This is a genomic window from Hungatella sp. SL.1.14 (assembly GCF_024460495.1).
In the GTDB taxonomy this organism is placed as follows: domain Bacteria; phylum Bacillota; class Clostridia; order Lachnospirales; family Lachnospiraceae; genus Hungatella; species Hungatella hathewayi.
In genome coordinates this window covers 230,685-287,294 of record NZ_JANFYJ010000005.1, presented here as the reverse complement: position 1 = coordinate 287,294, position 56,610 = coordinate 230,685, and the positions used below count along the sequence as shown (strand labels likewise).

Genomic DNA, 56,610 nt, shown 5'->3' with positions numbered 1-56,610 from the left:
ATTATGTGTCACTGACCAAGCTCATAAACCGCAGATTAGGCATAGAGAACGGCGGGAGGGACAAGGCAGACCAGAGGACGCTGATGCACTTAAAATCGCTGGAAACGGTGGTGGAGCTGCATCTGGCCACGCTGATGGTAGAGGGGCTGCCGTACAAGGAGATATATCAGGGAGTGAAGAAGTTTATCGAAGCACTGTAGGGAACATCACGGCCGAAAATTCGGCAGCCAGTTTGAGTGGTAAGAAAAGGGCGGTCCGCTTGGGCCGCCTTACTTCATATAAGGGCAATAATATCGATATATAAAACCCCGGATTGCTCCGGGGTCAGGCCCACCGTGTTACGCATTGGTTAAGAGGCTTGATGGGATCTGTTGATTTAAATATGATAAGGAATGATAACCGCCTCATGGCGGGCCCTGCGGCCGACGACATTACATGTCGCATAAACGTTAATTCGGTTATGCAGGTATACAGCATATCTCTATCTGCACTCTTAGTATATGCCAAATACTTTAAAATGTCAACCGGACAGAAAAATCCAGACACTGTAAAGAATGTCTGGACCTCTCTGAGAAAATATAGGTTGTTGGAGAATCGTAAAACTTCCATTCGCATGTTTAGTATAGCACGTTAACAGGTGCTTGGCAAGGGGAAAAGGGGAAGCATACAGCTGATTATGTGAAGTTAAGGTGTACTGTTTGAATAAAAACGTTACGAAAATCGAAAAAGTTGATTTTTGGAGAAGAAAGGTATTGCCAGAACTCTCTGGAAATGATATAATCAGGCTGCTCGTATTATATATCTTATATCTTTCTGGCACGCCCAGTAAGAGTATTCATGCAAAGCCGCTCAGTATCCCCATACACTGGGCGGTTTTTGTGCGTAATCATGTATAGGTGATCAGTAGTAGAGACATCTAAAATGAGTATGCTGCATATAGAAAATGTGATACAATTAAATTCCTTCTTTACAAAACAATATATGCGTGCTATAATAATTATGTTTTTGCTTTTCTAACTTGCGGCTTAGCTATATTGGCAGGCCGCATTTTTTGTATACATAACTGCATAAATTTAGCAGAGTAGAGTAAAAAAGCGTTGATTTATTGAGAAAAAAAGTGATATGATTTTCCCAGCAGCTCTTCTTTGCGGTCGTCTAGGTATATTTCCCCCATATACCCGGGCGACTTTTATATGCGTATCTTACTACGTTACATCAGCCGGTATCTGGTGTCTGGTATCTGGTATCCGCTGAGTCAAAAACCACATAGCTGATATATCCACATCGATTATCATTTCCGCCATCTCGCGGGTCTCCTGGTATTTTGCATTTCTGGAAGCCTGGGCATGGCGCTGGTAGGTCTCAATTATCTCAAAAAATAATTCATCTGTTCGGTTCATCTTTTCATCTCCATTCAGTTATATTATTTCACTTGATTATTTTGATTAGGCGGCCTGTTTGGTACCATCTAAATGCATAAGCATATTGTATCATTCTCTGACTGCATTTTGACTGCATAACACTTAGTTTTGACTGCATTTAGTTAGTGATAGTTAGCGCGTGAAATATCTCAAAAAGCACGGTTTTAAGCCAAAAACAACGTAATTGCTAGATGTTAAAAACATGTACTGTTAAATCTAAATAATTTAAAAGAATATCGGCCATTTGTAAACGGGAATGGCTGGCTTATCAATAATATGGAGGAGGCCAGCAACGCTTTGACGGCCATATCTTTGGGAAAAGTAAATATTGATGAGATGAAAATGATATCAAGAGCCATAGCAGAGAAATTTTTTGATTATAAAACATTAGCTAGAAGATTATATGAATGAACGGAGGATAAAAATGATACCATCAATGAATGTTGTAAGGCAGTATGAATCAATTCGGGAGGAGTTAGATCAGGCGGCTCTGGAGGTTTTACATTCTGGATCATACATACTCGGTGAGTCTGTGGAGAGGTTCCAAACAGAGTTTGCTGACTATTGTGGAACGAAATATGCAATAGGTGTTGGGAATGGTACGGATGCGCTTGTTATTGCGCTCAGGGCCTGTGGCGTAAAAGCAGGAGACGAAGTCATTACTACAGCAATGAGCTTTTTTTCCACTGCTGAATCCATCGCTGCTGTTGGCGCAATTCCAGTATTTGTTGATTGCACATCAGATACATATCTGATGGACACTGCTCAAATAGAAGAAAAGATTACGGAGAAAACAAAAGCAATCATTCCAGTCCATTTGTATGGTCAATGTGCAGATATGGACGTAATATGCAGTATCGCTCAAAAATATAAGCTAAAAGTGATAGAAGATGCGGCACAGGCAGCCGGGGCAGATTATAAGGGAAAAAAAGCCGGAAGTATGGGAGATGCAGGCTGCATCTCCTTTTTTCCAACTAAAAATCTTGGAGCTGCAGGTGACGGAGGCATGATCATTACCAGTGATGAAGCAATTTATAAACAGTGTATGGCATTGCGGGTTCATGGCAGCGGAATGAACGGATACTTCACATATGGATTGCAGAAGGGAACAGATATATCGCAAGCAGAAGTAGATTTTAATGGGAATCTTCCTAAATATTTTAACTTTGTTGTGGGATATAATTCACGGCTTGATGCATTGCAGGCATCTATTCTAAATGTAAAACTGAACTATCTGGACGGCTGGAATGAAAGAAGACGCCAAATTGCAGCTATGTATAACGAAAAAATAACAAATCAGCTGGTAAAAAAACCATTTATAGCGGAGTACAATACTCATATTTATTATGTATATCTTTTGGTTACAGAGAAGCGGGACAAGCTGAGAAAGTATCTTGAGGATTGTGGAATATCCAGTGGCGTATATTTTCCGGTTCCGCTGCATCTACAAAAAGTATTTGAGAATTTGAAATACAAAAAGGGAGATTTCCCAAATGCAGAAAATATTGCGGAAAACAGCCTTGTTATTCCGATGTTTCCGGAACTGACGGATGAAGAAATTCAAAGTGTAATTAAAACTGTAAACAGTTATAAGGGGTAAGGTATGAAATTATCAGAAGTACCTATAGGAAAAAATGCACGAATAATTTGTGATGCGGAATTTGAAGATATGAATTACTGCACTTCCAAAGTGACAGAACCTTTTTTGAGTTTTATGGAAAAAGAAAAATTTATTCCTCAAATTAATCCGAATGCTGTTTGTATGATCTGTAAAGCAGATTTAATTGATAAACTGCCTTCTCATGTAAAAGGGATTATAGTGTCGGATGAACCAAAATTTTTATTTCACCAGATTTATAACCATTATGTAGCTAAAGGTGAAAAAAAGAACATGGAGACTACGATAGGTGAAGGCTGTACCATTAGTCATCAGGTTTCAATTGCTAGTAAAAATGTGCGGATAGGAAGAAATGTTGTTATTGAACCATTTGTGGTCATTCATGAAAATGTAGCAATCGGCGATAACAGTATTATCCATTCCAATGTAGTGATTGGCGGTCGAAGCTTTTCCTTTGCAAGAGCCAATTCCGGAATTATGGAAGGACTGTCTGATCAAGGCTGTGCAGTCATTGGAAATTCTGTTGAAATATATCCATTTACACAAATTGCAAAAGGAATTTGGAAGGACGATGTTACATTTATCGGTGATCATACTAAAATTGATGCTCATTGCTACATTGCCCATGGTGTTAAAGTGGGGGAAAGCACCCTGATTGCCTCCAATGCAGCAATTGGAGGCAATACGACTATTGGCGATCGTACCTGGATTGGCTTAAATGCTTCTATTGCAAACAGAATCACTGTAGGGAATGATTCCAGGGTAAATATGGGAGCTGTAGTTACAAAAAATGTTGCTGACGGATCATCGGTAAGTGGGAATTTCGCAATTGAGCATAAGAAATTTATAGGTTTTGTCAAAAATATAATGAATTCATAAGAGGAAAATATAATGAGATATGCACTAATCGGATGTGGGCGTATTGCTGCTAATCATATTAAAGCGGCTTTAAGCAATCAGCTGGAAATCGTAGCGGTTTGTGATATAAGTACGGATCATATAGATACACTTCTAAAAAAATATGATTTAGAAGAGAATCTTTCAATTAAACGATATGAAAATTATAAACAAATGATAGAGGAGAATAAGTTAGAACTTATCAGCATTGCTACGGAAAGCGGTCTTCATGCAGAGATCGCTCTCTATTGTATTGATCATGGAATAAACATTATTATAGAAAAGCCAATGGCAATGAATATCTCTGATGCTGAGGAAATAATCAGGCGATCTGAGGCAAATGGTGTAAAGGTTTCGGCCTGCCATCAAAATCGTTTTAATATTGCAGTACAGGAAATGAGACAGGTTCTGGAAGCGGGGCGTTTTGGACGCATCTCACACGGCTCAGTTCACGTGAGATGGAACCGGGGGCGTAGCTATTATGAACAGGCACCATGGAGAGGAACATGGGAGCAGGATGGTGGAGCTTTAATGAATCAGTGCATTCATGGTATCGATCTTCTTCGCTGGATGCTTGGAGATGAGATTGATACCGTTTATGGAGTTACAAGGCAACAATTTCATAATTACCTGGAAGCAGAAGATGTCGGTATGGCAGTTCTTCAGTTTAAGAACGGGGCTGTTGCTACTATTGAGGGGACAACAAATGTATATCCTAAAAATCTGGAAGAGACCTTATATTTATTTGGAGAAAAAGGGACCGTTAAACTGGGGGGCACATCAGCTAATAATATTGATGTGTGGAATTTTGCCGATCTGTCTGATGAGGACATAAAGAAACAGGGATTAGAAGAAGCTGCGTCTAATGTCTACGGGAACGGACACATAAGTTTGTTTAAAGATGTAATTGAATCAATTAAAGCAGACAGAAAACCGTATGTGGATGCAGTAGCAGGAAAGAATGCACTGGAAGTGGTACTTGCAATTTATCAAAGCCAGAAAACGGGGAGGCCTGTTAAGCTGCCCTTGGAGAACTTTGCGAGTGTAGATATGAAAGGAATATTTTAGTTAAAGTATGGCGATAAAAACAAAGGGCAGGTTTGGGAGTATTTCAAAGGACTTTTTTTATAATATTCTGGCATCTGTAATTCTAACAGGAGTTATGCAGGTTGTTGTTTACCCGTTTTTAGCTTTGAAGTTCAGCAACCAGGAATATGGGACTCTTCTTACTATAATGGGAATTGCGAATACCGTTATTGTTGCATTTGGAAACACTCTTAATAATGTAAGACTTATTGTTAATAACGATTACGAGAGAGAGCATCTGGAAGGCGATTTTAATGGTCTGTTGTTTTTCGCTTCGCTTATTGCTGTAGTTTTTTCATGTATGATCAGCAGTTTCTATTTCAGGCAATCAATTATTACCATAATTGGTTTGGCAGTCTTTGTTGCTCTGGGAACGGTAAGGTCCTATTATTGTGTGGAATTCCGATTGATTCTCGATTTTAAAAAGATACTGATTCAAAATATTGTAGGGGCTGTGGGGTATGCTGTTGGAGTTGCGGCTCTAATGGGAGTCCATATTTGGGTTATTCCTTTTATATTGGCTGAGTTGTTGCAGCTTATTTATGTACTAAAAAATAGTTCCTTGCAAAAGGAGCGTATAACTACTACGCCAGCTTTTAGGATGACACTAATCAAGTACATTATTTTGATATTTACGGGTTTATCAACTACCCTTATTACTTATTTGGATAGACTTATTATTTATCCGTTACTGGGTGGAGATGCGGTAACAGTTTATACTGTTGCCTCTTTTTTTGGAAAATCATTAGGAATCGTTATGACACCGATAGCAGGTGTGCTTTTGGGATATTATGCACAAAGAAATTTTATTATGACAAAGAAAAAATTCTGGTCGATAAATATGATTGCTGCTGCCGGAGGCGTAATTTTTGTGATTTTTTCTGTGATATTTTCACCATTTTTTACAAAATTATTATACCCTACGGTTTTTGAACAGGCAGCGCATTACATATTTATAGCAAATCTGGCGGCGACGATTAGTACCGTGTGCAGTTTGACCCAGTCGTCAGTATTGAAGTTCGCTCCCACATGGCTTCAGATAATTAAAGAACTTGTTTATGGCATTACCTATGTTGGCATGGGACTGGTTTTACTTAATGCATACGGACTTCTTGGTTTCTGCATAGCAGCAGTAACAGCTAATTGTACTAAGTTAATAACATTATATATTATTGGGACTTTGTTTATTGGAGGAAAGAAAAATGATCAATAGATCTTTTACGATTGCGATTGCAGGAATAGGTTATGTAGGTTTATCCAATGCGATACTTTTGGCACAAAGAAATAATGTGTATGCAGTGGATGTGGTAAAAGAAAAAATAAATATGGTAAATAACAGGAAATCACCTTTGGTGGATAAGGAAATTGAAGATTACTTATCAAATCATAAACTGAAGCTAATTGCCACTGAAAATGATGAAGAAGCTTATAGATCCGCGGATTACGTAATTATCGCGACGCCAACGAATTATATTGAAAAACGGAATTATTTTGATACATCTTTGGTAGAACAGGTGATTGAGCGGGTACTGCTTATTAATCCTCAGTCCGTTATTATAATTAAATCAACAGTACCTATCGGTTACACAAAGCTGATGCAGCAGAAATATCCGATGGCAAAATTACTTTTTTCACCGGAATTTTTAAGGGAGGGAAAAGCACTATACGATAATCTGTATCCCAGCCGTATTGTTGTGGGTATTAATGATATAGAGCTGGAAGATCAGGCCAGGACCTTCTCAGAATTATTATGCCAGGGAGCCATTAAGGAGGATATAAAAGTCATTATTACAAAAACCACAGAGGCCGAAGCTGTCAAGCTCTTTTCCAATACATATCTTGCTATGAGAGTTGCCTTTTTCAATGAGTTGGATACCTATGCAGAAAGTAAAGGGCTTAGTTCAAAGCAGATAATTGAGGCAATGAGCATGGATCCCCGAATTGGGATGAATTATAATAATCCGTCTTTTGGTTTTGGAGGATACTGTTTACCAAAAGATTCAAAGCAAATGGTTGCCAATTATCAGGACGTTCCGAATGATCTGATTAAAGCAATTGTTAATTCCAATCAAACTAGAAAGGCGTTTGTTGCTGAACAAGTTCTTAGGAGGGCCGGTTATCCTGAAAATCAGGATATTGTTATTGGGGTATACCGGCTGACAATGAAGGCAAACTCAGATAATTTTAGAGAATCTGCAATTCAGGGTGTAATGGATAATATTCAAAATCAAAATATCAAGGTAATTATTTTTGAACCCAATTTAAAGAGTGATAAGTTTGAAGGGTGCGCTGTAATAAAAGATTTTAATGAATTTTCAAGGGTGAGTACAGTTATTATTGCGAATCGTATGGAAGAGCCATTGAGAAACGTTGCAGATAAGGTCTATACCAGAGATATTTATGGAGAGAATTAAGCAGGGAGAGAAAAACTATGAGTCTATTCAGAAATAAGACATTGTTAATTACAGGAGGAACTGGTTCGTTTGGAAACGCTGTATTAAACCGCTTTTTAGCTACTGCTATAAAAGAGATCCGCATATTTTCCCGCGATGAGTTAAAGCAGGATGATATGCGGCATTTTTATCAGCGAAACTTTCCAGATGTCAGTGATAAGATCAAATTTTATATTGGTGATGTTCGTGATATGGGAAGCATTAGAAATGCTATGTATGGTGTAGATTACATTTTCCATGCGGCTGCTCTCAAGCAGGTGCCTTCTTGTGAGTTTTTTCCTTTAGAGGCAGTCAGAACTAACGTTCTTGGAACTGAAAATGTTTTAAATGCTGCTATTGAAGAAGGTGTGAAAAAGGTAATATGTCTTTCTACCGATAAGGCCGCTTATCCTGTCAATGCGATGGGTACGAGCAAGGCGATGATGGAAAAAGTAATTGTAGCAAAAGCCAGAACTGTTTCTCCGGATAAGACAACGATCTGCTGTACGCGTTATGGGAATGTTATGTGTTCAAGAGGGTCGGTAATTCCGCTGTTTATCAGTCAGATTAAAGAAGAGAAGCCTTTGACAGTAACAGCGCCTGCCATGACGAGATTTATCATGAGCCTGGAAGAAGCTGTGGAACTTGTTATGTTTGCATTTGAAAATGCGGAATCAGGAGACATAATGGTTCAGAAAGCGCCAGCCTGTACCATTGAAATATTGGCTCAAGCCGTGAAAGAACTGTTCCACGCATCAAATGAAATTAAAGTCATTGGAATTCGCCATGGTGAGAAGATGTATGAAACACTCTTGACTAATGAAGAATGCGCAAATGCATTGGATATGGGGGGATTTTACCGCGTGCCATGTGACAAACGCGACCTAAACTATGATAAGTATTTTAAAGAGGGAAATAAGGAGAGAAATATACTTCGTGAGTTTAACTCCAGCAATACGGAATTACTAAATTTAACTCAAGTGAAAGAAAAACTACTCGAGTTATCATATATACGTGATGAAATTGCAGAATGGGAGGCCAGATAGATGAGAGTCTTAGTAACCGGAGCTAATGGATTCATTGGAAAAAATCTTATAGCAGAATTAAAAAATCTGGGAATACATGAAATCTACGAATACGATGTGGAAACATCAGAAGAATGTTTGGAGGCGTTTTGCAAAGACTGCGATTTTGTTTTTAATCTTGCCGGAGTAAACAGGCCTGAAAATCCGGAAGACTTTTTGAACGGAAATTTTGGATTTGCTTCCCGATTACTGGAAGTTTTAAAAAAGAATAAAAACTTCTGTCCTGTAATGCTTGCGTCTTCCATTCAGGCAGAGATGAACAATCTCTATGGCAAAAGTAAGAAAGCCGGAGAAGATTTATTTTTTTCTTATGGAAAAGAATGCGGGGCAGATGTGTATATATATCGCTTTCCTAATGTGTTTGGGAAATGGTGCCGTCCTAATTACAATAGTGTGATAGCAACATTTTGTTATAATATTGCGCGAGAACTCCCTATACAGATAAATAATCCGGAAACAGTTTTGAAACTGGTCTATATCGATGATGCGATTTCAGAACTTATCTGTGCAATGGAGAAGAAACCGTTCAGACTTAATGATGGTTTTTGTAGTGTTCCGGTAGAACATACGGCAACTTTGGGGGAGATAGCAGAAGCAATCTTTTCCTTTCGGGAAAGCAGGAAAGAGAAAACCATTCCGGATATGGCTGAAGGGGGATTTATAAAAAAGTTGTACAGTACATATTTAAGCTATCTTCCTAAAACCTCCTTTTGCTATCCACTAAAAACTAATAAAGATGAAAGGGGCTCTTTCACAGAGATTATTCGTACTCCTGAACGTGGCCAGTTTTCCGTAAACATTAGTAAGCCTGGTATTACAAAAGGAAATCACTGGCATAATACAAAAAATGAAAAATTTTTAGTGGTCAGTGGGAGGGGGCTAATTCAATTCAGAAAGGTTGGCTCAGACGAAATTATTAATTATCATGTATCTGGAGAAAAAATGGAAGTAGTAGATATTCCGCCAGGATATACTCACAATATAATAAATGAAGGCAATGCCGATCTGGTTACATTCATGTGGTGTAATGAATGCTTTGACCCTGCAAATCCAGATACTTATTTTTTAAATGTGGAGGAAACGGTGGATGAATAAATTAAAGTTAATGACAATTGTTGGCACCAGGCCTGAAATCATTCGTCTATCTGAAGTTATTAAAAAATGTGATATCTATTTTGATCAGATACTGATTCATACCGGTCAGAACTATGATTACTGTCTGAATCAGGTCTTTTTTGAAGACTTGGGGTTGCGTGAGCCTGATTACTATTTGGAGGCTGCGGGGGGAGATTTGGGAGAAACAATTGGGAATATTATAACAAATTTTATATCTGATTTTTGATTATCCGAATAAACACTATACTTTCAAGCATTTTGAAATATAGGAAAGCACTCATTTTACCACGAATTTACCACGATTGAATGAGCCTTGATATGACGTAAGAATTTGAAAAGGACACCGTATAGTTTGGTGTCCTTTTACATGAAAATCATTAGTCGCTATTGATTGTTATTATACATTTTGTTAATTGTTCTTATTTCTTTTACGTTTTTTACCGAATAAAACAGCTAATACACCGGTTGAACCAGCAAACATAGAAGTAAACAATCCTACGTTTGTCATATCACCTGTTTTTACAGGGTTCTTTTGTCCGCTAGGCTTTGTTGGAGTAGTTGGCTTGCTCGGTTTCTGTGGCTGTTGTGGACTTACAGGTTTATTTGTTGCTTTTTCTTTTACGGTAACTGTAATTGTTTTTTCAGTAATTGCACCATTTTTATCTACTACACGGAAAGTTACATGATAAGTGCCAGCCTTAGAAGTATCTACATCATTTGCAATAATGTTATCTTTTGTTAAAATAATCGTTCCGTCCTCTTTATCTGTTGCTGTCGCATTTACCAATGGGTCGAACGTATCGCCTACATTCAATGTAACATCATTTGCTGAAATGATTGGAGCAGAGTTAAGGTCGCCTGTATTTTGTTTCACAGTTACAGTAATCGTTTTTTTAGCAGAAGCTCCGTTTTTATCTGTTACTTTATAAGTCACATGGTAAGTACCAGCCTTAGAAGTATCTACATCATTTGCAACAATATTATCTTTTGTCAAAGTGATAGTTCCGTCCTCTTTATCTGTTGCTGTTACATTTGCCAATGGGTCGAAAGTATCGCCTACATTCAATGTAACATCATTTGCAGAAATAGTTGGTGCTGCATTGTCTTCTCCTTGTGAGTTTAACGATAATTCCACTTTTAAAACGACGTTTCCGTCTTTATAAGTACCGCAATCATACTCATAAGTAACTGGTTTTTTTACATCATCTACCGTTATAATCCCCGTATCTTTGTCTAAAGTTCCATTTGCAGTAACTTTTACTTTTGAAATATCTATTCCTTGTTCAACATCTTTTTTTAAGTCGATTTTATTTCCTTTGATATCAATATAACCGTTGCCTACAAAAGCATGATTATTTTCAAGAACTTTATTCTCTCCGACATTTAACCAGTATAAATCATCGCAAATTAATTTTTTAATTTTTGTGTTTTTACTTATATCAAGACCTCTTATCCCTTGTTCAAAAATTTCACCGCAACGTAGCATTTCAAGTTCTAAATTATTGCTTAAATCTAATTTTTTAATAGTTGTATCATGACAAAAAAGGCGTGTCAGTTTTGTGTTTTTTGTTACATCTAATTCAGCTATATTTGTCCTATAACATGATAGTTGTTTCAAATTAGGGTTCTTACTTATATCAAGTGTTTTTACTTTTGTATCTCCTATATCTAAAGTGACTAATTGCGGATTATGTGTGACATCAAGTTCCATTAATCCTGTATTGCTACAAGATAGTTGTTCTAAGTTAGGATTGTTTGTTACATCTAAATTGGAAATAGAGGTACTATCTGCAAATAACGTATTCAATTTTTCATTCTTAGATACATCAAGACTGTTAATTGATGTATTATCGCAAACGAAAGCTTCCAAATTCGGATAACGTGTTAAATCAACGCTTCCTACTTTTGAAGAACGACAATCTAATCTTTTTAAAGATGAGTTTTTAACCGGACTTAAGTCTGAAACAGAAGTCGTAGAAACATCTAAAGACTGCAAATTTGTTAGATATTGAATACCCTCTAATGAAGATATCGTTTTCATACCATGTAAGTTTAAGAATTGGGCTTTTGATATTTCATCAACAGATAACACACTATCGCCGTCTTTATCAAATTCTGCAATGATTTGTTCTCTAAATACTTTGTCTGGAAAATGTGTTTCATCAATAGCAATGCTTCCAGCTTTTACTTCTGTATTTTTGCTTGCTTCAACGGTCTTATCTTCGGTAACCACTTCTTTTTCTGGTGTTGCAGGTGTTTCCTGTTTTGCACTTTCTTCTTTTAAAGTTTCTGCATTTTCAGCAGTTTCTTCCTGTTCCTTGTCTGTTATATTCTCTTGTACTTCTGCGTTTTCTGTTTTCTGTTCCACAGGAACTTGCTCTGTCTTGTTTTCTTCTACAACGGCTTCCTGCACAACTTCTGTGTTTTCCTGTGCCATGACAGGAGTAGGAAGCCCTGTAAGTGCAGTTGTTGTTCCAATCATCAATGCGGAACTTACCGCAAGGACTTGTTTTTTCTTCATAGTTTGTTCACTCCTTATTTTTCATAAATTCTTTGCATAGAAAAACGCACAAACTCCCCCTTATAACTGGATAATCTGTGCGTTCTGTTTATTATTGATAGAATTGAAAAAAGGGCAGAATTTACTTGTCTGTCTGTCTGTCTGTCTGTCTGTCTGTCTGTCTGTCGCAAGCGTAACAATGTGTGAACATGACTGTCAACCCTTTCTTTCAAAAAAATTCAATCCTTGCTTCTATACAAAAAACATTATACTGGAAACAAACACCTCTTTCAATCTTTTTATGCGTGCAAGATAAAAAAATTGAGACATCACACTTTTCCTTTTTTCCTCTTGAGTACCCACAACAGAAAAGAAAAAGCCCTGTCAAGAGCTTGCCACCATTGGTGGTGCTTTGCACTCTTGATCGGGCTTTTTGTTTGCTGTATCTTCTCGCAAGAGGAAAAAGATTACTCGTCCTCATCATCAAAATGGTTATTCCTTAATACTTCCCGTAACAGTTCCATATCCTCTTTTGAGTTCGGATTTATCATTTTCACGACTTGATAAGGTGTCCTATATTTATGTCCCTCTATGCTTTCCCCAAACATATCCATACTGTATAAATCATCATAGCGGTCTAGTAATTTTTGAAACTTCAAATGCTGGATAAATTCTTTGATTGGGTAAAGGTCGGACGCTTCAATGCTTTTCCCGTTGATATAGTCTGTAATGTATTCCCGTAACTTTTCCAACTCATATTCCAGCCATTCTTCCTCGCTGTCAAAGAAGTTATCATAGTGTCCGTGTTTCAGTTCTGCATTTAGACGTTCTTCTGTTCTTAAAAACTGACAGACTTCTTTTTCAGACTGATTGACATACTTCCATTCTCCCGATAATAATTCATTCGGCGTTACGTCCAGCACTTCCATTATCTTTTCCAGCGTTTCATAAGCAGGATAGTTCAACCCTCTTTCAATCTTGGAAAGGCTCTGCATATTGATACCGATTTTGTCCGCAAGTTCCTGTTGTTTCATTCCCCTAAATTTTCTTATGGTCTGTATATTATTTCCTAAATGGCTTATTTTCATTGCACAACCCTCCATATCTCGTTATATCTTCACTGTTATAAGTCTATCATGCTTAATATGATTTGTAAAGACAAAAAAAGATATTGACAAATAAGCATATAAGAATTACTATGCTATTGTGAGTGAATAAGCACAATAGAATGAAATACAAAAACATTCAAAAAGAAATACCCATCTGATTAAACCCGTAGATATGAATATTGGTTGAAATGGAACTTGTTAGAAAAGGCAAAACAGGACTTGCTGACAAAGTATTTCTGACACGGTGGCTGAAGCCTCTCAGGCTTACCGCCATGACACCTTGTGTCAAGGGGAAGAAATGCTTTGTCGGCTGGCGAGCCTGCGAGCCTTGACTGTGCCCCCGTTATCTAACAGGGGGGCACTATTTCACAAAAGACAAGTCAAAAACCATACAACCCCAAACCTGTGAGTAGTAATGAGAAGTTTTAAGAAGATAGTAATTTCACATTCTTTTGAATAGTGGTTTACAGGTATTTCAAGGCTGTTGTGGGATTGGAGGAATACAATGAACAATTTAGAATTTGCACTTGAAATGAAGAACAAACGTCTTGCAAGCGGTCTTTCACAAGGAGAACTTGCAAGTCTTACCCATGTATCAAGATATAGTATCAACCGCTTTGAGAACGGAAAAGCCAACGCAAGTAAAGAAACACAGAACATTATCCTGCGTTGTCTGAATTACTATGTCTGTGATAAGCCTTTTTATCTGCTCGTTGATTATCTGTCTGTCCGTTTTCCAACGACTGACGCATTAGAAGTTATCCGAAAGGTGCTTGGCATGAAAGCGGACTATTTTATCCATTATGACTATGGGTATTATGGCTATAAGGAGCATTATGCCTACGGGGAAATCAAGGTCATGGCTTCTGATGATGAACACATGGGTGTATTTTTAGAATTAAAAGGGGCAGGCTCACGCAACATGGAATATGTCTTACAGGCACAGAACAGGGATTGGTATTCATTTTTAAACCGCTGTCTTGACTGTGGCGGTGTTATCCGACGTTTTGACTTGGCAATCAATGATATGTGCGGTCTGCTGGATATTCCCGTTTTGTCTGAAAAATACAAAAATGGCGGTGCGGATTGTCGCTGTAAAAACTATGAAAATGTACAAGGTGGAAAACTAAGCGGAAAAAACCGTAATTTAGCAAGTACCCTTTATATCGGCTCAAAGGCAAGCACAAAATATTTCTGCCTGTATGAAAAACAAAAGGAACAGGCAACCAAAAAGAAACATACGGATATTATCAACCGTTTTGAAATTCGTCTGCGTGATAAAAAGGCAGTACAGGCAGTTGAGGAATTGTTATTGACATATAACCCTCATGGGTTGGTGTTTTACCTTATTACTGATTTTGTGCAATTTCCCGATTATCCGCTGTGGGAGATATTCATTTCCCATGACAGTTTACCTTTTGAAATGACCCCCGTACCTGTCAATATGGAACGCACTCTGCAATGGCTGGAAAGACAGGTCATGCCGTCAATCGTGATGATAGAGGAAATCGACAGGCTGACAGGCTCAAACTACATGAAAATGATTGATGAATGTACCCACCTTTCCGAAAAACAGGAAATGCTTGTAGAACAGATGTGTACGGATATAGCAGATGTAATCGAAAGTGAGGGGGTGTTTTATGAGTAATGCACAGGATATTCCCGTATGGGAAAAATATACCCTTACCATTGAAGAAGCGTCTAAGTATTTCCGTATCGGAGAAAACAAGTTAAGACGCTTGGCAGAGGAAAACAAGGGCGCTGGCTGGCTCATTATGAATGGCAACCGCATACAGATTAAACGCCGACAGTTTGAACAGGTTATTGACAAATTGGACGCAATCTAATGCAAATGAGCCTTGTATGTGTTATGATGAACACAAGTCATATCAAGGCTCTTTCCAACAAGGAAAGGAGCAGACACCATGAAAGAAAAAAGACGGGATAGTAAAGGACGTATCCTGCATACTGGAGAGAGCCAACGAACAGACGGGAAATACTTATATAAATATGTAGACGCATTTGGAAACACAAAATATGTGTATGCTTGGAGATTGACACCCACAGACCCGACACCAAAGGAAAAACGGGAAAAACCCTCACTTCGTGAACTGGAACAGCAGATAAGACGGGATATTGAGGACGGTATCGACAGCACAGGCAAGAAAATGACACTTTGCCAACTTTATGCCAAACAGAACGCACAGAGAGCAAATGTGAAGAAAAGTACACAGAAACAACGGGAACAACTCATGCGGTTATTGAAAGAGGACAAGTTGGGTGCTAGGAGCATTGATACGATAAAACCCTCTGACGCTAAGGAATGGGCGTTACGCATGAAAGATAAAGGCTTTTCCTATAACACCATTAACAACCATAAACGCTCGTTAAAAGCGTCATTCTATATCGCCATACAAGACGATTGTGTAAGGAAGAACCCTTTTGATTTTAAGTTAAGTGAAGTCCTAGAAAATGATACCAAAGAGAAAGTCGTATTGACAGAGGAACAGGAACAAACCTTACTCTCATTTATCAAGACAGACAATGTGTATCACAAGCATTATGATGATGTGCTGATACTGTTAAAGACTGGACTTCGTATCTCGGAACTGTGCGGACTGACAGTAGCTGATATTGATTTCAAGAATGAAGTTGTAATTATCGACCACCAGTTACTAAAGAGCAAGGAACAGGGCTATTATATTGAAACGCCTAAGACGAAAAGCGGAATAAGACAAGTGCCATTAAGTAGAGAAACAATACAGGCATTTCAACGGGTTATGAAGAAACGCCCAAAGGCAGAACCATTTGTGATAGACGGACAGAGCAATTTCTTATTTGTCAATCATAAAGGCAAGCCCAAAGTTGCGATTGATTACAACGCCTTATTTGTCCGTATGGTAAAGAAATATAACAAGCACCACAAGGACAATCCCTTGCCACATATCACACCGCATACGCTACGCCATACGTTCTGCACAAGGCTGGCAAGCAAGAACATGAACCCAAAAGATTTACAGTATATCATGGGACATTCAAACATTAGTATCACAATGAACTGGTACGCTCATGCGTCCATAGATACCGCAAAATCAGAGGTTCAGCGTCTAATCGCATAGAAGTATTTACCACGATTTTAACCACGCTTGATAGCGAAAATATAAGAAGATAGACCTAGATATGTGAGGTTTACCACAAAAGCAAAATGCCCGTAGAGCCTATAAAATAAGGCTTTGCGGACATTTAAGGAGATATAAAAAGATAGTCAAAAAGACATATATAATTTATTAATAAATCTTATAAACTAATGGTGCAAATTCAGCCGGAGGCACTATTAATTCTTGGAGATACGAACAGCTGCCTATCAGCAATTGCAGCCAAACGCCTTCACATTCCCGTTTTTCATATGGAAGCCGGTAATCGGTGCTTTGACGAATGTCTTCCCGAGGAAACAAACCGTAGAATAGTTGATCATATAGCAGATGTAAACTTATGCTACAGTGAGCATGCGAGACGATATTTAAATTCTGAAGGAACCGCAAAAGAACGGACATACGTCACGGGGAGTCCGATGGCGGAAGTCCTTCATACCAGTTTGGAAAGAATAAAAGACAGTCAAATATTGGAGAAAATGGGATTAGATAAAGGCAGATATATATTGTTGTCAGCCCATCGGGAAGAAAATATCGATACTGAAGAGAATTTTATGGAGCTGTTTTCCGCGGTGAATAAGATGGCTGAGATGTATGATATGCCAATTTTTTATTCCATGCACCCACGCAGTAAAAAGGTTTTAGAGCTTAGAGATTTCACACTTGATTCCAGAGTACGGATTCATGAACCACTGGGCTTCTTTGATTATAATAATTTACAGATGAACTCATTTGCAGTAGTTTCAGATTCAGGAACACTTCCGGAGGAAAGCAGCTTTTTTCAGTCTGTAGGCATACCTTTTGCGGCGGTCTGTATCCGTACCAGTACGGAGAGACCAGAAGCACTGGATAAGGGAAATTTTATTCTTGCCGGTATTACGGCCGATCAGGTTCTCCAGGCTGTTGATATGGCGGTTAAAATGATAAAAAACGAGGATAACGGGGTTAACGTCCCCTGCTATATGGATGAAAATGTAAGTACCAAAGTGGTTAAGATCATACAGAGCTATACCGGAATAATAAATAAAATGGTATGGAGAAAAAATAATTCATAAGGATGGTGGAGTAAGCTTGGCGAATATCTGGAATCCATACAGATTTGCATATTCAGAATATGTGGTGCCGTTATTATGCCTGTCATTAATCCTGATTGGAGTAATAATAAGATGGTTAATTGAAGGCAGAAAAAGAAATGAATATATCTGGAGACTGCTGCTTATGTTTTGGATATTTACCATACTCTCCGCCACAATACTGGGGAGAGGCAGATATAGGGGGGATAATCTAAATCTTCACCTGTTCTGGACCTTTCGTTATGCCTGGTCAAATCATTCCTGGAGGCATTGGTACGATATCATTGGAAATATGATGTTGTTTTTGCCACTGGGAATCATATTGCCCTCCGCCTTGTCTGTATTCAGACGATTGTTGCGTACATGTTCAGCCGGTCTTATTCTTTCCGTTTTTGTGGAAGTATATCAGTATTTTACGCATACTGGCTTGTGTGAGCTGGATGATATTTTTAACAATACTTATGGAGTCCTATTGGGATTTGCAATATGGGTAGTAAATAGAAAAGGAACATGTAGAAAAAGCAAATTACTTGCTGGAACCTTTATTCTGAGTACATCGGGAATTATGATTGTACTTCTGATAATCAGTCTTGTCAGCTGGAAATAAACAAAAAAGGAGAACAAACTCATGTCAAAATACTTCGGCACCGACGGTTTCCGCGGCGAAGCCAACGAAACCCTGACTGCAGAACACGCATACAAAACAGGCCGTTTTATCGGCTGGTATTATGGATTAAAGCGTCCGGATGGACGCGCAAAGGTAGTAATAGGCAAGGATACCAGGCGCTCCTCCTATATGTTTGAGTACGCTCTGGCCGCAGGGCTTACGGCCTCCGGGGCGGACGCCTATCTTCTACATGTCACGACAACACCCAGCGTATCCTACGTCGTCAGAACAGAGGATTTCGACTGCGGCATCATGATTTCAGCCAGTCACAACCCGTATTACGATAATGGGATTAAATTGATCAATTATTACGGGGAAAAGATGGAGGAAGAGACAATCCTGGATGTAGAGGCATATCTGGATAGCAAGACCGGCGAGATACCATTTGCAAAAGGGGAGAAGATTGGCAGAACCATTGATTACGCCATCGGGAGGAATCGCTATATCGGCTATCTGATATCACTGGCCACCCGTTCTTATAGGGGATTAAAGGTGGGCCTGGACTGTGCTGACGGCAGCGCATGGATGATTGCCAAGAATGTATTTGACACCCTGGGGGCCCAGACTTACGTGATCCACAACAATCCCGATGGGATCAATATCAATCAGGACTGCGGATCCACCCACATGGAAGCTCTGCAGAAGCATGTCGTGGAAAATGGATTAAATGTGGGATTTGCCTTCGATGGAGACGCCGACCGCTGTCTCTGCGTGGATGAGCACGGAAACGTTGTGGACGGAGACGCAATCCTTTACATCTATGGCTGCTATATGAAGGAGCGCGGCAAGCTGGCCGGAAATAAGGTGGTTACCACCATTATGTCCAACTTCGGTCTCTATAAAGCGTTTGACGCGGCGGGAATCGAATATGAAAAGACCGCGGTCGGAGATAAATACGTCTATGAAAATATGGAGACAAACGGTTACCGGCTCGGCGGGGAACAGTCCGGTCACATCATTTTCCGGAAATATGCCGCTACGGGAGACGGGATCCTGACGGCAATTAAAATGATGGAAGTGATGCTGGAAAAGAAAATGACGCTCAGCAAACTGGCCGAGCCGTTAACGATTTACCCTCAGGTATTAAAAAATATCCGTGTCAGAGACAAGGCTGCCGCCAGAAACGACGAGGCAGTGAAAGACGCGGTTGCCATTGTGGAAGCGAGTCTGGGTGCTGAAGGGCGCATTCTGGTACGTGAAAGCGGGACAGAGCCGGTACTCCGGATTATGGTTGAAGCCAATGACAAACAGGCGTGCGAGGCTTATGTGGATACCATACTGCAGACGATTATCGACAGAGGGTATCAGGCTGAATAACAGAAAATACAAACGAAAACACCGGCGGTTCCATACCGCCGGCTCATTTTTTATTGGGGGAAATAAAGGAGGAGTTGAAATGGTATACGACCGCGCCGGAGTTGCGAAAAGAATCAGGCAGAGGCGGAAGGAGCTGGGAATGTCGAGTGCGGAGGTAGCCGGCAAAATAGGCAGAGCCGTACATTATTACGGCGATATAGAGCGGGGAACCTGCGGCATGTCCATAGAGACACTTTTGGATTTAGCACATTATCTGGACTTATCGGTGGATTATATTCTGTTTGGCCAGGCAGGAGAAGAACGCATTGACAATCCGGATTTAGCATACCGTATTCTGAAAAAATACGATGAAAAAACGCAGAAAGAGGCCATTGAAATGATGAAATTTTATCTTTGTCTCAGAGAATCCGGTAAAAAATAAAAGGACTTCTGCTCTGCGATCAGCGGGGCATTTTATGCTTATCACGGCCTCTTGTTTTGGAAACGGAGGAATCCGCAAATGACCCGGACGGTGTGCCGCCAGACTCTGAATACTGATCCAAATATTGATACCGGCAGTTGATACAGACCTCTGTACCTTCGGGAATTACTGCACCGCAGCATACACAACGGTCAACCATAGTTGATTACCTCCTTTTAGTTCCTGAATACAACAATTCTTTTGACACTACCAGTTTACTCCGGTTCGTTTTTAATTATGCATAAAAGTGCAGACTCAGTGGCAAAAGAAAAAATGCATTTTATAAAAATTGTCTATGGTAAGGTTGCATAAAACAAGATATATAAAAACCATATTCATTGTGAAGTATTTGTGGAAAAAATTTCTTTTTTCGTTGAAATAAACAAAAAAATGGTGTATACTATAAACATATTTGAAAAAGGAGGGTTTTTACATGAAAAAAATTCTGAGTTTAGTTTTGGCGTCTGCAATGGTTGCATCTTCGCTTGCAGGATGCGGAAGTTCCAAGACTGCAGAGACACAGGCCCCAACCACACAGGCTCCGGCAGAGAGCGCTGCTCCTGAGGGATCGGATGCGGCTCCGGAAGCTCCTGCGGAGACGGTTGCAGCAGGTGCGATCGAGGACGGGGCAGAACTGGTTTACTGGCCGATGTGGGCAGAGACAGAGCCTCAGGGCCAGGCCATATCTGAGGCAATTGATGCATTTACAAAGTCTACCGGTGTAAAAGTAGACGTTAACTGGGCCGGCTCACGTGATACACGTAAGACACTGGAACCAGCGTTATCTGCCGGAGAAACCATTGATATATTCGATGAGGATATCGAGCGTGTGAATGGTACGTGGGGTAAGTATCTTCTGGATATTCAGAGTATGTACGACGCTTCCCCATTGAATGGCGCACAGAACGCCACGCTGATTGAATTAGCAAAGCAGCAGGGCGGCGGAACCTTAAAGAGTGTTCCTTACCAGCCATCTACATTTATTATGTTCTATAATAAGGATGCTTTTGATAAAGCGGGAATCACCGCAGTTCCAAAGACATGGGATGAATTCCTTGCAGCCTGCGAGTCACTGAAGACAGCCGGTATCATTCCAATGACCGTTGATGATGCTTATATGGCATGTCTGTTTGGATTCCTGATGGACCGTGTAGCAGGCTCTGATACGACAGAAGCCGTAGCAGCAGGCGACTTTACAAATGAGGCAGTCTTAAAGACCGCTCAGGTATTGGAAGAACTTACTTCCAAGGGCTACATAGATCCGCGTGCAGCCGGCAACGTATATCCGCAGGGACAGAGCAATATCGCTGACGGCAGTGTTGCCATGTACTTAAACGGAAGCTGGCTTCCAAACGAAGTAAAGAATCAGACCCCGGAAGGTTTCCGTTGGGGCGCTTTCTCCCTTCCGCAGATTGCTGAAGGCGGTGACGGAGCAGAATCCAACCAGTACGGAGCACAGTGCTTCGCAATCAACAAAGACACGAAATATCCGAATGCAGCGTTTGCGTTAATCCAGTGGCTGACAAGCGGCGAATGGGATCAGAAGCTTGCAGACGCCAGCATGGGCGTACCGATGGATAACGATGCCAAGTGGCCGGAGGCGCTTGCAGATGCCAAGGCTGTACTCGATTCCACCACACACAGACTGAACTGGGCTGTAGGTATGGAGAACGATACCAATGTCAACGCAGCTATTAAGACCAATATGGCCATGATGATCAGCGGCAGTACAGATGCACAGAAATTCGCAGATGAGTTCGCCAAGATTCAGAAGGGATCCTGATCGCTTTAACTGACTTAGCATTGAAGGGGCGGTGGCGCCACTGCCGCCGCCCCTTTTGTATTCATAATAGAAAATAGTGTTCTATGGAGAATGGAGGGGACTCTTATGGCAAAGCAAAAGGCAGTAAAAAAAGGCGGCAATCCGTTGCGCCGGAATACGACTCCCATGCTGGTAATGTTTCTGACACCCGCAGTGCTGTTGTACCTGATTGTATTTCTCTACCCGACGATCCGTACGTTTATCATGAGCTTCTGCAAGGTAGAGGGCGTGACGGATCCTGTTTCCACATGGCAGTTCAGCGGACTTACCAACTATGTGAAATCCTTTAACAATAACATGTTTCAGACGGCGATGCTGAATCTGGGACGGCTGTGGCTGGTAGGGGGCATCGCCGTTATGGCGCTGGCTCTGATATTTGCAGTAGCCCTGACGAACGGCATGCAGGGAAAGAAGTTTTTCCGAAGCGTGATTTATCTGCCGAACCTGGTATCTGCGGTTGCCATGGGTACCATGTGGCTGTATTATGCGCTCAGTAAGGAGAGCTACGGTCTGCTCAATACGATTATCGGCTGGTTTGGCGGCGGTAACGTCATGTGGACGGATCCCCATCATAAGTTCTGGAGCATGTTAATTGCCTATTGCTTTGGTATGGTAGGATACCATATGCTGATTTTTATGAGTGGTATCGAACGGATCAGCGCGGATTATTATGAGGCCGCTTCCATCGAGGGCGCCAACGTGTTTAAGAAATTCTGGTACATAACATTTCCCCTGCTCCGCGGATCGATCCGTACGAATCTCGTTATGTGGACAGTTTCCAGCGTAGGCTTCTTTATCTGGGGCCAGGTATTTGATCCGGTCAACTTATCTGAACAGACGGTTATGCCGCTGAATTACATGTATGAGCTGGTATTCGGAGCGTCCAATGCAGTCCAGGCCGCCCGGGATTCCGGAGTCGGCGCGGCAATCGGCGTTATGATGGCAGTTATTGTAGTTGCCGTATTCAGCTTAACCACACTCATCATCAAGAATGATGACGCGGAATTGTAGGGAGGTAGTTATCATGGCAAAACAAAAAGAGATAAAGCCAAAGTTAAATGTAACGAGAGAAATTCCACGGCTGCCCGGATACATTCTGTGCGTGATCTGGCTGATATTTACCGTGCTTTTGATTGGCTGGGTTATGCTGGCCTCCCTGTCTACCAGCCGGGAGATTTTAGGCGGAGAGCTGTTTAAGTTCGCCAGCGGCCTGCATTTTGAAAACTATACGAATGCGTGGAAATCGCAGAAGATCAGCGTGTTCTTCCTGAACTCCCTGATTTACACGGCTGTTTCCTGTACCCTGATTATCATGGTGGCGGCACCTGCGGCATATGCCCTGTCACGATTTAAATTCAGGGGGAATATGATCCTGCAGAATATGTTTGCGACAGCGCTGGGCATTCCGGTCATTATGATTGTCATGCCGCTGTTCTCCATTATTACGTCATTAAAACTGACCAACACCCGGGGACTCATTATGTTCCTGTATATTGCCATGAATGTGCCGTTCAGCATTTTCTTCCTGCTGGCATTCTTCTCCAATCTGTCCTATACGTTTGAAGAAGCGGCGGCGATCGACGGCTGTTCACCGATTCAGACCTTCTGGAAGATTATGTTTCCGTTGGCACAGCCCGGAATCATCACTGTGACGATCTTTAATTTTATTGCCATCTGGAATGAATTTTTCATGTCCATGCTGTTTGCAAGCAAGCAGAATGTGCGCCCCATCGCCGTAGGTCTTTATAATATGGTAAAGGGGATGCAGTATACCAACGATTATGGCGGCATGTTTGCTGCTGTCGTTATCGTATTTGCACCTACCTTCCTGCTGTACCTCTTCCTGTCCGATAAGATTATCGCAGGTGTAACGGGCGGCGCGATCAAGGGCTGATTATGAATAAGAAAATAATTCAGAAGAAATGGAAAACTATATGCGACCGACATTGATGTTTGAACAGGTGTATTTAAAAACCGCCCCTAAGGGATCTGTGGCCACGGTGCCCAACCTGTTAGGTATGGATAATATGCAGAATAAGACAGAATTCCTGTTAGACGAGTACGATGAGATCTACGAAGGCTATGGAACGCTGAATTCAGTATATCCGTACAGGGATTATACCTGCTACACACGGGAATGCGGCCTTCACCCGGTGAAGACGGCAGTTCTGGAAAATGAATACCTGAGAGCCGTGTTCCTGCCGGAATTCGGCGGGCGGCTCTGGCAGCTTACTGATTTAAAATCGGGGCGCGAGCTGCTCTATACCAATGATGTGATACGTCCCGGTAACCTGGCCCTGCGTGACGCCTGGTTTTCGGGAGGAGTGGAATGGAATATCGGCCTCATCGGCCATACTCCGCTGACCATGGAACCTCTTTTTACTGCCAGGCTGGAGACCGGCAGCGGACTTCCGGTTCTTCGCATGTACGAGTATGAACGGATACGCAGGATGGTCTATCAGATGGATTTCTGGCTGGATGAAGGCGGCGCTTACTTAAACTGCCGGATGCGTGTGGTAAATCATAATCCGGAAGTGACACCCATGTACTGGTGGAGCAACATGGCTGTTCCGGAATATGAAGACGGCCGCGTGATTGTTCCGGCAGACAGCGCCTACAGCAGCGGAGGAGGAAGTGTCTATAAGGTACCGGTACCAGTGGTGGACGGCATCGATATCTCTCATTACCGGAATATTCCGGGACAGGTGGATTACTTCTTTCATATTCCGGAGGAGTCACCCCGCTATATCGCGAATGTGGCTTCGGACGGTTTTGGACTTCTTCAGTATTCCACCCGCCGTCTGCGCGGGCGTAAGCTCTTTTCCTGGGGCAATAACAGCGCATCAGCCCGCTGGCAGGAATATCTGACGGAGGAGGCCGGACGCTATATAGAAATTCAGGCAGGTCTGGGAAAGACTCAGTACGGCTGTATTCCGATGGCACCCCACACTGCATGGGAGTGGATCGAGCGGTATGGTGCCGTTCAGTTAAATGGCCGCAGTGACTCTTTTGAAGAGGACAGGGAGACGCTGACAGCGATGGTTCGTTCCGAAGCAGGAGATACGCTGGAAAAGGTGCTGGAGAACAGCCGTGAGTGGGCGGTGAAGCCAGGGGAAGTAATATACCGGGGCAGCGGATACGCAGACCTTGAAAATGCCTGCCGCATGCGCAGAGGGGAGAGACCGCTTTCTCCTCATCTGGATTTTTCCAGTGAGGATCAACGCCAGGCTCCATGGCGTGTTTTTCTGGAGACAGGCCGTTTTCCATCAGCGGATCCGGCGGAAATACCTGCTGACTGCATGGCAGATGATTTCTGGTATGAGATGCTGAAAAAGCAGGTGGAACAGGATCAGCGGGAGAACCTGCAGCCTCAGGCAGAACCGCAGTCCCGGGGAGATCGAAAGCCGGGGAAAGCTTCCCAAGACTGGCATCTTCTGTATCATCTTGCCTTAAATTACATGGCGCGAGGGAGAAAACGGGAGGCGGAGTCGTGTTTTATTGAAAGTATCCAACAGAAGGAAAATGCCTGGAGCCGTTACGGGCTGGCGTCGCTGCTCTGTCTGGAAGGCCGGGAATACGAGAGGGCCGTGTCCGTCATGGAACAGGGGCTTATGGAGCGGGCAGGGGATCTTTCTTACATTAAGGAAGGTTTCCGGGTTCTGGCACGATGCGGCGGGTATGACGCGCTTATTCGTGTTTACGAACAGCTTCCGGAGGAGGTGGCGTCCGAGTCCCGTGTTGTGCTGGAATATATTATGGCGTTATACCGGACCGGCAGTTTCCGGAAGGCGTATGAGCTTTTAACAGCAGACGGCGGCCTGGTGGCAGCTGATTTGCGCGAAGGCGAAAATTCCATCGCAGATCTGTGGCTGGATCTGCGCAGAGCATTAAATATGCCGGAGGAAGAGGTGCCTCATGTGTTTGATTTCAGCGCTGAAATCCGGCAAAACCGGAAAAACTGACGGTTGATCTGCAGCGAAGAGAATACTGCTGGTGACAGCAAGGCCGAAACAAGGCGGAGGGAGTCGAAAAAACGGCTCCTTTCGTTATTTATCAGGAAAGCCGGTTTTCCTGCTTGCAATTTTTTGACCTTCGTGGTATACTTAAAAAACTTTATAAAACAATAGTTTTTCGCAAAAAAAGATTGACGAATCCTGACCCATATGATATAGTAATTGGGCGAATGGAAGAGCTTAGGTCTTTTTTTTATGCTCAAAATTACGTTTTGCGGCAGCGCAGCGCGTAGATACCTGAATATAGAAGAATGGCCGAATAACAACAACGAAAATTTAAGTGGAGGTGGAAGTCGTGCGCACAAAGATCACACTGGCATGTACAGAATGCAAACAGCGTAACTATAACATGACCAAGGATAAGAAGACTCATCCTGACAGAATGGAAACCAAAAAGTATTGTAGATTCTGTAAGACACATACTTTGCACAAGGAAACTAAGTAATCGGTTTGACGTAAAGGACGTGAAATTATGGGAGATACAGTGAACAACGAGGGAGCTCAGAAGAAGAATTTCTTCCAGGGTTTGAAGACTGAGTTCAAGAAAATCGTCTGGCCTGACCAAGAAACCGTAACGAAGCAGACAATAGCAGTACTGGCTGTATCGATTGCTTTAGGACTGATTATCGCCATTCTTGATTTAATCATCAAGTTCGGTCTCAGTTTTATCTTATAATGATTAAGGGTTAAGGTGAGTGTATGTCAGAAGCACATTGGTATGTAGTCCATACCTATTCAGGCTATGAGAACAAAGTAAAAGTCGACATTGAGAAAACCATTGAAAACAGAAACTTACAGGATCAGATCCTGGAGGTGTCGGTTCCTCTGGAGTCCGTTATCGAACTGAAGAATGGTGTGGAGAAAAAGGCCGATAAAAAGATGTTCCCCGGCTACGTACTGATCCATATGATCATGAATGATGATACATGGTATGTGGTGCGTAACACACGCGGTGTGACAGGCTTTGTCGGTCCCGGATCAAAACCGGTTCCTCTGACAGAAGAAGAGATGGCGAACCTGGGATTCAGAAATGAAGAAGTCATTGTTGATTTTGAGGTTGGAGATACCGTTGTGGTAATTTCCGGTGCATGGAAGGATACCGTTGGTGCCATCAAGTCCATCAACGAAGGTAAGAAATCCATCACGATCAATGTTGAGATGTTTGGCCGAGAGACCCCGGTTGAACTGAATTTCAACGAAATCAAGAAGATGTAACAAGTAAAAGCGGCCTTTTGTACGATTGGAAGGCTCGTGGGAGGGAAATCCCCGACAATACCACATTTATTTAGGAGGTGCCTAATTATGGCAAAGAAAGTAACAGGATATATCAAACTGCAGATTCCAGCGGGAAAGGCTACACCAGCTCCTCCTGTCGGACCGGCACTTGGACAGCATGGTGTTAACATTGTACAGTTTACAAAGGAGTTCAACGCAAGAACAGCTGATCAGGGCGACTTAATTATCCCGGTTGTTATCACTGTTTATGCTGACAGAAGCTTCAGCTTCATCACAAAGACTCCGCCTGCAGCTGTATTATTAAAGAAGGCATGCAAGCTTAAATCCGGATCTGCAGCTCCGAACAAGACAAAAGTTGCGACTATCTCCAAAGAAGACTTACAGAAGATTGCCGAGACAAAGATGCCTGACTTAAACGCAGCATCTCTGGAAGCAGCCATGAGCATGATTGCTGGTACAGCAAGAAGCATGGGTATCACGGTCGCTGAGTAGGCCGGAAGCTGCATTTTTATAACGTGGGAGGGACATCCCCGACAATACCACTAGGAGGTTATTTATAATGAAAAGAGGAAAAAGATACGCAGAGGCAGCTAAAACGATCGATCGTACTGTTCTCTACGATGCACCAGAAGCAATCTCATTAGTAAAGAAAGCTGCAAGTGCTAAATTTGATGAAACAATTGAAGCTCATATCAGAACCGGATGTGACGGACGTCACGCAGATCAGCAGATCCGTGGTGCAGTTGTTCTGCCTCATGGTACAGGTAAGACTGTAAGAATCTTAGTATTTGCTAAGGGACCTAAGGCTGACGAAGCTTTAGCTGCAGGCGCTGATTTCGTTGGAGCAGAGGAATTAATTCCGAAGATCCAGAACGAAGGCTGGCTGGATTTTGATGTAGTTGTTGCTACACCAGATATGATGGGTGTTGTAGGACGTCTGGGACGTGTACTTGGACCGAAGGGCTTAATGCCTAACCCAAAAGCTGGTACAGTTACCATGGACGTAACGAAGGCAATCAACGATATCAAAGCCGGTAAAGTTGAGTACAGACTTGATAAAACAAACATTATCCACGTGCCAGTTGGAAAAGCTTCTTTCGAAGAAGATAAATTAGCGGACAACTTCCAGACGCTTATCGATGCAATCATGAAAGCAAAACCAAGTGCTGTTAAGGGTGCTTACTTAAAGAGCGTTACTCTGACTTCTACCATGGGGCCTGGCGTAAAGCTGAACGTAGCAAAATTAATGAACTAATTTTGTTTTGTGGTTGACATTAATCATAAATCATGTTACAATACGCAAAGTATTGACTGCCGAAGACAGCAGGTGCCGCAAGGCATAAGGTGTAAACGCCTGCCGAGGAACGTACAAGTATCGTTTTAACGAATGATCTGTAGACCTCTCTGTCCTTAGGCAGAGAGGTTTTTATTTTCTTTCTCATAACACCGGAACCCGGTACATGAGAAGGGCCTCTCCGTCAGGACAGAGAAATTCTTTTTGCGGTTTATACGGGCGGACCGGCCGGGTTTCCGGTCAGGTTTAGACTAAACAGGAGGTAAACCATAATGGCAAAAGTTGAATTAAAACAGCCAGTTGTAGACGAGATCAAGGAATTATTTGACGGCGCCGAGACTGCAGTAGTCGTTGACTACCGTGGCTTAACTGTAGCTCAGGACACTGAACTGCGTAAGAAGTTAAGAGAAGCAGGCGTTGTATACAAAGTATACAAGAATACAATGATCCGTTTTGCAGGAAAAGGCACAGCATTCGAGGCTCTGGAGCCGAATCTGGAAGGACCTACAGCATTAGCTGTATCCAAGACAGACGCGACAGCTCCGGCAAGAATCCTTGCTGAGTTTGCCAAGACAGCTCCGGCATTAGAGATTAAGGGCGGCGTTGTTGAAGGCGTATATTACGATGAGAAGGGCATGGCTCAGATTTCCAGCATTCCTTCCAGAGAAGTTCTTCTCGGAAAGTTACTTGGAAGCATCCAGTCTCCGATCACCAACTTTGCCCGCGTGCTCAAGCAGATCGCAGAGGCGCAGGGCGGCGAAAGCGCAGAAGCGTAATTTTCTTAAGGAAGACAAGCGCAGCGCGGCCTGAATTTAGAAAATTAGCGGTTCAGTGACTTAAGGGAACTGAACTTCCTTACCAAAAATCAAACATATATTAAATGGAGGTATATTATCATGGCAAAGTTAACAACAGCTGAGTTTATTGAAGCTATCAAAGAATTATCCGTATTAGAATTAAATGATTTAGTAAAAGCTTGTGAAGAAGAATTCGGTGTATCCGCAGCAGCAGGTGTTGTTGTAGCAGCAGCAGGCGCTGGCGCAGCAGCTGAAGAAGAGAAGACAGAATTCGACGTTGAATTAACCGAGGTTGGTCCTAACAAGGTTAAGGTTATCAAGGTTGTTCGTGAAGCTACCGGCTTAGGCTTAAAGGAAGCAAAAGACGTAGTTGACAGCGCTCCGAAGGTAGTTAAGGCTGGCGCTTCCAAGGAAGAAGCTGAGCAGATCAAGGCTTCCTTAGAGGCTGAGGGTGCAAAAGTTACATTAAAGTAATTGAGGCTCTTCTTTCCCCCGAATCTGTTATGCAGAATCGGGGGTTTTTATTTTGCAGGGAAATAGCTGCTGCTCATTTCAGGCGGTGTGAATTGGGATGAAAATAGCTTAATCTACAAAATATTTAAATTTTAGGAAAAATGCTGTAATAGTCTTGACAATTTAGGAAAAAAGGTGTAAACTACACCCGTATTATCGAATGAGGTTATGATTTCACATATTTTTGTAAGTCATTATTTTCGGATGATGCTTTACAAAAATATGTGATTTTTGTTTCATGAGATAAATCAAATAATTTTTTTATTTTTATAGGAGGTACGCGTTATGAACAACGGTACAGTAAAATGGTTTAATGGAGCAAAGGGTTATGGTTTTATCACAAACGACGAGACTGGCGAAGAAGTATTCGTACACTTCTCCGGAATCATGGCTGACGGCTACAAGACTCTTGAAGAGGGCCAGAAGGTAACTTATGATACAACCGAAGGAAACCGTGGTCTGCAGGCAGTTAACGTTTGCTTAGCATAATTGCATTTCCAGCTGAATAAACCAAAAAGATGAAAGCCGTTGTCCGATTGCCGGGGAGCGGCTTTTTTATGTAATGGGAAAGGGCTCCTGTTACATAAAAAGCCTTCCGGGCGCGCGTTCGAAAGACCGGTTCCGGTCTTTCCAGAATCTTTATACAATCTTTATATCACTTCCCTGATTTCCACTATCTTTTTTATGGGCTTTTCCACTACAATAAAGCTGTAAAAATATGCTTTCATGATAGAGGGGAGGAACGTATATGTTCTTTCATAAAACGAAAACCATTATTATAGCAGGTGCGAGCCGGTTTGGGGCCGGACTGGCAGGGAAGCTGTCAGGGCGCAGTACAAGAATTGTTGTAATTGATTTGAATGAGGATGCCTTCCGGAAGCTGCCGGAGGATTTCAGCGGTTATCAGATTGTCGGGGACGGAACGGATATAGATTTGCTGAAGCAGGTGGGAATCGAGAGCGCGGAGGTATTTATCGCGGCTACGGATGACGATAATGTCAATATCCTGGCTTCACAGATCGCCTGCCGGATCTTCCATGTGCCGGAGGTATTTTCCAGGCTCAATGATAAAAATAAGGAAAAACTGATTCGTGGATTTAATATTAAGCCGATCTGTCCGTTTGTTCTGTCGGTAAATGAATTTGACAGGCTGACAGAAGGGGAATATCAGGAGGCAGGAATTTCATGAAGATTGTGGTTGCAGGTGGAAGAGATGAGGCGGATTTCCTGATTGGGCTTCTTCTGATGGGAAAACATAAGATTATAGCAATCAACGGAGATATGGGGTACTGTGAGCATCTGGCCGCGTCCTACGACGCCGCTTCTGTCATCTATGGTGATCCCTGCAAGGAGTATGTCATGGATGAGGCGGGGGTGAAAGGATATGATATCCTGATTGCTTTGAGAGAGAAGGACGCGGATAACCTGGAGATCTGTCAGATGGCCAAGCGTCTGTTTGCCATTAAAAAGACGGTCTGTACGGTGAGAAATCCGAAAAATGTGGAGATATTCGAGATGCTGGGCGTGGACAGGGCAATAAGTGCCACCTATATGCTGGCCCACTATATCGAGCAGGCTTCGGTGATTGAAGATCTGGTCAGGGTGATGCCTCTGGAGAATCAGAAGGTACTGGTCAATGAGATAAAGGTGAATTCGGACTGCCCGGTGGTGGATCGCAGAATTGCGGATATGGAGCTTCCTTTTAATACAATTATCAGCTGTATTATAAGAGAGACGGAGGTCATTGTTCCCAACGGGCAGAATAAGATTATGGCAGGAGACAGCCTGGTGGTGATCACCACACCGCAGAGCCAGAAGGAATCCGTTAAGGCCATCCTGGGCAGTGAAGACAATGAATGATCATATGATTTTATGGGAAACACTGGGAGCAGAGAACCATCACGAGAGGCATGTTCTGAAGGGATACCGCCTGATTGCCGGTTATATGGGGATCGTAATGATTCTGGCGGGAATTATCACGCTGCTTCCTCTGTTTACCCTGTTCTTTTATCCGGAGGAAATGGGACAGGCGCAGTACTTTGTGGCGCCGGGCGTCTCGTCAATCCTGGCAGGTTATCTCCTGAGCCTGGTGCTTCGCGGAAGGCGGGCGGGAAACCTGGAAAAAAATCAGGAAATGATCGTTGTTCTCGGGACATGGGTCATTGTCATCTTCGTAACGGCGATACCATTTGTGCTCAGCGGAACGTATTCCGTGACACAGGCCGTGTTTGAGACTACCAGCGGACTCAGTACGACGGGACTCAGTGTGGTTGATGTCAGCACGGCTCCCCATATTTTCCTGATACACAGGACGATACTTCTGTTTTTCGGAGGGATCGGGTTAGTGCTTGTCATGACGTCGGTACTCTCTGATGTATATGGAATGCGGCTGTATCACGCCGAGGGCCACTCGGACCGTCTGCTTCCCAATCTGATTGAATCGGCAAGGCTGATTATCGGGATATACAGCGGATACATCCTGGGAGGTACTTTTTTATATATTCTGTTCGGTATGAGTCCCTTTGATGCCATAAACCACGCAGTGGCGGCTCTTTCCACCGGCGGCTTTTCTACTAGGGCGGAGAGCATCGGCTACTATAACAGCACGGCCATCGAGATGGTCACGGTTATCTTAATGCTGCTTGGCAGCACGAATTTTTTTGTGCATCTGCTTCTGCTGAAGGGAAAATTCAAAGAATTTATCTCCCACTGTGAGGTCCGGCTCATGCTTTTTCTGCTGGCTCTCTTTGTGCCCATCCTGACGGTGCTCCTTATGAACGGCGTATACAGTAACGTGCCGGTGAGCCTGCGGGCAGCACTGTTTCAGGCAGTTTCTGCACTGACCACGACCGGATTCCAGACGGTTGAGAGCTTTGCAGCATGGACGCCTGCGATGATGTTTCTTATGATTCTGCTGATGCTGATTGGCGGCGGGGCCGGGTCCACGGCGGGCGGCTTGAAGATTTACCGCGTTTATGTTATGCTGAAGGAAATCTGGTGGAAGCTGGTTCGTGATGCGCACCCCGACCGGGTTGTATTTACCGAACAGATTAACCGCGGCGGTAAGAAGGAAGTTATAACAGACAGGGAGAAGAACCGGATCAACGCATTTGTCTTCTTCTACCTTCTTTTGTTTGCAGCTGGAAGCTTTGTATTCTGCTGCTATGGCTATTCGATTCAGGACTCCATGTTTGAGTTTGCCTCCGCCATAAGTACGGTGGGACTGTCTGTCGGAATCACGTCGTACGGAGCCAGCCCGGTGATTCACTGGACGGCCATTGCAGGCATGTTTCTGGGGCGTCTGGAGATTTATGTCGTACTGATTGCAGCGGCCAGGATGGCGTCCGACGGAAAGAATTATCTGCACGAGAAACAGATGAAACGGAAACGGCACAGAAATCGAAACAGGAAAAGGGATCATTATGAGAAATGATATCGCGTCTGCGGAACACATCGTTAAAATACTGAAAAATGCATCAAAGGTGGCTGTAATCTGGGTGCTCTCTACGATGTTTGCCATTGTGCTCAACCATATGGGAGTCCGCATTGAGAATCTGCTTCTTATCTATGTGGTCGGCGTCGTTATCTGCAGCGTGGAGACCAGCAGCATGTGCTGGGGAATTGGTTCATCGGTCGTTTTCGTCTTCACTTTTAATTTTCTGTTTACTGCACCGAAGTTTACCTTCCAGGTGGACGATCCGAATTACGTCATTTCACTGATGATTTTCATCATTGTGGCGTTTATTGTGGCCTCGCTGACTGTTAAGCTGCAGAGGCAGATGGACATTGCCAACAGGAGGACGGAGATTACAACCAAGCTCAATGCGATCGGCAGCGGATTTCTAAATCTGGCAGGCCGGCCGGCCATCGCCAGATACAGCTGTGACAGTTTGAAAAAATTGACGGAGAAACGGGTGGATATACTGATCCGCAGCAGCGACAATGAAGAATTCTCCGACAGCATAGCAGAGTGGTGCTACCGCAATTCCATGATCTGCGGCCACGGAGAGGCTCAGTTTGGTGAAAATACTTCTCTTTACGTTCCGATTAAGAACAGCAACAAGACGTATGGAGTCATTATATTTGACTGCTGTGACGGTGATTTAGAGGAAGAAGAGAGGGGTTACGTGGACACGGTAATCTCCCAGATTACCCTGGTGCTTGAGCGGGAACGGCTGAATGAGGAGAAGGAAGAGACGAAAATACAGATCGAGAAGGAACGGCTGAAGAGTACTCTTCTGAGAAGTATTTCACATGACCTGCGCACGCCGCTGACCGGCATTGCCGGAAGCTCTAATTTTCTCTATGACAACTATGGAAGCCTGGATGAAGAAACTGCAAAGAGTATGCTGAATGATATCTGTACGGATGCAGAGTGGCTGAATTCCATGGTAGAGAATCTGCTGAATATGACCCGCATACAGGAAGGGCGGCTGGATATACAGAAGAAGAAAGAAGTCGTGGATGACCTGATTTCAGGTGCTGTCACCCTGGTCTCCAAGCGGCTGGGAGATCACCGCTTAAAGACCGTCACTCCCCATGATATCGTTCTGCTTCCGGTTGACGCCAGACTGTTTACCCAGGTTCTGGTAAACTTAATTGACAACGCGATCCGGCATTCGGGAAACGATACGACCATTACGGTTTCCGCCCGGGTGATGGGGAACTTTATCACCTTTAAGGTAGCGGACAATGGCAGCGGTATCCCGGAGGAACGGTTAGACAAGATTTTCGATAACTTTTTTACGACAGCCTATGAAAATGGCGATAAGCAGCGGGGGGTCGGACTGGGGCTTACGATCTGCAAGGCTATTGTGGAAGCCCACGGAGGCCATATAAAGGCTGTCAATAATGAGGGGGGAGGAACTACATTTCAGGTTGATATGCCAATGGAGGTAAGACAGAATGAATGATGCAGATATCCTGGTCATCGAAGATGACAAGACCATACAGAATTTTATAAAAATAACGCTGAAAACCAAGGGATACAGGTGTGTACTCGCAGACGACGGCCTGACGGGCATCTCGTATTTTTACGCCAATAATCCGGATCTGATCCTGCTGGATTTAGGACTGCCCGATATAGATGGTATGGAGGTATTAGGCCAGATCCGCCAGGAGTCGGAGGTGCCGGTTATCGTGGTATCTGCCAGAGGGATGGAGCAGGAGAAGGTGGGGGCGCTGGATGCAGGAGCGGACGATTACATTACCAAGCCGTTTAATGCCGGAGAACTGCTGGCCAGAATCCGGGTTGCGCTGCGGCACCGCAGTTCCGCGCCCAGACAGGAGCCGGTCTTTGAACTGGATACCCTGAAACTGGATTTTGAAAAGCGGAAGGTCAGTGTCAGGGGAGAAGAAGTCCACTTGACCCCGATTGAATATAAGATGCTGTCGCTTCTTGTCAATAATTCCGGTAAGGTCCTGACGCATCACTACATTCAGCAGGAGGTATGGGGGTACGATACTACTGACGACTACCAGTCCCTTCGCGTATTTATGGCAAACATACGCCGCAAAATAGAAGAGGATTCCACAAAACCCCGGTTCATCTTGACGGAAGTCGGCGTCGGTTACCGGTTCGTGGAGTCGTAGACAGAAAAATAAGAGGCATTCCAGGCTGCTGAAAGTATGATCAGCCGCCTGGAATGCCTTTTGTTATCTGCGGAGCCGTTTGAGCTGTCCAAGTCCCCGGGACAGGGCGCTGCACAGAGTATTCACACAGAGAACCGCCGTTTGATCGAACACAAAGGCAAACAGGAAGGAGAGGACCAGGGTAACGGCCACTGTGACCGCAGTGCCGCCTAAAATGCCCCAGGAAGAGGCGTAAAGCCCCAGCTGTTCTTCTGCTGTATGATGAAGGATATACCAGTGGATCAGAAGGATGGAAAACCCGTATTTACTGATGATTCTGACTGCCGGTCCCGGTTTTTTTAGCTTTTCTTCCATTCCGGTAAACCAGGAGAAGATGGCTCCCGACATAAACAGCATGGTTGGCGCCTTATTTAAAAATGCATCGGTATAATCCGGCAGAATACAGGATATGGCCGCTGTGATGAGAAATGAGGCTGCCCCGAGAATCATAAACGGTTTTCGGTAACGGGAGGAGAACGGCCTTGTCCAGAAATAACCAAACACGAATACCGATTCCCAGCCGCATAAGAGTGTGACAAAATGGAACTCAATGCCCAAAAGCGGAAGCCAGGACAGCGCTCCGTTCATGAAAAAGGTGAGCACGACAAAAGAAAGCAAAAGTTGGTCAGACATATTCTGTACCATAACCTTGAAAAATGGCGCCGCCAGATAGAAAGCCAGAATCACGTACATCAGCCAGAAGTGGGGATTCCACTGGGAAGGACCGGAAAGAAACCGTCTGCAGGCATCCAAAAGGTTTTTGGGATCGGTCAGTCCGGACTGGTACAGCCCCATATACAGATAGAATAAATAATATACAGCCATGGGGATGCCCACTTTAAAAACCCGTTTCCGGTAGAAAACGGAGACTGGCTCTTCCTTTTGATTCAGCAGCAGCGCTCCGCTGAGCATGACAAACAACAGATTGCAGTTTAAAAACAGAACAGCCATAATCCGCAGAGCCATGAAAGCAGACGTTCCGGCTGCCGGCGCAGAATCTGACTGAACCACATGTGCGGCGATCACAAAAACAACTGCAAGCACCCGGATATAGTCATAGGCTTTAATCCGGTTCCTGTCATAACTGGGGTCCCAAAGCATGCTGCGGATATAGCAGGAAAAAGAACCTGCCTGTTTTAAACGCCGGTAATGGGCATGCAAAACGATAAGAAGTATGAAAATCATCAGGATATATTTTGTCTTAAGCACTGTATTCCTCCGCTGGATTCTGTATTTGTATCAATCATATCTTAAAGAATGCGAAGTAGTCAATCAAAATTCCTGATCCGTCTTTACAGTCTTTTTATATCCGTCACGTATTCCCCCATAGAATTTTAACGACCCGCCATGCTATCATACCCTCAGTTCAAGAAGAGGAGGCTACATTATGGAAATGGGATTTATGTTAGGTATAATCGGACTTACAGCACTTTTTATCCTGGTTTACCTGATTATCATTTTACTGAGAGGTGACAAACAATGACGAATACAGCGATCCAGATGATATTGTATTGTGCCGTTCTCATTGTACTGGCCATACCGCTGGGCAGGTACATAGGAAAGGTTATGAATGGAGAGAAGACGGTTCTGACCAGGCTTCTTTCTCCCGTGGAAAATGGAATTTATAAGGTTTTGAAAATTAACAGAGAAGAAGAGATGGACTGGAAGAAATATGCGGTATGCGCAGGCGTATTCAGCGTCATCAGCCTGGCGGTTCTGTGGCTGATCTTAATGCTTCAGAACATACTTCCGCTGAATCCGGAAGGGCAGGCGGGAACCTCCTGGCATCTGGGCTTCAATACGGCAGCCAGCTTCGTGACAAATACGAACTGGCAGGCTTACTCCGGTGAGTCGGCTCTCAGCTATTTTTCACAGATGATTGGTCTGGGAGTTCAGAACTTCGTTACTCCGGCCGTTGGTATGGCAGTCCTGTTCGCCCTGATCCGCGGCTTTATCCGTGTGAAAAAGAAAGGTATCGGAAACTTCTATACGGATGTGACGAAGTCCACGGTATACGTTCTGATTCCCCTTTCCCTGATTGTATCCGTCTTCATTGTATCCAGAGGTGTTCCGCAGACCTTCCGGGGACACGAGGAGGTACAGCTGCTTGAACCGGTTACGGTTGAGAATGAAGACGGCACGGCAACCGTTGTTGACAAACAGATTGTTCCCCTTGGACCGGCGGCCAGCCAGATCTCAATTAAACAGCTGGGAACCAACGGCGGCGGCTTTTACGGAGTAAACTCCGCCCATCCCCTGGAAAATCCGGATCCATGGAGCAACTTATTTGAAATGATTTCACTGCTTCTGATTCCTGCCGCACTCTGCTTTACCTTCGGAAGGAATATTAAGGATAAAAAGCAGGGAGTTGCGGTATTCCTGGCGATGTTTATCATGCTGGCGCTGGCCCTGGCCGTGGTGGGATATACAGAACAGGTAAGCACACCCCAGATTGCGCAGGGCGGCGCCGTAGATATCAGCACGGCCGGTCAGGCGGGCGGCAACATGGAAGGAAAAGAGACGAGGTTCGGTATTGCAACTTCAGGAACCTGGGCGGCATTTACAACGGCAGCCTCCAATGGCTCGGTTAACTCCATGCATGACAGTTATACACCGCTGGGTGGTATGATACCGATGCTTCTTATGATGCTGGGCGAGGTGGTGTACGGCGGTGTTGGCTGCGGTCTCTACGGTATGCTGGCATTTGCGATTCTGACCGTATTCATAGCCGGACTGATGGTTGGGCGTACACCGGAATATCTGGGTAAGAAGATTGAGCCTTATGAGATGAAGATGGCGGTCCTGATCTGTCTGGCAACTCCCATCGGTATTCTGGTGGGCAGCGGTATCGCAGCGGTGCTTCCGGCTACGGCGGACAGCCTGAATAACCCGGGCGCCCACGGATTATCCGAAGTACTTTATACATACGCCTCTGCAGGCGGCAACAACGGGTCGGCGTTTGCAGGATTTAACGCCAACACTCCATTCCTGAACACAAGTATTGGCCTTGTCATGCTCTTTGTACGGTTCCTGCCGATGTTCGGAGCACTGGCCATTGCGGGCAGTATGGCGCAGAAAAAGAAGGTTGCAGTCAGCGCGGGAACGCTGCCGACCCACAATGCAATGTTTATCTTCTTACTGATTGTGGTGGTTTTGCTGATCGGTGCGCTGAGTTTCTTCCCGGCACTGGCGCTGGGACCAATTGCAGAGTTCTTTGAGATGATAGGTTGATGGAGGAAAAAGGCATGAGTGAAAAGAAAAAGACGAGTATTTTTGCCGATAAGAGGATCATGACCCGGGCCCTGAAGGATTCACTGATCAAATTGGATCCCAGGGAACAGATTAAGAACCCTGTTATGTTCATGGTATACGTTTCGGCAATTCTCACACTGGTAATGTTTGTATTTTCCCTGGCCGGCATCCGGGATGCAAAACCGTGGTTTATTCTGGCAGTGTCCGTTATTCTGTGGTTTACGGATTTGCTTGGCAACTTCGCGGAAGCGATTGCCGAAGGCAGAGGCAAGGCACAGGCAGATGCCTTAAGGGCCAACAGAAAAGACGTTATGGCGCTTAAGATTCCGTCTCCGTCACAGAAGGAGAAGGGAACACGGGTCACCTCCACGGAGCTGAGAAAAGGTGATTTGGTTTATGTGGCGGCAGGGGAACAGATCCCTGCCGACGGAGATGTCGTAGATGGCGCGGCCAGTGTGGACGAGAGCGCCATCACAGGCGAGTCCGCCCCGGTAATCCGGGAGAGCGGCGGTGACAGAAGCGCTGTGACCGGCGGTACTACGGTAACCAGTGACTGGCTGGTTATTAAAGTCAGCAACAATCCCGGTGAGAGCTTCATGGATAAAATGATTGCAATGGTGGAAGGCGCATCCAGAAAGAAGACGCCAAATGAACTTGCATTACAGATCTTTCTGGTTGCTTTATCCATAATCTTTGTGCTGGTGACGCTTTCCCTTTACGCCTACTCCCTGTTTTCGGCAGGTCAGAAGGGAATCGAGAATCCTACGGCAGTCACCTCACTGGTTGCACTCTTAATCTGTCTGGCGCCGACGACGATCGGCGCGCTGCTTTCCGCGATCGGTATAGCGGGTATGAGCAGGCTTAACCAGGCCAACGTTCTGGCTATGAGCGGCAGGGCAATAGAAGCCGCGGGCGATGTTGACATCCTGATGCTGGATAAGACAGGTACGATTACCCTTGGAAACAGACAGGCGGATGCATTGATTCCTGTGGACGGTGCTGACCGGACGGAACTGGCGGATGCGGCCCAGCTTTCCTCTCTGGCGGACGAGACGCCGGAAGGACGAAGTATTGTGGTACTCGCCAAGGAACAGTTCGGTTTGAGAGGACGCAACATGGAAGAGTTCCATGCGGAATTTGTCGAATTTACTGCCAGGACCCGTATGAGCGGAATCAATTATCAGGGCAACGAGATCAGAAAGGGTGCCGCGGATGCCGTGAAGGCCTACGTACTGGCTAACGGCGGCGTTTACAGCGCAGAATGTGATCAGGTGGTAACAAAGATCGCAAACCAGGGCGGCACTCCCCTGGTCGTTGCAAAAAATCACAGGATTCTCGGTGTCATCGAGTTAAAGGATATTGTGAAGGAAGGCGTAAAGGAGAAATTTGCGGACCTTCGTAAGATGGGGATCAAGACCATCATGATTACCGGCGATAACCCGCTTACCGCGGCATCCATTGCGGCGGAGGCCGGTGTTGACGATTTCCTGGCCGAGGCGACGCCGGAAGGAAAGCTGAAGATGATCCGTGATTTCCAGTCTCAGGGCCATCTGGTAGCCATGACGGGCGACGGTACGAACGACGCCCCGGCCCTGGCCCAGGCCGATGTGGCTGTGGCCATGAATACGGGCACCCAGGCGGCAAAGGAAGCGGGCAACATGGTGGATCTGGATTCCTCGCCGACCAAGCTGATTGACATTGTAAAAATAGGAAAACAGCTCCTGATGACCCGCGGAGCGCTGACGACCTTCAGCATTGCTAATGATGTGGCGAAGTACTTTGCTATCATTCCGGCGCTGTTTATGGGGCTTTATCCGGGGCTGGCAGCTCTCAATATTATGAATTTATCGAGCCCGTACAGCGCAATATTTTCGGCACTGATCTATAATGCGCTGATTATCGTGGCCCTGATTCCGCTGGCATTAAAGGGCGTGAAGTACAGGGAAGTGCCGGCGGCAAAGATGCTGACCGGAAATCTGCTGGTATATGGACTGGGCGGCATCATAATCCCGTTTATTGCGATTAAAGTCATTGATGTAATGATTGTAGCGCTTGGATTCGCATTATAGAATGGAAGTGGCCGGATATGTATGATGACATCTTTAGTAGCAGAGTGTATATATTATTTCGCAATGCTGTGATCACCGTGATTCTGCTCGCGCTCGGAAGCCTGATTGCGTCGGGAATCGTGGAGACAGTGGTTTGTGAATGGATATAAAGAGGAGAAAAGGATTATGAAGACGATAAAATCAGTGATACCGAAGATGTTAGGATTCTTCCTGATACTGACCGTGATCTGCGGAGTGGTGTTTCCGCTGGTGGTCACCGGAATAGCGAAAGTATTTTTCCCGAAACAGGCCACGGGATCCATTCTGGTCGGGGAGGATGGAACGAAATACGGAAGTGAGCTGCTGGGCCAGCAGTTCACAGAAAACAAGTATTTATGGGGACGTATCATGAATGTGGATACCTCCACCTTTACCGGTGAGAATGGAGAGCCGCTCATGTATTCCTGGGCTTCGAATAAGACACCGGCCGGGGAAGAACTGGAGGAACTGATTGCAGAGCGGGTTGAGAAGATCAGAGAGGCTCAGCCGGAGAAAGAAGGCCAGCCCGTCCCGCAGGACCTGGTTACCTGCTCAGGGAGCGGCCTGGATCCGGCCATATCACCGGCGGCAGCCGAATTCCAGGTGTCGAGAATCGCCAGGGAGCGCGGGATCACGGAGGACGATGTGAGAGCCATCATTGAAACGTATACGGATGGCCGTGTACTGGGCGTATTCGGAGAACCGGCCGTCAATGTGCTGAAGGTAAATCTGGCACTCGACGGCATCACGTGGAAGGAATAGACGAAAAACTCCCAGAGGCAGCTGGCAATCGTGAGGGGTGGGAAATGAAAAAAAATGATATTGACGAAATGGATAAAAAACGTGACCCGGAGAAGATTCTTCAGGAGATAAAGGAACAGGAAGAAGAGCAGGAAGTAACGGGCATAAAAAGACGGGGAAAACTGAAGATATTTTTCGGTTACGCCGCCGGTGTGGGAAAGACGTACGCCATGCTGGATACCGCCGGAGAGGCAAAAGCGGCGGGAGCGGATGTTGTGGCCGGCTATATAGAGCCGCATGCCAGACCGGATACCATAGCGCTTTTAGAAGGTCTGGAGGTGCTGCCCCCGAAATTAATTGACCACAAGGGGATTAAGCTTCGGGAGTTTGATCTGGATGCCGCTCTTTGGCGAAAGCCGGAGATTCTCCTGGTGGATGAGCTTGCTCATACCAATGCGGAGGGCTGCCGTCACAGGAAGCGTTTTCAGGATATTCAGGAGCTTTTAGACGCAGGGATTGACGTATATACGACAGTGAACGTCCAGCACTTAGAGAGCCTTCATGATATCGTGGCTTCTATTACCCATATACGGGTGAACGAACGGGTGCCTGACCGTATCTTTGATGAGGCGGATAAGATTGAACTGGTGGATATCGAACCGGAGGAGCTGCTTACCAGGCTGGCGGCCGGAAAAATCTACGGAAAAAATCAGGCTGGCCGGGCTATGAGCAATTTTTTCACCAAAGAGAATTTAACCGCTCTGCGTGAGATCGCGCTGAGGCGTACGGCAGACCAGGTCAATAAGGCCGTGATGAAGGAACGGCAGGCGGCGGGCCGCGATTATTATACGGGAGAGCACGTTCTGGTATGCCTGTCCCCGTCTCCAACCAATGAGAAGGTGATCCGGACGGCCGCAAGGATGGCGGGAGCCTTCCGAGCGGAGCTCTCCGCCGTCGTTGTGGAGACGCTGGAAGCGGCGGAGAGAGAAGACAAAGTCCGTAAGACGATGGAGAATAATATCACTCTGGCAAAACAGTTCGGAGCCAAAGTCGTGACGCTTTACGGCGATGATATAGCGGAACAGATTGCCGGCTATGCGAAGAATAACGGGGTATCAAAAATTGTAATTGGAAGAACGGTGAGACCCACCGGATTATCCGCAATTGTAAGACGGAGGAGGAACTTAATTGACAGACTGATTGCCCTGGTTCCGGGGATGGATATCTATGTGATACCGGATGTGCGGGCAGCGGTACAGAAGCACCGCCATCTTACAGGGAAGAATTCTGCTGCAGTGGAGCCGGTGCGTGTGGCTGTGGATGCGGCTGCAGCCGTCCTTCTGCTGGCGTCAGCCACCATTCTGGGACAGGGAATAGAGGCCTGCGGTCTGGGAGAGATGAATCAGATCATGATTTATATCATGGCAGTGATTCTGATATCAGGATTTTCCAGATACAGGGTGACCGGCGTGATGGCCTCCGCAGCCTCGGTGCTGCTGTTTAACTTCTTTTTTACAGTTCCCAGATTTACATTTCAGGCGGTGGCCTCAGTCTATCCATTTACATTTCTGACCATGCTGCTCTGCGCCCTGACGGTCAGTTCTTTGGCAGCCAGGCTGAAGCGTCAGGTGCGTCTGTCGAAAGAAGAATCGGAAAAGATGCAGATACTGATTGCCATCAGCAATAAACTGAAGCTGGCTGCGGACAGCGACGAGATACTGGATATCTGCGCGAAACAGGTAATGAAATTACTGGAAAAAAATGTGATTATCTATCATGCCGTGGGAGGAGAAGTAAAACAGCCCAGAGTCTATTTATCTAATGATGCTGAGGAAATGGCCGGCGGCATTCTGCTTAACGAAGATGAGACGGCTGTGGCCGGATGGGTCTGCAAGAATTGCCACAAGGCCGGCTGCACCACCAATACCCTTCCGGGAGCGGCCGGTTTATACATTCCGATTCAGAAGGATGGCCGGGTATTCGGGGTAATTGGAATCGATTTAAAGGAAAGTGCGCCGATCAAACCGAATGATAAGAATGTACTCCACGTAATTCTGGATGAGACGGCGGTCGTACTGAAAGCCCAGATGATACACGGATATTTATAGAATGTTTATGAGTGCAGCGGTCTCAACCGTAGAATCTTTATTCTGTCGTGCGATATAATAAAGACAGAAAAGGAGGGGATCGCAATGTTGGAAGCATTTTTAACAAACCTGGCTCCTGTAAAGAGAATGGCAGACAGACTGGAACAGAAGCATCCGGTATTGAGCATGCTGGTATTCCAGATAGCAGTGGCTCTGTTTTTAATCGCCGCAGTAGGAGGAATCGCCCTGGCAGGCGGAGGCCTGATATGGCTGTTCTACCACCTTGTGGGAACGATGTAGGCGGAAATAGAACGTCGATATAAATATAGAATTTAAAACATTATATAATATAAAATACAAAATACCGGAACCGCGTTGTTCCCCCATTTGACAGGGGAAATATACGGTTCCGGTATACTTGGTTATCCGGTGCTTTTATTAATAGGTGCCGGAAAATGGAAATGCCGGTGAATGGACCTGTCACGGCTGCTTATACAGGTATTCGATCAGGTCCAGGGATCTCTCCAGACCGAGCTTGCTTACATTGATCAGAAGCTGATGGGAATCCGGGCTGCCCCAGTTCTGATCGGTATACGTCTCATAGTAATTCTTCCTTCTGCGGTCTGTTCTCTTGATTGCGGTGGCTGCTTCCTTTTCCGTTAAATGATAGCGGTCCATAATTCGTTCGATGCGGTCTTTCATATCGGCGCAGATGAAGATATTCAGACAGTCGGGATTCTGACGAAGAACGAAATCAGCGCACCGCCCTACGATAATACAGGGACCCCGTTTGGCCAGGCTCTCGATGATGGAAGACTGTGCTAAGTAGGTGCTGTCATTTAAGGGCAGTCCGTAGCCGGTGAAAGAATTCACATGGTCCGGGTAGCGGTAGGCAGACAGAAAGGTATTTAAAACGGATTCGTCCACCTCTTCCACGCTGATCTCCGACAGTCCCATCTTCTCGGCTGCCATCTCCACCAGATCCCGGTCGTAAAGCGGAATGTCCAGTGCTTTTGACAGCCTCTCACCGATCTCGTGGCCACCGCTGCCGAACTGACGGCCGATGGTGATTATTTTATGTCCCATAACATCCACTCCTTTCAAAAGAATCTCATGTGCGTATGCAATTGTGCAATAATAATGATTTTATATCTTTATTATATCGTATTCAAGGTAAAAAAGATAGAAAAATATGAAAATAATCCGGTTTTATTTTTTATCGTCTGTTCATAGAATGAATCATAATAGTGAGAAAGCCGGAGATGGAAATGAAACTGAGATGGAAAATAATATGTCTGTTTGCCGTCCTTGCGCTGGATATTGCGCTGGGAAGAAGCATGTATGGCTTTTATCAGGAAGCTAAGAGTACGCTGTTTCTTCCTGCTGACGCCGGGGATTCGGCGCAGAGCGAGGTGCGGCGCCAGTTTTCCGGGGAAAAACAGATTGCGCTTACCTTCGACGACGGTCCTCATTCCGTCTATACCAGCCAGCTGTTAGACGGACTCAGAGAGCGGGGCGTACATGCCACATTTTTTCTCCTGGGGGAAAATATCGACGGAAAAGAAGGGGTGATCCGCCAGATGAAGGAGGATGGCCATCTGATTGGAAATCACGGATATACCCATGTGCAGATGAGCAAGGAGACGCTGGAAAGCGCCTGCGGACAGATCGGGGAGACTAACCGGAAAATCGAAGAGATTACAGGACAGAAACCGGAATATCTTCGGCCCCCTTACGGATCGTGGAATGAGGAGCTGGAGTGTGCGACCGACATGACGGTGGTGCTGTGGTCGGTGGACCCTCTTGACTGGAAGCTGCAGAATACGAATAAAGTGGTGAAAAAGATCGTGAAGAGTGCAGAGCCGGGAGATATTATACTTTTACATGATGTTTTTCCCACGTCGGTGCAGGCGGCGCTGGAGGTGGTCGATACTTTAAAGAAACAGGGATATACGTTTGTCACGGTGGATGAATTGTTGGTGGACTAACCATTGACACTTTGGGAAACCGGGGCTATACTTTTGTTACGACTGATGGGTTTCCGGCAGCTTTACCACGTGAGTCTGCCGGGAGTGATATTGTATACAATGCAGGAGAAGGACAATGGATTTATTTGATTTTATGAGAGAGAACACCATGGATAAGGAATCTCCGCTGGCATCCCGGCTGCGGCCGGCGACCCTTGACGAGGTGGTGGGGCAGCAGCACATTATCGGGAAGGATAAGCTGCTGTACCGGGCGATCAAGGCGGACAAGCTGGGTTCCGTCATCTTTTACGGGCCGCCCGGGACGGGAAAGACGACGCTGGCGAAGGTGATCGCCAATACCACCAGCGCGGATTTTAAACAGATCAACGCCACGGTTGCCGGCAAAAAGGATATGGAGGAGATCGTGAAGGAAGCCAGGGATTCCCTTGGGATGTTCGGGAGGAAGACGATCCTGTTCGTGGACGAGATCCATCGTTTTAATAAGGGACAGCAGGATTATCTGCTTCCGTTTGTGGAGGACGGGACGCTGACTCTGATCGGAGCCACCACAGAGAATCCGTACTTTGAGGTGAATGGAGCGCTTCTTTCCCGTTCCCGTGTGTTCGAACTGAAACCGCTGGAGCAGGAGGATATCAGGGAACTGATCCGCAGGGCTGTTTATGACAGGGATAAGGGCATGGGTGCCTACAATGCGGTGATTGATGAGGAGGCCATGAACTTTCTGGCGGATGTGGCTAATGGAGATGCCAGAGCCGCGTTAAACGCCGTGGAGCTGGGAATTATGACGACAGAGCGGGATGCAGCTGATGGAAAGATTCATATCGACATCGACGTGGCCCAGGAGTGTATTCAGAAGCGGGTAGTGCGTTACGACAAGGACGGGGACAACCATTACGATACGATCTCTGCATTTATTAAGAGCATGCGGGGGTCCGATCCGGATGCGGCTGTCTATTATCTGGCCAGAATGCTGTATGCAGGCGAAGATATGAAATTTATAGCCAGACGAATCATGATCTGTGCGGCCGAGGATGTGGGAAATGCAGATCCGCAGGCGCTGGTGGTAGCCGTGGCGGCGGCTCAGGCAGCAGAACGGATCGGTCTTCCGGAGGCTCAGATTATTCTCTCCCAGGCTGTTACCTATGTGGCTTCGGCACCCAAGAGCAATGCGGCCTGCAACGCGGTCTTTGAGGCTCTGGAGGCGGTGCGTTCGAGTAAGACCATGCCGGTTCCTGTTCATCTGCAGGATGCCCATTACAAGGGGGCGGCGAAGTTGGGACACGGCCAGGGGTACTTATATGCCCATGATTTCCCTAATCACTATGTGAAACAGCAGTATCTGCCTGACGGCATGGAGGGAAGTGTGTTCTACCGGCCGACGGAGAACGGGTATGAGAAAAAAATAAAGGAACACATGGAGTTTATCCGAAGCGAGGCGGAGGAATCGTGAGAAAGGCGGAATTTGTGAAATGAGCATACCAGACAGAAATAAACGCCGCATGATCATTCTGTCCCTCGATGCCGTGGGAGGAAGGGATCTGGCATATATGGAGACGCTGCCCAATTTCGGTTCGTTCTTTAAACGGGCGGCCGGCTGCGGGGAGGTGGTGAGCGTATATCCCAGCCTGACGTATCCGGCTCATGTGAGCATCGTAACGGGCCGGTACCCGAAGAATCACGGGATCGTCAACAACTTACAGGTTCAGCCGGAGCGGGAACCGTCGGACTGGTTCTGGCAGCGGAAATACGTGCGGGGGACGACCCTGTATGACGAGGCGGTGAAGCGCGGTTACCGTGTCGCCTCCCTTCTGTGGCCGGTCATGGGAAAGGCGAAGGTTCATTACAATCTGCCTGAGGTGCTTCCGAACCGGCCGTGGCAGAATCAGCTGGGAGTGTGCGTGATGAATGGGACGCCTCTTTACGAGCTGGAGCTCCAGATGAAGTTCGGCTCCCTGCGGGACGGCATCAGACAGCCGCAGCTGGATCACTTCGTCCACGCCTCCATGCTGCATACGATGGAGAAATACAGGCCCGATCTGATGCTGGTTCATCTGACCGATGTTGACACGAACCGCCATTTGTACGGACTGGACAGCCCGGAAGCGATGGCGGCCCTCAGACGCCATGACGAAAGGCTTGGAGAACTTCTTGGACTGCTCCGCAAAATGGGGCTGGAGGAAGAGACGGATGTCGTAATACTGGGAGATCACTGCCAGCTGGATGTAAAGGAAGCGATTTATCCCAACTACTATTTTGTAAAGGCCGGACTGGCCGAAGTAAAAAAAGGCAGAATCCGTAATTGGAGAGCAATCGCCAGGGACTGTGACGGTTGCTGTTATATCTATGTAAAGGACCCGGAATGCGTCAGGCGGACGGAAACCCTGGTGACTCGCATGATGGAACGGGAAAACAGCGGGATCGCCCGTATGTTCACCCGGGAAGAAGCGGCCGCACTGGGGGCAGATCCGGAATGTGCGTTTGTGCTGGAAGCGGCAGATGGGTATTACTTCCAGAACGGCTGGGAAGAATACAGGAGAAAGGCAGGCGCTTCCGACCATCATACGGATTTTCATATCCAGGCGGCGACTCATGGATATCTTCCTGACCGGGATGGGTACCGGACATTTTTTATGGCAGCAGGTCCTCATTTTTTAAAGGGGGCCCGGGTGGAGAAAATGTCACTGGTCGATGAAGGGCCGACGCTGGCCGGAATTCTGGGCCTGGATCTGGGCCAGGTGGATGGACGGACGGTGAACGAACTGATTCGTTAACCGTCCGTTAAAAAAAACTTTCCTTTTTGGCAATCAGGGTATATAATAAAGCTATCGTACGACCTGACGTCAGATTTTATTTACATCTGTTTACGATATTCTATCGTAGATAATTCCCATGAATATGAAAGAACTGTCATATGGAGTAGTTAAAATAAGGAGAACGTTATGCGTGAAAAATTAGAGACATTATCATTGGCTAAATTAAAGGAGTTTGCCAAAGAACAGGAGATCAAGGGCTACGGTTCCATGAGAAAGGCGGAACTGATTGATATTCTCTGTGCAAAGGCGGAAGAAAAGGAAGGAATAAGTGCTCCGGCAGTTGTTTCAACCGGGAATGACGAGCCTTCTGCGAATGACGTGGAACCGGCGAAAAAAGCCGGCGAACCGGTGAAGAGAGAAGCAGAACCGGCTAAGGAGGAGAAGGCCCCTGCGCCCGCTCAGACACAGGCAGCCCCTGCAAACAGAGTGAATCCGAATGAAAAGAAGAGAACCGTGATTCGTTCCTACCGCCAGGAAGGAACGCAGAGAACCGGTAATTACAGGCAGAGCCAGAGTGATGCCGTGGAGAGAAACGACCGCCAGGACAGGCCGGAGCAGCGTCAGGAGAGGAACGACCGTCAGGAGAGACAGGAACAGCGTCAGGACATGAACCGGATGGAATCCATCAGGGAGACGGCCGAGGAGGCACGCCCGGAATTCCAGCCAAGTCCGGAGCTTCAGGAACTGGACAGTGGCGTCGATGCGTACGGCATTTTAGAGGTGATGCCGGATGGATTTGGTTTTATCCGGTGTGAGAATTACCTGCCGGGTGAGAACGATGTCTATGTGGCTCCGTCTCAGATCCGCCGGTTTAATATGAAGACAGGTGATATTATACAGGGCAGCCGCCGGGTGAAGACTGCTGCGGAGAAGTTTGCAGCCCTGCTGTTTGTAAAATACATTAACGGTTATCCGGCAAGCGCCGCGGAACACAGACCGAATTTTGAGAATATGACCCCTATTTTCCCCAATGAGAGGCTTCATATGGAGACGACGGGGGGCCGCAATACCACGGCCATGAGAGTACTCGATCTCCTGTCCCCGATCGGTAAGGGACAGAGAGGTATGATAGTATCTCCGCCAAAGGCAGGTAAAACCACGCTGTTAAAGCAGGTGGCCAAGGCGGTTACCGTCAACCATCCCGATATGCACGTCATCATTTTGCTGATCGACGAGCGTCCTGAGGAGGTTACGGACATAAAGGAGTCGATAACCGGTAATAACGTGGAAGTTCTCTATTCTACTTTCGACGAGCTTCCGGAGCGTCATAAGAGAGTTTCCGAGATGGTCATCGAGCGCGCAAAGCGCCTGGTGGAGCATGGACGCGACGTTATCATTCTTTTGGACAGCATCACGCGGCTGGCCAGAGCCTATAACTTAACGGTAGCACCCAGCGGCCGTACGCTGTCCGGCGGTCTCGATCCGGCGGCCTTACACATGCCGAAACGTTTCTTCGGTGCAGCCAGAAACATGAGGGAGGGCGGAAGCCTGACGATTCTTGCGACAGCCCTGGTAGATACGGGAAGCCGTATGGACGACGTTATTTATGAGGAATTTAAGGGAACCGGCAACATGGAGCTGGTGCTTGACCGGAAGCTGTCTGAGAAACGGATTTTCCCAGCCATCGATATCTTAAAGTCCGGTACGCGAAGAGACGATCTGCTCCTTACGAGGGAAGAGGCCGAGGCCGTGGATCTCATACGCAAGGCGACCAATACCCTGAAGGCCGAGGACGCAGTGGAGAAGATCCTGGATCTGTTCACCAGAACGCGGACAAATCGGGAGTTTGTGGATATGTCGAAGAAGATTTTCCGATATTAATTTTTGTCGGTCTTTGTAAAAAATATGCTTGCATTAAAAAATATTCTATGATATACTGTATAAGCTGTTTATTAGAGAAAATGGATATTATGAAAGCAACGAGGAGTCTTGACAGATAAAAGATGAATCGTCTAAACAAACTGGCGGTCAATACCATCCGAATATTCGGATGCAACAGCAAAGCTGCTATATCATTTTGGATTTCCCATCCAGAGTGCGGATTGATATAATCGGATCAAACAGCAGTTTGCTTGCTGTGTCATTTTGAGTTTATAAAAACTCAGGGTGCAGATTGAAATAAAATAATAGAAATCAGATTAGGTGAGGTGAAAATCATGAAAGAAGGAATCCATCCAAATTACTACCAGGCCAAAGTTGTATGCAACTGCGGTAATGAATTTGTAACCGGTTCTACAAAGGAAGATATCCACGTAGAAGTTTGTTCTAAGTGCCATTCATTCTATACCGGCCAGCAGAAAGCTGCTGCTGCACGTGGACGTATTGATAAATTCAATCGTAAATATGGCGTTAAGGCCGCTGAATAAGTTAGAGCAAAGAAAAGGTTGAGTTTGGTGGAAACACTTTAGCTCAACCTTTTTTGGGATTTATAGAGAGGTGGTAACATATGAAGTATTCAGGGATCGGCGGACAGGCCGTGATTGAAGGCGTTATGATGAAAAACGGGGATGAGTATGCCACCGCAGTCCGCAAGCCGGACGGAGAGATTGAAGTGAAAAAGGATACGTACGTCAGTATGGGAGAGAAGGTAAAGTTCTTTTCTCTGCCGTTTGTGCGGGGAGTATTCAGCTTTATCGATTCCATGGTGCTGGGGATGAGGTCTCTGACGTTTTCAGCCAGTTTTTTTGAGGATGATGAGGATGCGGGGGAACCCGGGAAATTTGAACAGTTTTTGGACCGTGTCTTCGGTGAGAAGCTGGAAAAGGCTTTGATGGCTGTGGTGATGGTATTTTCGGTGATCATGGCGATTGGTATTTTCATGGTTCTTCCATTATTTCTGGCGAATATTTTCCACCGTTTTATCGCATCGCAGACCGTGATGGCGGTGGTGGAAGGGGTAATCAGAATTGCTATTTTTATTGCGTATATCAAGATTATTTCCCACATGGAGGACATACGCAGAACGTTTATGTATCATGGAGCGGAGCATAAGTGTATTAACTGTCTGGAACACGGTCTGGATCTGACGGTAGAGAATGTCAGAAAAAGTTCCAAAGAGCACAAGCGCTGCGGTACCAGCTTTCTGCTTATCGTGATGGTAATCAGTATTCTGTTCTTCATGGTGGTGCGGGTGGACACAGTCTGGCTGCGTGTAGTCAGCAGAATCGTTCTGATTCCGGTTATCGCGGGGGTATCCTATGAATTCCTGCGTCTGGCGGGCAGGAGTAATTCGAAGATCATGGATATTTTAAGCCGTCCCGGCATGTGGATGCAGGGACTTACCACGACAGAACCGGATGACAGTATGATCGAGGTCGGCATCGCGTCCGTGGAGGCGGTTTTTGACTGGCGGGAGTTTTTAAATAAGAATTTTCCGGAGAAGCAGGGATGAAACTGACATTACAGACATTATGGGAGGAAGCCGCGGAGAGCCTTAGGCGGTCCGGAATCGGTGAGTCGGAGCTTGATGCGAAGTATCTGCTTTTTGAAGCGTTTCAGACAGATATGGTGCATTTCCTCATGCACAGAAACGAAGAGGTGAAGGATGAGGATTCGGTTAAAAGAGCCGTAGCGGATTACCGCAGTATGATAGAAAAGCGGTCAGAGCGGATTCCGCTCCAGCAGATTACAGGCAGCCGTGAGTTTATGGGACTGGAGTTTTCGGTCAATGAACACGTGCTGATTCCGCGTCAGGATACGGAGACTCTGGTGGAGCAGGTTTTGAAGGATTTTCAGGGAAAGAACCCGGAAGTTCTGGACCTTTGTACCGGAAGCGGCTGTATCGGCATAAGCCTGTCAATCCTTGGAGGCTGGCAGGAGATGACGCTGGCCGATATTTCTTTGAAAGCGCTTTTGGTGGCGAAAAAGAATGCGGAAGATTTGATGACTGCGAAGCTGCATCCCATCAGGTTTTCGTCGGAAGGTCAGCAGGAAAGCCCCTGGAGATGGAGGCTTACCTCCGAATTGCCGGGCCTGGAAGACAAAACGGCGGGCGTACAGAATATTACGCTTGTGGAAAGCGATCTGTTCTCCTCTCTCTCCGGTGACGGTAAGCGGAAGTTTGACGTAATCGTCTCGAATCCGCCGTACATTCCTACGAATGTGATCGAGGAACTGGAACCGGAGGTCAGGGATCACGAGCCGAGGCTGGCGCTGGACGGTATGGAAGACGGCCTGTATTTTTACAGACGGCTGGCGGCAGAATGCGGCAGTTATTTAAAGCCGGGAGGGACCGTTTATTTTGAAATCGGATACGATCAGGGTCAGGCGGTGAGCGGGCTCCTTCGGGAAGCTGGCTTTCAGGATGTGCTGGTGTATCAGGACGCGCCGGGGCTTGACCGGGTGGTTAAAGGTACCGCAGCTTCATAAGGTTCCTATGCAAAGTTACTGTAATGTAAGAGTTTGGAGGTTAATTTCCCATGTTTGATAAATTAGACGATATATTGATTCACTATGAAGAGCTGATGCTGGAATTAGGCAATCCTTCTGTAACGGAAGATCAGAACCGTTTCCGCAGGCTGATGAAGGAGCAGGCAGATTTAGCGCCGCTGGTAGAGACTTACACAGAGTATAAGAAGGCGAAGACGGCTGTGGAAGACAGTCTTGCCATTCTGGACGAAGAAAATGACGAAGAGATGCGTGAACTGGCAAAGGAAGAATTATCTGATGCGAAGAAGCAGATCGAAGCGCTGGAGCAGGAACTGAAGATCCTTCTTCTTCCCAAAGATCCGAATGATGACAAAAATATCATTCTGGAAATCCGTGCCGGTGCGGGAGGAGACGAGGCTGCCCTGTTTGCAGCTGAACTGTACCGCATGTACGTCAATTATTCTGAGAGCCAGCACTGGAAAGTGGAGCTGATCAGTGTCAATGAGAACGGAATCGGTGGCTTTAAGGAAGTGGTGGCCATGGTCACCGGAAAAGGCGCTTACTCCAAGTTAAAATACGAGAGCGGTGTTCACCGCGTCCAGCGTGTTCCGGAGACGGAGAGCGGCGGACGTATCCATACTTCCACTGCTACCGTGGCGGTTATGCCCGAGGCGGAGGACGTGGATGTGGTGATCGAGGATAAGGACTGCCGGATTGACGTTATGCGTGCTTCCGGAAACGGCGGCCAGTGCGTCAATACGACGGACTCCGCGGTTCGTCTGACTCATATTCCGACCGGTATTGTTATTTACAGCCAGACCGAGAAATCCCAGCTTCAGAACAAGGAGAAGGCGTTCCGTCTGCTTCGTTCCAAGCTGTATGATATGGAGCTGGAGAAAAGGCAGAATTCCGAAGCGGAAGAGCGCCGGAGCCAGATCGGTACGGGTGACCGTTCCGAGAAGATCCGCACGTACAATTTCCCGCAGGGACGTGTGACGGATCACAGAATCAAACTTACGCTCTATAAGATTGATTCGATAATGAACGGAGATATCACGGAACTGTTAGACAGCCTGATTGCGGCCGACCAGGCGGCAAAGCTGGCGAAGGTGAATGAGAACGTATAAGCAGACTGTGTAACGGTTTGGCGCAGGTTCAACGGCGCGAAGCCGGTGCAGATAAGAGGTTGAGAGTGCCGCCCTGTTTTGATAAACAGGGCGTTTTTTGTGTTTGGCTGCATATCGAAACATTTATGTTCTAAATCATATAATGATAAAAAAGACAGTAACATCCCTTAAGAGGTTAATATGGCCAATGACTCCTTAGGTTCCATCATCACACAGGGGAATTTTCTTCGCATCGATCGGGCACTTGTCGAAGAAGTTTCTTCATCCGGCAGAAATACCGGATTTATCATAATTTCCTATTCAGTTCCGTGGCAAAGCGGAATCACTACGATTCAGCAGCTGCGGCTGAATATTAATCAGAATACTGCAGTTATGAATTCTCTCGGAATGCCTATCCGTTTGAGCGATATTCGCAGAGGCATGCGGGTGGATGCTACATTCTCACCGAACATGACCCGGAGCATTCCCCCACAGTCTGCCGCATTTACAATCGTCACAAGACAGCCCTCCAGACCTTCTGTCAGTACCACAACCCAGCGAGTCGTCTGGATCGACTGCAGCAATAGTCAGCTTCTGGCCGGTATGCCCAATAATATCAGCAGAATGACGAGATATAATATTACAAATTCAACGATCATTCTGAATCGGAATGGACTGCCGATTCGTTTATGCGATCTTCGGCCGGGACAGCTGGTAGAAATCACTCATGCCAGTTTCCAGACGGCGAGTATACCGCCTCAGACCACGGCGTATCGGATTCAGGTGAGATAGGCGGGGATTTTCAGGAAATAACTGTGGTAAGCTGTGGAAATAACTCATAAAAGTAATTCATGAAAGGCTTGTAATGGTGGGGAATACCACTGTTACCGGCCTTTTACGCTGCCATGAAGGATGGAATGATGAAAAATGGATTATGAGAGAGTAAGATTTCCAATGAAGTTCCATTTATAGTTTTCCAGGATCTGTAACATGTGGTATAATGCCATAAGAAGTCGGTGATTTCTTACGAAAATATTTTATCTAAAAGACTGTTCAGGCAGGCTGATTCATCGCATTTTACTCCTGAACGAAGTGAAAGGAATGTAGAGGAGAGATGAAATTAACAGCATTAAAGTGTCCTTCATGCGGTGGTCCTATCGAGTTGGATGAGAAGGACGAGAATGTAGGGTACTGCCAGTACTGTCATACGAAATATTATCTGGAATCGGAACAGCCGAAAGTGTTTATTGAGTATAAGCCGGAAGCCTTTCGCAACAGTATGGCCACGAAGAAGGAGTCGGGAAGCAAAGCGGCAGCCGCAGCCGGAGCGGTGATTGGAGTAATTGGCATCCTGGCATTGATCCTGGTGCCTCTTTCGGGGACATCAAAGAATGCCAACCGGTATCCCGACAGGGACATGACAGCCGCGGCCGCTGCATCAGGGGAACAGTCCAGGGAGGAGAGTAAGGTGCCGGTCACCTATTCCTCATCCTTTGAGGTGTTGATAAAAGAGGCTCTGGGAATGAGCATTTCTTCTGTTACGGAGGAGGAATTGGGGCGGTTTAAGTATCTGGCCATAAGAAAAGGGGAGGCCGGCTGGCTGATCACCTACAGCTTTGAAAATCCGGCAGAGGCTGCGGAACAGGGGCAGGATGCGGATATCCATGTGGTTGTCTGCCAGGAGGCGTTAAAGGTTCAGGATATTGCCGCTTTGCAGAAGCTGGAGTATTTAAATCTGGATCATACGGAACTGCCCGAGGGCAGTCTGGAGACACTGGAATCCTTAAAAATGATTACCTGTGACTACATACAGCTGGACATGCTGCGCCTTGCACTGGGAAGCAGAGCCCAAAATCTGGAGCGGTTGAACGCTTCTCATTTAAAGAGTCTGGAAGAGCTGTCCGGTTTTCCAGGCCTGAAAGCGCTGGAAATGGAAGACTGCCGGGATATTGCAGACATATCTGCACTGGCTCAGGTTAAGGATCTGGAACGATTAAAGCTCTGCGACATGGACGAGGTGAATGATTTCACTGTCTTAAATGTGCTTAAGAAGCTTAAGAGCCTGACGATTGATGCAGAAAACTTAAAAGATATCAGTTTTATTAATCATATGCCGGAGCTTGCGCATCTTGAAATTACAGATTCCAGGATTCTCCTGCTGGATCCGCTTGTGGGGAAAGAGAGTCTGAAAGAGCTTGCACTTGTGGATAACAGTGAGGTGCGTGATTATGGTCCTGTCGGGACTCTTGCAGGTCTGGAGACATTGGTACTAAACAAATATACTTCTCAGGACGATCCGGACCTTACGGCTCTTGCCGGTTTGAAGCATGGAGAATTCCATGGGATGATGGGAATTCGCTTTCTCGGAAGTCTGACAGGGCTGGAAGAACTGAAGGTTCAGGGCTGTAATGTGGATCAGCCGTCTGTAATTGCTTCCCTGCCTTTGCTGAAGAAGCTGGTATACCGGAAAAACTGGGGAAACAGCGATGACTTAAGCTTCCTTGCGGGCTGTCAGGGACTTACTTACTTAGACATGAATCATTCGGAATTTTATGGTGATGTGTCCTATGCATTTAATCTTCCTGCACTGGAAACACTGATTCTCGATAGCAGCAGCTTTGAAATAAAATTCGACCGGCTTCAGGATAATCCAGCCTTAAAGGCCCTCTCTTTAAACCGCGTGAAATTGTATAAGAATATAGAAATGTGGTCCGATGGCATGGTTCGTTCAATCAACTACGATAATGTACTTCTCGATGAGAATACGGAGTTTTTAGCTCATTATCCCTCTCTGGAATACTTGAGTCTTCGGGAAAACCAGCTTACTGATCTCCAGTTTGCCGCCGGACTTAAAAATCTGAGAGAACTGGATGTCGCGGATAATTATGTGACCGACACCCATGTACTGGATCAGTTGGAGTATTTGGGG

At 45.6% G+C, this 56,610-nt stretch carries 51 protein-coding genes, 3 pseudogenes and 1 other annotated feature (1 of these 55 cut by a window edge); of the genes and pseudogenes, 48 read left to right on the top strand and 6 right to left on the bottom strand.

Annotated elements, in window-relative coordinates:
* Positions 1 to 200 (top strand): annotated as a pseudogene (locus NE473_RS08015) (hypothetical protein); the annotation flags it as partial.
* A gap of 1,005 nt (positions 201 to 1,205) precedes the next feature.
* On the opposite strand, the gene NE473_RS08010 reads toward NE473_RS08015, so the two are convergent.
* Positions 1,206 to 1,400, bottom strand: a complete 195-nt coding sequence (locus NE473_RS08010) for a GNAT family acetyltransferase (protein ID WP_256265202.1) — start codon at positions 1,398 to 1,400, stop codon at positions 1,206 to 1,208.
* A gap of 445 nt (positions 1,401 to 1,845) precedes the next feature.
* Here NE473_RS08010 and NE473_RS08005 point away from each other — a divergent pair, with 445 nt between their 5' ends.
* From NE473_RS08005 to NE473_RS07970, 8 genes and pseudogenes are all read left to right on the top strand, one after another.
* Positions 1,846 to 3,021, top strand: a complete 1,176-nt coding sequence (locus NE473_RS08005) for a DegT/DnrJ/EryC1/StrS family aminotransferase (RefSeq protein WP_055650717.1) — start codon at positions 1,846 to 1,848, stop codon at positions 3,019 to 3,021.
* A gap of 3 nt (positions 3,022 to 3,024) precedes the next feature.
* Positions 3,025 to 3,918: a DapH/DapD/GlmU-related protein gene (locus NE473_RS08000; RefSeq protein ID WP_055650718.1), complete on the top strand. Its 894-nt coding sequence runs from the start codon at positions 3,025 to 3,027 to the stop codon at positions 3,916 to 3,918.
* Positions 3,919 to 3,930: 12 nt separating this feature from the next.
* Positions 3,931 to 5,004: a Gfo/Idh/MocA family protein gene (locus NE473_RS07995; RefSeq protein WP_055650719.1), complete on the top strand. Its 1,074-nt coding sequence runs from the start codon at positions 3,931 to 3,933 to the stop codon at positions 5,002 to 5,004.
* 7 nt (positions 5,005 to 5,011) lie between these two features.
* Entirely contained in the window at positions 5,012 to 6,235 is a 1,224-nt protein-coding gene (locus tag NE473_RS07990) for a lipopolysaccharide biosynthesis protein (protein ID WP_055650720.1), read from the top strand.
* The gene (locus tag NE473_RS07985) at positions 6,225 to 7,436 is read left to right on the top strand and encodes a nucleotide sugar dehydrogenase (protein ID WP_155560765.1); all 1,212 of its coding nucleotides are present in this window, start codon (positions 6,225 to 6,227) and stop codon (positions 7,434 to 7,436) included. Before NE473_RS07990 ends, NE473_RS07985 begins: the two co-directional genes overlap by 11 nt.
* A gap of 17 nt (positions 7,437 to 7,453) precedes the next feature.
* Positions 7,454 to 8,500, top strand: coding sequence for a polysaccharide biosynthesis protein (locus NE473_RS07980; protein ID WP_055650722.1), 1,047 nt, complete (start codon positions 7,454 to 7,456; stop codon positions 8,498 to 8,500).
* Positions 8,501 to 9,634 carry a capsular polysaccharide biosynthesis protein CapF gene (locus tag NE473_RS07975; protein WP_055650723.1) on the top strand — a complete coding sequence of 378 codons (1,134 nt, stop codon included), beginning with the start codon at positions 8,501 to 8,503 and terminating at the stop codon, positions 9,632 to 9,634. It abuts the gene before it with no gap.
* Positions 9,627 to 9,857: pseudogene (locus NE473_RS07970) on the top strand (UDP-N-acetylglucosamine 2-epimerase); the annotation flags it as partial. The gene NE473_RS07975 and the pseudogene NE473_RS07970, both read left to right, overlap by 8 nt.
* A 207-nt stretch (positions 9,858 to 10,064) precedes the next feature.
* Here NE473_RS07970 and NE473_RS07965 read toward each other — a convergent pair.
* Both NE473_RS07965 and NE473_RS07960 read right to left on the bottom strand, forming a co-directional pair.
* A complete protein-coding gene (locus NE473_RS07965; RefSeq protein ID WP_256265199.1) occupies positions 10,065 to 12,176 on the bottom strand; it encodes an immunoglobulin-like domain-containing protein in 2,112 nt (703 codons plus the stop codon).
* Positions 12,177 to 12,622: 446 nt separating this feature from the next.
* Positions 12,623 to 13,243 (bottom strand): helix-turn-helix domain-containing protein, encoded by a 621-nt coding sequence (locus NE473_RS07960; protein WP_009242236.1) that lies wholly within the window; start codon positions 13,241 to 13,243, stop codon positions 12,623 to 12,625.
* Between the two features lie 526 nt (positions 13,244 to 13,769).
* Between NE473_RS07960 and NE473_RS07955 the strand changes: the two genes are divergently transcribed.
* The 7 genes and pseudogenes from NE473_RS07955 (at position 13,770) to NE473_RS07930 (ending at position 19,894) form a co-directional block, all read left to right on the top strand.
* Positions 13,770 to 14,912 carry an XRE family transcriptional regulator gene (locus tag NE473_RS07955; protein ID WP_256265198.1) on the top strand — a complete coding sequence of 381 codons (1,143 nt, stop codon included), beginning with the start codon at positions 13,770 to 13,772 and terminating at the stop codon, positions 14,910 to 14,912.
* The gene (locus tag NE473_RS07950) at positions 14,905 to 15,111 is read left to right on the top strand and encodes an excisionase (RefSeq protein ID WP_005336079.1); all 207 of its coding nucleotides are present in this window, start codon (positions 14,905 to 14,907) and stop codon (positions 15,109 to 15,111) included. Before NE473_RS07955 ends, NE473_RS07950 begins: the two co-directional genes overlap by 8 nt.
* Before the next feature lie 78 nt (positions 15,112 to 15,189).
* On the top strand, positions 15,190 to 16,383 hold the full coding sequence (locus tag NE473_RS07945) for a site-specific integrase (protein ID WP_256265197.1): 1,194 nt from the start codon (positions 15,190 to 15,192) through the stop codon (positions 16,381 to 16,383).
* 167 nt (positions 16,384 to 16,550) lie between these two features.
* A pseudogene (locus tag NE473_RS07940) lies at positions 16,551 to 17,471 on the top strand (UDP-N-acetyl glucosamine 2-epimerase); the annotation flags it as partial.
* Between the two features lie 163 nt (positions 17,472 to 17,634).
* Positions 17,635 to 18,096, top strand: coding sequence for a VanZ family protein (locus NE473_RS33075; protein WP_055650725.1), 462 nt, complete (start codon positions 17,635 to 17,637; stop codon positions 18,094 to 18,096).
* Positions 18,097 to 18,117: 21 nt separating this feature from the next.
* On the top strand, positions 18,118 to 19,473 hold the full coding sequence (gene glmM / locus NE473_RS07935) for a phosphoglucosamine mutase (protein WP_055650726.1): 1,356 nt from the start codon (positions 18,118 to 18,120) through the stop codon (positions 19,471 to 19,473).
* Positions 19,474 to 19,552: 79 nt separating this feature from the next.
* Entirely contained in the window at positions 19,553 to 19,894 is a 342-nt protein-coding gene (locus NE473_RS07930; protein ID WP_006772415.1) for a helix-turn-helix domain-containing protein, read from the top strand.
* Positions 19,895 to 19,913: 19 nt separating this feature from the next.
* Here the strand turns inward: NE473_RS07930 and NE473_RS07925 are convergent, their stop codons facing one another.
* Positions 19,914 to 20,093, bottom strand: a complete 180-nt coding sequence (locus NE473_RS07925; RefSeq protein WP_022031585.1) for a hypothetical protein — start codon at positions 20,091 to 20,093, stop codon at positions 19,914 to 19,916.
* 273 nt (positions 20,094 to 20,366) lie between these two features.
* Between NE473_RS07925 and NE473_RS07920 the strand changes: the two genes are divergently transcribed.
* The 17 genes from NE473_RS07920 (at position 20,367) to NE473_RS07840 (ending at position 35,200) form a co-directional block, all read left to right on the top strand.
* Complete coding sequence (locus tag NE473_RS07920; protein ID WP_022031584.1) at positions 20,367 to 21,716, top strand: ABC transporter substrate-binding protein; 1,350 nt, start codon at positions 20,367 to 20,369, stop codon at positions 21,714 to 21,716.
* 105 nt (positions 21,717 to 21,821) lie between these two features.
* Positions 21,822 to 22,766 (top strand): carbohydrate ABC transporter permease, encoded by a 945-nt coding sequence (locus NE473_RS07915; protein ID WP_256265196.1) that lies wholly within the window; start codon positions 21,822 to 21,824, stop codon positions 22,764 to 22,766.
* A gap of 13 nt (positions 22,767 to 22,779) precedes the next feature.
* On the top strand, positions 22,780 to 23,649 hold the full coding sequence (locus NE473_RS07910) for a carbohydrate ABC transporter permease (RefSeq protein WP_022031582.1): 870 nt from the start codon (positions 22,780 to 22,782) through the stop codon (positions 23,647 to 23,649).
* Positions 23,650 to 23,689: 40 nt separating this feature from the next.
* Entirely contained in the window at positions 23,690 to 25,717 is a 2,028-nt protein-coding gene (locus NE473_RS07905) for a DUF5107 domain-containing protein (RefSeq protein WP_070102805.1), read from the top strand.
* A 346-nt stretch (positions 25,718 to 26,063) separates the two neighbouring features.
* On the top strand, positions 26,064 to 26,213 hold the full coding sequence (gene rpmG / locus NE473_RS07900) for a 50S ribosomal protein L33 (protein ID WP_080552267.1): 150 nt from the start codon (positions 26,064 to 26,066) through the stop codon (positions 26,211 to 26,213).
* A gap of 27 nt (positions 26,214 to 26,240) precedes the next feature.
* On the top strand, positions 26,241 to 26,444 hold the full coding sequence (gene secE, locus NE473_RS07895) for a preprotein translocase subunit SecE (protein ID WP_002601729.1): 204 nt from the start codon (positions 26,241 to 26,243) through the stop codon (positions 26,442 to 26,444).
* 23 nt (positions 26,445 to 26,467) lie between these two features.
* Positions 26,468 to 26,983 (top strand): transcription termination/antitermination protein NusG, encoded by a 516-nt coding sequence (gene nusG / locus NE473_RS07890; protein WP_006773126.1) that lies wholly within the window; start codon positions 26,468 to 26,470, stop codon positions 26,981 to 26,983.
* Positions 26,984 to 27,070: 87 nt separating this feature from the next.
* Positions 27,071 to 27,496: a 50S ribosomal protein L11 gene (rplK, locus tag NE473_RS07885; RefSeq protein ID WP_006773125.1), complete on the top strand. Its 426-nt coding sequence runs from the start codon at positions 27,071 to 27,073 to the stop codon at positions 27,494 to 27,496.
* Positions 27,497 to 27,563: 67 nt separating this feature from the next.
* The gene (rplA, locus tag NE473_RS07880; protein ID WP_006773124.1) at positions 27,564 to 28,259 is read left to right on the top strand and encodes a 50S ribosomal protein L1; all 696 of its coding nucleotides are present in this window, start codon (positions 27,564 to 27,566) and stop codon (positions 28,257 to 28,259) included.
* Positions 28,260 to 28,300: 41 nt separating this feature from the next.
* Positions 28,301 to 28,442: a sequence feature (ribosomal protein L10 leader region), on the top strand.
* 128 nt (positions 28,443 to 28,570) lie between these two features.
* Entirely contained in the window at positions 28,571 to 29,074 is a 504-nt protein-coding gene (rplJ, locus tag NE473_RS07875) for a 50S ribosomal protein L10 (RefSeq protein WP_006773123.1), read from the top strand.
* Positions 29,075 to 29,194: 120 nt separating this feature from the next.
* Positions 29,195 to 29,569, top strand: a complete 375-nt coding sequence (gene rplL / locus NE473_RS07870) for a 50S ribosomal protein L7/L12 (RefSeq protein WP_002601724.1) — start codon at positions 29,195 to 29,197, stop codon at positions 29,567 to 29,569.
* Positions 29,570 to 29,893: 324 nt separating this feature from the next.
* The gene (locus tag NE473_RS07865) at positions 29,894 to 30,097 is read left to right on the top strand and encodes a cold-shock protein (protein ID WP_002601723.1); all 204 of its coding nucleotides are present in this window, start codon (positions 29,894 to 29,896) and stop codon (positions 30,095 to 30,097) included.
* A gap of 259 nt (positions 30,098 to 30,356) precedes the next feature.
* Positions 30,357 to 30,797, top strand: a complete 441-nt coding sequence (locus NE473_RS07860; protein WP_006773121.1) for a potassium channel family protein — start codon at positions 30,357 to 30,359, stop codon at positions 30,795 to 30,797.
* A complete protein-coding gene (locus NE473_RS07855) occupies positions 30,794 to 31,468 on the top strand; it encodes a potassium channel family protein (protein WP_055650729.1) in 675 nt (224 codons plus the stop codon). The genes NE473_RS07860 and NE473_RS07855 overlap by 4 nt, the downstream gene beginning before the upstream one ends.
* A complete protein-coding gene (locus tag NE473_RS07850; protein ID WP_070102806.1) occupies positions 31,461 to 33,041 on the top strand; it encodes a TrkH family potassium uptake protein in 1,581 nt (526 codons plus the stop codon). Before NE473_RS07855 ends, NE473_RS07850 begins: the two co-directional genes overlap by 8 nt.
* On the top strand, positions 33,031 to 34,521 hold the full coding sequence (locus NE473_RS07845; RefSeq protein ID WP_055650730.1) for an ATP-binding protein: 1,491 nt from the start codon (positions 33,031 to 33,033) through the stop codon (positions 34,519 to 34,521). Before NE473_RS07850 ends, NE473_RS07845 begins: the two co-directional genes overlap by 11 nt.
* The gene (locus NE473_RS07840) at positions 34,514 to 35,200 is read left to right on the top strand and encodes a response regulator (protein WP_055650731.1); all 687 of its coding nucleotides are present in this window, start codon (positions 34,514 to 34,516) and stop codon (positions 35,198 to 35,200) included. The genes NE473_RS07845 and NE473_RS07840 overlap by 8 nt, the downstream gene beginning before the upstream one ends.
* Positions 35,201 to 35,263: 63 nt before the next feature.
* Here NE473_RS07840 and NE473_RS07835 read toward each other — a convergent pair whose 3' ends face one another.
* A complete protein-coding gene (locus tag NE473_RS07835) occupies positions 35,264 to 36,448 on the bottom strand; it encodes an acyltransferase (protein WP_055650732.1) in 1,185 nt (394 codons plus the stop codon).
* Positions 36,449 to 36,718: 270 nt separating this feature from the next.
* Here NE473_RS07835 and kdpA point away from each other — a divergent pair, with 270 nt between their 5' ends.
* The 5 genes from kdpA to NE473_RS07810 all read left to right on the top strand — a co-directional run bounded on the left by kdpA (position 36,719) and on the right by NE473_RS07810 (position 43,706).
* Positions 36,719 to 38,470 carry a potassium-transporting ATPase subunit KdpA gene (gene kdpA, locus NE473_RS07830; protein ID WP_055650733.1) on the top strand — a complete coding sequence of 584 codons (1,752 nt, stop codon included), beginning with the start codon at positions 36,719 to 36,721 and terminating at the stop codon, positions 38,468 to 38,470.
* A gap of 14 nt (positions 38,471 to 38,484) precedes the next feature.
* Positions 38,485 to 40,560, top strand: a complete 2,076-nt coding sequence (kdpB, locus tag NE473_RS07825; protein ID WP_055650734.1) for a potassium-transporting ATPase subunit KdpB — start codon at positions 38,485 to 38,487, stop codon at positions 40,558 to 40,560.
* 165 nt (positions 40,561 to 40,725) lie between these two features.
* Positions 40,726 to 41,340 carry a potassium-transporting ATPase subunit KdpC gene (kdpC, locus tag NE473_RS07820; RefSeq protein ID WP_022031573.1) on the top strand — a complete coding sequence of 205 codons (615 nt, stop codon included), beginning with the start codon at positions 40,726 to 40,728 and terminating at the stop codon, positions 41,338 to 41,340.
* A gap of 44 nt (positions 41,341 to 41,384) precedes the next feature.
* Positions 41,385 to 43,427, top strand: a complete 2,043-nt coding sequence (locus tag NE473_RS07815; RefSeq protein WP_242866169.1) for a DUF4118 domain-containing protein — start codon at positions 41,385 to 41,387, stop codon at positions 43,425 to 43,427.
* 84 nt (positions 43,428 to 43,511) lie between these two features.
* Positions 43,512 to 43,706 carry a hypothetical protein gene (locus NE473_RS07810; protein WP_055650735.1) on the top strand — a complete coding sequence of 65 codons (195 nt, stop codon included), beginning with the start codon at positions 43,512 to 43,514 and terminating at the stop codon, positions 43,704 to 43,706.
* A gap of 180 nt (positions 43,707 to 43,886) precedes the next feature.
* Here NE473_RS07810 and NE473_RS07805 read toward each other — a convergent pair whose 3' ends face one another.
* A complete protein-coding gene (locus tag NE473_RS07805) occupies positions 43,887 to 44,492 on the bottom strand; it encodes a cytidylate kinase-like family protein (protein WP_006773107.1) in 606 nt (201 codons plus the stop codon).
* 182 nt (positions 44,493 to 44,674) lie between these two features.
* On the opposite strand from NE473_RS07805, the gene NE473_RS07800 reads away from it, so the two are divergent.
* The 10 genes from NE473_RS07800 to NE473_RS07755 all read left to right on the top strand — a co-directional run.
* The gene (locus NE473_RS07800) at positions 44,675 to 45,394 is read left to right on the top strand and encodes a polysaccharide deacetylase family protein (RefSeq protein ID WP_022031570.1); all 720 of its coding nucleotides are present in this window, start codon (positions 44,675 to 44,677) and stop codon (positions 45,392 to 45,394) included.
* A 115-nt stretch (positions 45,395 to 45,509) separates the two neighbouring features.
* Positions 45,510 to 46,844 (top strand): replication-associated recombination protein A, encoded by a 1,335-nt coding sequence (locus tag NE473_RS07795; protein WP_055650736.1) that lies wholly within the window; start codon positions 45,510 to 45,512, stop codon positions 46,842 to 46,844.
* 19 nt (positions 46,845 to 46,863) lie between these two features.
* The gene (locus NE473_RS07790) at positions 46,864 to 48,165 is read left to right on the top strand and encodes an alkaline phosphatase family protein (protein WP_039891460.1); all 1,302 of its coding nucleotides are present in this window, start codon (positions 46,864 to 46,866) and stop codon (positions 48,163 to 48,165) included.
* A gap of 168 nt (positions 48,166 to 48,333) precedes the next feature.
* Positions 48,334 to 50,028, top strand: coding sequence for a transcription termination factor Rho (gene rho, locus NE473_RS07785; RefSeq protein ID WP_055650737.1), 1,695 nt, complete (start codon positions 48,334 to 48,336; stop codon positions 50,026 to 50,028).
* A 335-nt stretch (positions 50,029 to 50,363) separates the two neighbouring features.
* Positions 50,364 to 50,573, top strand: coding sequence for a 50S ribosomal protein L31 (gene rpmE, locus NE473_RS07780; protein ID WP_002601704.1), 210 nt, complete (start codon positions 50,364 to 50,366; stop codon positions 50,571 to 50,573).
* An 80-nt stretch (positions 50,574 to 50,653) separates the two neighbouring features.
* Positions 50,654 to 51,598: a DUF1385 domain-containing protein gene (locus NE473_RS07775; protein WP_022031566.1), complete on the top strand. Its 945-nt coding sequence runs from the start codon at positions 50,654 to 50,656 to the stop codon at positions 51,596 to 51,598.
* Entirely contained in the window at positions 51,595 to 52,575 is a 981-nt protein-coding gene (locus tag NE473_RS07770; RefSeq protein ID WP_055650738.1) for a N5-glutamine methyltransferase family protein, read from the top strand. Before NE473_RS07775 ends, NE473_RS07770 begins: the two co-directional genes overlap by 4 nt.
* Before the next feature lie 50 nt (positions 52,576 to 52,625).
* Positions 52,626 to 53,702 carry a peptide chain release factor 1 gene (gene prfA, locus NE473_RS07765; protein ID WP_006773097.1) on the top strand — a complete coding sequence of 359 codons (1,077 nt, stop codon included), beginning with the start codon at positions 52,626 to 52,628 and terminating at the stop codon, positions 53,700 to 53,702.
* A 180-nt stretch (positions 53,703 to 53,882) separates the two neighbouring features.
* Positions 53,883 to 54,473 (top strand): hypothetical protein, encoded by a 591-nt coding sequence (locus tag NE473_RS07760; RefSeq protein ID WP_006773096.1) that lies wholly within the window; start codon positions 53,883 to 53,885, stop codon positions 54,471 to 54,473.
* A 322-nt stretch (positions 54,474 to 54,795) separates the two neighbouring features.
* Positions 54,796 to 56,610, top strand: partial view of a leucine-rich repeat domain-containing protein gene (locus NE473_RS07755; RefSeq protein WP_055650739.1) — the 5' portion only. 69 nt of this gene lie beyond the right edge of the window; only the first 1,815 of its 1,884 coding nucleotides appear in the window; the start codon lies at positions 54,796 to 54,798; its stop codon lies beyond the right edge, outside the window.

Bases quoted from the DNA above. Each gene is read 5' to 3' on its own strand.
- NE473_RS07980 (WP_055650722.1), top strand. From the start codon at position 7,454: ATGAGTCTATTCAGAAATAAGACATTGTTAATTACAGGAGGAACTGGT.
- NE473_RS07865 (WP_002601723.1), top strand. From the start codon at position 29,894: ATGAACAACGGTACAGTAAAATGGTTTAATGGAGCAAAGGGTTATGGT.
- NE473_RS07790 (WP_039891460.1), top strand. From the start codon at position 46,864: ATGAGCATACCAGACAGAAATAAACGCCGCATGATCATTCTGTCCCTC.
- NE473_RS33075 (WP_055650725.1), top strand. From the start codon at position 17,635: ATGTTTTGGATATTTACCATACTCTCCGCCACAATACTGGGGAGAGGC.
- NE473_RS07945 (WP_256265197.1), top strand. From the start codon at position 15,190: ATGAAAGAAAAAAGACGGGATAGTAAAGGACGTATCCTGCATACTGGA.
- NE473_RS07860 (WP_006773121.1), top strand. From the start codon at position 30,357: ATGTTCTTTCATAAAACGAAAACCATTATTATAGCAGGTGCGAGCCGG.
- nusG (WP_006773126.1), top strand. From the start codon at position 26,468: ATGTCAGAAGCACATTGGTATGTAGTCCATACCTATTCAGGCTATGAG.
- secE (WP_002601729.1), top strand. From the start codon at position 26,241: ATGGGAGATACAGTGAACAACGAGGGAGCTCAGAAGAAGAATTTCTTC.
- NE473_RS07960 (WP_009242236.1), bottom strand. From the start codon at position 13,243: ATGAAAATAAGCCATTTAGGAAATAATATACAGACCATAAGAAAATTT.
- NE473_RS07910 (WP_022031582.1), top strand. From the start codon at position 22,780: ATGGCAAAACAAAAAGAGATAAAGCCAAAGTTAAATGTAACGAGAGAA.
- kdpB (WP_055650734.1), top strand. From the start codon at position 38,485: ATGAGTGAAAAGAAAAAGACGAGTATTTTTGCCGATAAGAGGATCATG.
- NE473_RS07770 (WP_055650738.1), top strand. From the start codon at position 51,595: ATGAAACTGACATTACAGACATTATGGGAGGAAGCCGCGGAGAGCCTT.
- NE473_RS07995 (WP_055650719.1), top strand. From the start codon at position 3,931: ATGAGATATGCACTAATCGGATGTGGGCGTATTGCTGCTAATCATATT.
- NE473_RS07915 (WP_256265196.1), top strand. From the start codon at position 21,822: ATGGCAAAGCAAAAGGCAGTAAAAAAAGGCGGCAATCCGTTGCGCCGG.
- NE473_RS08010 (WP_256265202.1), bottom strand. From the start codon at position 1,400: ATGAACCGAACAGATGAATTATTTTTTGAGATAATTGAGACCTACCAG.
- NE473_RS07810 (WP_055650735.1), top strand. From the start codon at position 43,512: ATGTTGGAAGCATTTTTAACAAACCTGGCTCCTGTAAAGAGAATGGCA.
- rplK (WP_006773125.1), top strand. From the start codon at position 27,071: ATGGCAAAGAAAGTAACAGGATATATCAAACTGCAGATTCCAGCGGGA.
- kdpA (WP_055650733.1), top strand. From the start codon at position 36,719: ATGACGAATACAGCGATCCAGATGATATTGTATTGTGCCGTTCTCATT.
- rplL (WP_002601724.1), top strand. From the start codon at position 29,195: ATGGCAAAGTTAACAACAGCTGAGTTTATTGAAGCTATCAAAGAATTA.
- NE473_RS07985 (WP_155560765.1), top strand. From the start codon at position 6,225: ATGATCAATAGATCTTTTACGATTGCGATTGCAGGAATAGGTTATGTA.
- NE473_RS08005 (WP_055650717.1), top strand. From the start codon at position 1,846: ATGATACCATCAATGAATGTTGTAAGGCAGTATGAATCAATTCGGGAG.
- glmM (WP_055650726.1), top strand. From the start codon at position 18,118: ATGTCAAAATACTTCGGCACCGACGGTTTCCGCGGCGAAGCCAACGAA.
- NE473_RS07805 (WP_006773107.1), bottom strand. From the start codon at position 44,492: ATGGGACATAAAATAATCACCATCGGCCGTCAGTTCGGCAGCGGTGGC.
- rpmE (WP_002601704.1), top strand. From the start codon at position 50,364: ATGAAAGAAGGAATCCATCCAAATTACTACCAGGCCAAAGTTGTATGC.
- NE473_RS07850 (WP_070102806.1), top strand. From the start codon at position 31,461: ATGAATGATCATATGATTTTATGGGAAACACTGGGAGCAGAGAACCAT.
- prfA (WP_006773097.1), top strand. From the start codon at position 52,626: ATGTTTGATAAATTAGACGATATATTGATTCACTATGAAGAGCTGATG.
- NE473_RS07920 (WP_022031584.1), top strand. From the start codon at position 20,367: ATGAAAAAAATTCTGAGTTTAGTTTTGGCGTCTGCAATGGTTGCATCT.
- NE473_RS07965 (WP_256265199.1), bottom strand. From the start codon at position 12,176: ATGAAGAAAAAACAAGTCCTTGCGGTAAGTTCCGCATTGATGATTGGA.
- kdpC (WP_022031573.1), top strand. From the start codon at position 40,726: ATGAAGACGATAAAATCAGTGATACCGAAGATGTTAGGATTCTTCCTG.
- NE473_RS07950 (WP_005336079.1), top strand. From the start codon at position 14,905: ATGAGTAATGCACAGGATATTCCCGTATGGGAAAAATATACCCTTACC.
- NE473_RS07975 (WP_055650723.1), top strand. From the start codon at position 8,501: ATGAGAGTCTTAGTAACCGGAGCTAATGGATTCATTGGAAAAAATCTT.
- NE473_RS07955 (WP_256265198.1), top strand. From the start codon at position 13,770: ATGAACAATTTAGAATTTGCACTTGAAATGAAGAACAAACGTCTTGCA.
- rplJ (WP_006773123.1), top strand. From the start codon at position 28,571: ATGGCAAAAGTTGAATTAAAACAGCCAGTTGTAGACGAGATCAAGGAA.
- NE473_RS07795 (WP_055650736.1), top strand. From the start codon at position 45,510: ATGGATTTATTTGATTTTATGAGAGAGAACACCATGGATAAGGAATCT.
- NE473_RS07840 (WP_055650731.1), top strand. From the start codon at position 34,514: ATGAATGATGCAGATATCCTGGTCATCGAAGATGACAAGACCATACAG.
- NE473_RS08000 (WP_055650718.1), top strand. From the start codon at position 3,025: ATGAAATTATCAGAAGTACCTATAGGAAAAAATGCACGAATAATTTGT.
- NE473_RS07930 (WP_006772415.1), top strand. From the start codon at position 19,553: ATGGTATACGACCGCGCCGGAGTTGCGAAAAGAATCAGGCAGAGGCGG.
- rho (WP_055650737.1), top strand. From the start codon at position 48,334: ATGCGTGAAAAATTAGAGACATTATCATTGGCTAAATTAAAGGAGTTT.
- NE473_RS07800 (WP_022031570.1), top strand. From the start codon at position 44,675: ATGAAACTGAGATGGAAAATAATATGTCTGTTTGCCGTCCTTGCGCTG.
- NE473_RS07855 (WP_055650729.1), top strand. From the start codon at position 30,794: ATGAAGATTGTGGTTGCAGGTGGAAGAGATGAGGCGGATTTCCTGATT.
- NE473_RS07845 (WP_055650730.1), top strand. From the start codon at position 33,031: ATGAGAAATGATATCGCGTCTGCGGAACACATCGTTAAAATACTGAAA.
- NE473_RS07905 (WP_070102805.1), top strand. From the start codon at position 23,690: ATGCGACCGACATTGATGTTTGAACAGGTGTATTTAAAAACCGCCCCT.
- NE473_RS07815 (WP_242866169.1), top strand. From the start codon at position 41,385: ATGAAAAAAAATGATATTGACGAAATGGATAAAAAACGTGACCCGGAG.
- NE473_RS07925 (WP_022031585.1), bottom strand. From the start codon at position 20,093: ATGGTTGACCGTTGTGTATGCTGCGGTGCAGTAATTCCCGAAGGTACA.
- NE473_RS07775 (WP_022031566.1), top strand. From the start codon at position 50,654: ATGAAGTATTCAGGGATCGGCGGACAGGCCGTGATTGAAGGCGTTATG.
- rplA (WP_006773124.1), top strand. From the start codon at position 27,564: ATGAAAAGAGGAAAAAGATACGCAGAGGCAGCTAAAACGATCGATCGT.
- NE473_RS07990 (WP_055650720.1), top strand. From the start codon at position 5,012: ATGGCGATAAAAACAAAGGGCAGGTTTGGGAGTATTTCAAAGGACTTT.
- NE473_RS07760 (WP_006773096.1), top strand. From the start codon at position 53,883: ATGGCCAATGACTCCTTAGGTTCCATCATCACACAGGGGAATTTTCTT.